Raw genomic sequence first — 57,671 nt, 5'->3', positions numbered from 1 at the left:
GGTAGGGGATCGGGTGGTGGTGCCGTTTCCCATTGCCTGCGGACGCTGCTTCTTTTGCGAGCAACAGCTGTACTCGGTGTGCGAGAACTCCAATCCCAATGCCTACATGGCGGAAAAGATGTGGGGCCACTCGGGCGCGGGCATCTTTGGCTATTCCCATTTGACGGGCGGCTACGCGGGCGGCCAGGCCGAATATGTGCGCGTGCCGTTTGCCGACGTCGGCCCCATCAAGGTGCCGGACGAGCTCAAGGATGAACAGGTGCTGTTTCTCTCGGACATACTGCCGACCGGCTACATGGCGGCCGAAGCCTGCGCCATCGCGCCGGGCCAGGTGGTGGCCGTGTGGGGTTGCGGCCCGGTGGGACAGTTCGCCATCCAGAGCGCTTTCCTACTCGGTGCCGAACGCGTCATCGCCATCGACCATTACCCGGAACGCCTGCGCATGGCACGCGAACTGTCCGGTGCGGAAACCCTGCATTTCGATGCGGTGGACGTACCCGATGCCCTGCGGGAAATGACGGGAGGACGGGGACCCGATGCCTGCATCGATGCCGTCGGCATGGAAGCGCACGGTTCCGGCATCAGCTATATCTACGACCGCCTCAAGCAGACGATGAAACTGGAATCGGACCGTCCCACGGCCCTGCGCGAAGCCTTGATGGCGTGCCGCAATGGCGGCGTCGTTTCGGTGCCGGGAGTGTATGGCGGTTTCAGCGACAAGATCCCGTTTGGCTCCATCATGAACCGTTCATTGACCATCAAGACGGGGCAGACACACGTGCAGCGCTACATGCAGCCACTGCTGGAAAGAATACAACGGGGAGAACTCGATCCCGGCGCCATCATTTCCCACCACTTGAGCCTGGACGAAGCGCCGCATGGCTACGAGATCTTCCAGAAGAAACAGGAGCAATGCATCAAGGTGGTGCTGCATCCCGGCCCTTGATCCCACTGGCAGGCATGTTGGCAGGCAACGCGCGCGGGGCAGACGAACAATGCGCTGATCTCAGACGAACTCAGACGAGCAGCGCGGCGCTCATCGAACGCACTTCCTCGTTTGACTCAGCCAGGATGCTTTGCAGGGTCTCGTTGTCGATAATGAAATCGATGACGGAATCGGAGGGTGTGAGCATTTCCACGTACGTCACCTGCAAGGGCGACTGCACGGGCGACAGTTGCTTGGCCAACAATAAGGTGTCGAGCAGGGAGTCGGGCGGGATCGATAGCAAGCCATCGCGCAAGCCTTCGATGGCTTCGCTGACGGCTCGCGGGATCAAGAGCTTCTTCATGACTTCGCGGGAAATGATTTCTTCGGCCGATTCCATCCAGTGATCCGCATCGTCGTCGAGCAGGCCGGGGAATTCATCGGCGCGCGACAGCAGGTAAAAGCCGCCCACCTCATGCACGATGCCGGCGAACAGCGCCGTGTCGGCATCGACGTGCGTCACGCGGCGGGCCAGCACGTGCGCCAGCGCCGCCACATGGGCCGTGTGCTCCCACAACTGGGTCGCCTTCTGGCGCAAGACGGGATCGATGATCTTGCTGCCGAACTGGCGCACCACCATGGCCGCCACCAGCGCGTACAGATTGCGGTAACCCATGCGCATGACGGCGGCGCGCACGCTGGTCACAGGCGCCGCATCGCCGCGGCTGTACACGGCCGAATTGGCCAGCGCGACTGTGCGCGCCGCCAGCAAGGGCTCGGCCAATACCAGTTTGATCGCATGGTCGATATGACAATCCGGTTCAGCCAGGGCCAATTGCAATTGCAGTGCGGAATTAACACTCGTGGGAAATGTTAATTCTCCGCGCACCGCCTGGGAAACAATTAAACCGAAAGCCTGTAGTTTATTCATCATACGATCAATCCGCCTCAGATATTATTCTGGCCAACAATTTCATGCATCGGAAATTGAATGCCAGGCCCGGCCTTTAGAATACAGATGGCATGTCATTCGCTTGTAATGAAGAGTCAGGCAATGCCAGCGCATGCAATAGCGATTCATCGCCGATCACAAACAACTTCGGCTGCTGTAATACCTGCAGCAGAAATGGCTGGCCTTCGCGCAGCCGCCGGCGATAATCGGCCAGCGTATATAGATTGGGATTGATTTTACGCCTTAAGGTTCGCTCGGCCGGGGCCAATCCCGTCAACAGATCGCCATAATTGGCTTCTTCGCCCACCAGCAGCAAATCGATGGCGCTGCCAGGCATGTCCTGCCCCTTCGCCGTGGCGCCCGACACGAATGCCAGGTGCAACTGCGCACGCAAGGGAGCCAAGGTCATGCTGAGCACGCCGACGATGCCGAAGGTTTTCTGCACCAGCCCGCTCAACTCCGGATACACGAGGCTTTCCTTGTTGGGCCAGAAGCGCCGCACATTGCCGATCCGTTCAGAAGTGATCAGGCCCGACTCATGTAGACGACGCAATTCCCGCTGCGCCGACGCGCTGCCCAATCCCGTCAAACGCATGATCTCGTTCAAATGAAAACCTTCATTCACGCGGACAAAGAGCAAACCCAGCAATTTCTGCTGGGCGGGAGTAAACAGGGCTTGGGCAATCATGCGCCAAATCTTAGCATGAATGAACTGGAAACTGGCGTGCTGAAGACAATAGGGCGTGACGTCACAACAACGCGGTACGGCGCCGTCAACGGCAATTGGGCGAGCCCATCGCGGTGAATGACAATGACGCGGCGGCAGGCAGTTTGCAGCCACTTCCTTGTGAGCGCTCACTTCAGACCCGCTGACGTGCCGGCTCGATATCCTGGTCCACCGCAATTGCCGGTCTGAGGCAACGGCATCCCCTGGTTTATCCCATCCATTCAAGCATGCACGACGTAACAGTAACTCGGCCATATTTATTCATAGAGCAAGCAGGATGAAATACCTGCATATGGATTTGAATTTCAATCTCAGCCTTTAATACCAGCATGGCTCAGTATTAGTTTCAATGCCTGGCTCATTTCGGATTTACTCAGACGACTCATACTTCAATCCACCATATCAATGACGCTTTCCAGTGAAAATAATATTGGATATAAATAGGCAGCCATAATTTTCGGTGTTCCACGCTGCCTATATGCGTGTATTAATTAATGCTTGCAGGCATAAAAAAACGGCACCCGAAGGTGCCGTTCTTGTCAGCTAGCAGCGCAAATTACGCTTCGTCGCCGTGGTGTTGCTGGGTCTCGATATCCTGCAATGCTTCGGCAGCTTCGCCAGCCATCGAGGCTTTCTCGGCCAGCAGCAGTGCTTGACGCTCTTCCACTTCCCACGCTTCTTTCTCTTTGCGTGCGCGGTGGAAGGCCAGGCCCGTACCGCCAGGAATCAGACGGCCGACGATGACGTTCTCTTTCAGGCCGCGCAGACCATCGCGCTTGCCCATGATCGCCGCTTCGGTCAGCACGCGGGTGGTTTCCTGGAACGATGCGGCCGAGATGAACGAATCGGTCGACAGCGATGCCTTGGTAATACCCAACAAGACGTTTTCGTAGGTCGCTGGAATCTTGTTCTCAACGGCCATGCGATCGTTCTCGTCCAGCAGTTCCGAACGCTCTACCTGCTCGCCAACGATGTAGTTGGTGTCGCCGGCATTGACGATCTGAACACGGCGCAGCATCTGACGCACGATCACTTCGATGTGCTTGTCATTGATCTTCACGCCTTGCAGACGGTACACGTCTTGCACTTCGTCAACGATGTAACGTGCCAGTGCTTCGATACCCAGCAAGCGCAGGATGTCTTGCGGATCGGCCGGGCCGTCCACGATCATCTCGCCCTTGTTCACGACTTGGCCGTCATGCACCAGCACTTGTTTGTCCTTGGTGATCAAGAACTCATGCTTGTTGCCGTCCATGTCCGTGATTTCCAGACGCTGCTTGCCCTTGGTTTCTTTACCGAACGCAACCGTACCCGTGACTTCCGCCAGCATACCGGCATCTTTCGGCGAGCGCGCTTCGAACAGTTCCGCAACGCGCGGCAGACCACCGGTAATATCGCGCGTTTTTTGCGATTCGGTAGGAATACGTGCCAGCACTTCACCAACCGATACCTGTTGACCGTCCTTGACCATGATCAGTGCGCCGACCTGGAAGCCGATCGCCACCGAGTGTTCGGTGCCGGCGATCTTGACTTCTTCGTTCGCGTCGTTGATCAGCTTGACTTGCGGACGCAACGTTTTCGTCAACGAACCGCGACGTTTCGCATCGATCGCCACCAGGGTGGACAGACCGGTCACTTCATCGACCTGACGGGCAACGGTGACGCCTTCTTCGACGTTCTCGAAACGCACTTGACCGGCGTATTCGGTAATGATCGGACGGGTCAGCGGATCCCACGTTGCCAGGGCCGTACCGGCCTTGATGACCATGCCGTCCTTGACGATCAGGGTCGCACCGTACGGTACTTTATGACGCTCACGCTCACGGCCATGGTCGTCGGTGATCAGCACTTCGCCGGAACGGGAAATGACGATTTGCGCGCCCTTGCCGTTCGTCACGTAACGCATGGTTGCCGTGAAGCGGATGGTACCGTTCGACTTGGCTTCCACCGACGATGCCACTGCTGCACGCGATGCCGCACCACCAATGTGGAAGGTACGCATGGTCAGCTGGGTACCAGGCTCACCAATCGACTGCGCTGCCACCACACCGACGGCTTCGCCGGCGTTGACCAGCATGCCGCGGCCCAGATCGCGGCCATAGCACTTGGCGCACAGGCCGAAGCGCGTGTCGCAAGTCAGTGGCGTGCGGACCTTGACTTCATCGATGGACAGACGCTCGATCTCTTCGACCATGTCTTCGTCCATCAAGGTGCCGGCTTCGTACAGCGTTTCCTGGGTTTCAGGATTGACGACGTCATGCACCACCACGCGGCCGAGGATACGGTCACGCAACGGTTCGATGACTTCACCACCTTCGACCAGTGCCTTCATGACGGCGCCGTTCATGGTGCCGCAATCGTCCTCGATCACCACCAAGTCTTGCGTCACGTCAACCAGACGACGCGTCAGGTAACCGGAGTTAGCCGTTTTCAGCGCCGTATCGGCCAGACCTTTACGAGCGCCGTGGGTCGAAATGAAGTACTGCAAAACGTTCAGACCTTCGCGGAAGTTCGCGGTAATCGGCGTTTCGATAATCGAACCATCCGGTTTGGCCATCAGACCACGCATACCGGCCAACTGGCGAATCTGGGCTGCGGAACCGCGCGCGCCGGAGTCGGCCATCATGTAAATGGCGTTGAACGATTCTTGCGTCGACTTGGTGCCGTCGCGGCGGATCACGTCTTCGACTTTGAGCTGGTCCATCATGGCCTTGCCGACTTCATCGGAGGTCTTGCCCCAGATATCGACTACCTTGTTGTAACGCTCGCCGGCGGTCACGAGACCCGAGGCGTATTGCTGTTCGATCTGCTTGACTTCCGATTCGGCCGTCGCGATCAGGGTCACTTTTTGCGGCGGTACCAGCATGTCGTCGACGCAGATCGAGATACCGGCGCGTGTCGCCAGGCGGAAACCCGATTGCATCAGTTTGTCTGCGAACACCACGGTGGCGCGCAGGCCGCACTTGCGGAACGACGTGTTGATCAGCTTGGAAATTTCTTTCTTTTTCAGCGCGCGGTTCAGGACGGAGAACGGCAGGCCTTTAGGCAGAATTTCCGACAGGATCGCACGGCCGATCGTCGTTTCGTAACGCGTAACCGTTTTCTCGAATTCGCCCGTCTCGGCGTTTTTCGGGTATTCGGTAATACGCACGGTAACGCGGGTCGTCAGTTCGACTTCCTTGTTGTCGTAGGCGCGGATCACTTCCGACACGTCAGGGAACATCATCCCTTCGTTCTTCGCATTGATCGCTTCGCGGGTCGCGTAGTACAGACCCAGCACGATATCCTGGGAAGGAACGATCGATGGTTCGCCGTTCGATGGGAACAGGATGTTGTTCGATGCCAGCATCAACGTGCGTGCTTCCATCTGCGCTTCGATCGACAGAGGAACGTGGACCGCCATTTGGTCACCGTCAAAGTCGGCGTTGAATGCGGCGCAGACGAGCGGGTGCAGCTGGATGGCCTTGCCTTCAATCAGGACTGGCTCGAACGCCTGGATACCCAGACGGTGCAAAGTAGGTGCGCGGTTCAACATGATCGGATGTTCACGAATCACGTCTTCCAGGATGTCCCACACGACCGGCTCTTGAATCTCGACCAGCTTTTTCGCGGCCTTGATCGTGGTCGCCAGACCCATCAGTTCCAGTTTATTGAAAATGAATGGTTTGAACAGTTCCAGCGCCATCAGTTTCGGCAAGCCGCACTGATGCAGTTTCAATTGCGGGCCCACGACGATGACCGAACGACCGGAGTAATCGACGCGTTTGCCCAGCAAGTTTTGACGGAAACGGCCGCCTTTACCTTTGATCATCTCGGCCAGCGACTTCAGCGGACGCTTGTTGGCGCCGGTCATCGCTTTGCCGCGACGGCCGTTGTCCAGCAGCGAATCGACTGCTTCTTGCAGCATGCGCTTTTCGTTGCGCGTGATGATCTCTGGAGCGCGCAGCTCCATCAGGCGTTTCAGACGGTTGTTACGGTTGATGACGCGGCGATACAGATCGTTCAGATCCGAGGTCGCGAAACGGCCACCGTCCAGCGGTACCAGCGGACGCAATTCCGGCGGCAGCACTGGCAGCACTTCCATGATCATCCAGTCAGGCTTGATGCCCGAACGTTGGAACGCTTCCAGCACTTTCAGGCGCTTGGCGTATTTCTTGATCTTGGCTTCGGATTTCGATTCCTTCAGTTCCACGCGCAGGGTTTCGGCATCGCGGTGGATGTCGATCGAGCGCAGCAGTTCACGGATACCTTCGGCGCCCATGAAGGCGGTGAAGTCGTCGCCGTACTCTTCGTACTTGGCGGCGTAGTCGTCTTCCGACATGATCTGGCACTTCTTCAGCGGGGTCATGCCGGGATCGGTCACGACGTATGCTTCAAAGTACAGCACGCGTTCGATGTCCCGCAGGGTCATGTCCAGGACCATGCCCAGACGCGACGGCAGCGACTTCAGGAACCAGATGTGCGCGGTCGGCGAGGCCAGCTCGATGTGGCCCATGCGCTCGCGGCGCACTTTGGCCAGGGTGACTTCGACGCCGCACTTTTCGCAGATCACGCCGCGGTGCTTCAGGCGCTTGTACTTGCCGCACAGGCATTCGTAATCCTTGATCGGGCCAAAGATCTTGGCGCAGAACAGGCCATCGCGCTCAGGCTTGAAGGTACGGTAGTTGATGGTTTCCGGCTTCTTGACTTCGCCGTAGGACCACGAACGGATTTTCTCAGGCGAAGCGAGACCGATCTTGATTGCATCGAAGGTCTCGTTGGTCTGTACTTGCTTGAATAGATCGAGCAGTGCTTTCATGTATCACTCCAGAGGTGATTAAATTTCTATATTCCTGAGACTACATTGCCCGGCGTGGTTTCCCAGCCGGGCTTTGTGTTTCCCAAACCAAATGACAGGGTGCTGTCGTTTAGTTGCGTTCGAGGTCGATATCGATACCCAGCGAACGGATTTCCTTGACCAGCACGTTGAACGATTCCGGCATGCCGGCGTCGATCACGTGGTCGCCCTTGACGAGGTTCTCGTACACTTTGGTACGGCCATTCACGTCATCGGACTTGACGGTCAACATCTCTTGCAAGACATACGACGCGCCATACGCTTCCAGTGCCCAGACTTCCATCTCACCGAAACGCTGACCACCGAACTGGGCTTTACCGCCCAGTGGCTGTTGCGTCACCAGCGAGTAAGGACCGGTCGAACGCGCATGCATCTTGTCATCGACCAAGTGATGCAGTTTCAGCATGTGCATGACGCCGACAGTGACCTTGCGCTCGAACGCTTCACCGGTGCGACCGTCATACATGGTCACCTGGTTTTTCGAAGCGGTCATGCCCAGGTTCTTGGCGATGTCGTCCGGATACGCCAGGTCCAGCATGCGGCGGATCTCTTCTTCATTGGCGCCGTCGAACACTGGCGTGGCGAATGGAACACCTTTTTTCAGGTTTTCCGCCAGCTTCATGATCTCTTCGTCGTCGAAGTTATCCAGATCTTCCGCGCGGCCATTGTCGTTGTAGATCGTCGTCAGGTACTTGCGCACTTGTTCGACCTTGGTTTGCGCCTTCAGCATTTCGCCGATGCGGATACCCAGACCCTTGGCAGCCCAGCCCAAGTGAGTCTCGAGAATCTGACCAACGTTCATCCGCGAAGGAACGCCCAGCGGGTTCAGCACAACGTCGGCTGGCGTGCCGTCGGCCATGTATGGCATGTCTTCCACAGGAACAATACGGGAAACCACACCCTTGTTACCGTGGCGACCTGCCATCTTGTCGCCCGACTGCAGGCGGCGTTTCACGGCCAGGTACACCTTGACCATTTTTTGCACGCCTGGTTGCAGCTCATCGCCTTGCGTCAGTTTCTTACGCTTCTCTTCGAAGGCCAGATCGAACTGGTGACGCTTCTCGTTGATCGATTCCTTGATCGCTTCCAGCGCTACCGCTGCATCGTCGTCCGCAGGGCGGATGTCGAACCAGTGGTATTTGTCCAGATCGGCCAGGTAATCCTTGGTGATCTTGGCGCCTTTGGCCAGCTTTTTAGGGCCGCCGTTGACAACTTTGCCGATCAGCATTTTTTCCAGACGCTGGAAGGCATCGCCTTCAACGATACGCATCTGGTCGTTCAGATCCAGACGGAAGCGTTTCAGTTCGTCATCGATAATTTGCTGGGCACGCTTGTCGCGCACGATGCCTTCACGGGTGAAGACTTGCACGTCGATCACGGTACCGATCATGCCCGAAGGCACGCGCAGCGACGTGTCTTTCACGTCCGAAGCTTTTTCGCCGAAAATCGCGCGCAGCAGCTTCTCTTCCGGGGTCAGCTGGGTTTCGCCTTTAGGCGTCACTTTACCGACCAGGGTGTCGCCGGCCTGGACTTCCGCGCCGATGTAGACGATACCGGATTCATCCAGACGAGCCAGCTGGTTTTCAGCCAGGTTCGAGATGTCGCGCGTAATTTCTTCCGCGCCCAGTTTCGTATCACGGGCCACCACCGACAACTCTTCGATGTGAATCGAGGTGTAGCGGTCGTCCTTGACGACGTTTTCCGAGATCAGGATCGAATCTTCGAAGTTCAGACCATTCCATGGCATGAAGGCCACGGTCATGTTCTGGCCCAGCGCCAATTCACCCAGGTCGGTCGATGCGCCGTCGGCGATCACGTCGCGCTTGGCAACACGGTCGCCCACTTGCACGATAGGACGCTGGTTGATGTTGGTGTTCTGGTTCGAACGGGTGTACTTGATCAGGTTGTAGATGTCGACGCCCACTTCACCAGCGGTCGCTTCGTCATCGTTGACGCGAATCACGACACGGCCCGCATCGATGTAATCGACGATACCGCCACGCAGCGCTTGCACGGTGGTGCCCGAGTCGACCGCAACGGTGCGTTCGATACCGGTACCGACCAGCGCTTTTTCCGGACGCAAGCAAGGCACAGCCTGGCGTTGCATGTTGGCGCCCATCAATGCACGGTTTGCATCATCGTGTTCGAGGAACGGAATCAGCGAGGCAGCGACGGAAACGATCTGGCCAGGCGCCACGTCCATGTACTGGATGCGCTCTGGGGATACCAGGATGGTTTCGCCGGCTTCACGGGCCGAGACCAGTTCATCGGACAGCGTACCTTCATCGCTGATGGTCGCATTCGCCTGAGCGATGATGTAGCGGCCTTCTTCGATGGCGGACAGGTAATCGATCTGATCGGTAATCTTGGAGCCTTCGACCTTGCGGTACGGGGTTTCCAGGAAGCCGTATTCATTCAGGCGGGCATACAGAGCCAGCGAGTTGATCAGACCAATGTTCGGACCTTCCGGTGTCTCGATCGGGCAGACGCGGCCGTAGTGGGTCGGATGCACGTCGCGCACTTCAAAGCCGGCGCGTTCGCGTGTCAGACCGCCGGGTCCCAGAGCCGATACGCGGCGCTTGTGGGTAATTTCCGACAGAGGATTGGTTTGGTCCATAAACTGCGACAGCTGGGACGAACCGAAGAACTCGCGAATCGCGGCCGAAATCGGCTTCGAGTTGATCAGGTCGTGCGGCATCAGGTTATCCGCTTCGGCTTGGCCGAGGCGTTCCTTGACGGCGCGTTCAACACGCACCAGACCGGCGCGGAATTGATTCTCGGCCAGTTCGCCCACGCAACGTACGCGACGGTTACCCAGGTGATCGATATCGTCGACTTCGCCGCGGCCATTGCGCAGTTCCACCAGGATCTTGATCACGGCCAGCACGTCTTCGTTCGACAGGGTCATGGCGCCGGTCAGTTCATCGCGGCCAATGCGGCGGTTGAACTTCATGCGGCCCACGGCCGACAGGTCGTAGCGGTCCGAGTTGTAGAACAGGCCATTGAACAGCGCTTCAACGGAGTCTTCCGTTGGCGGTTCGCCTGGACGCATCATGCGGTAGATCGCCACTTTCGCAGCCATCTGATCGGCGGTGTCGTCGATACGCAGGGTTTGCGAGATGTAGGCGCCCTGATCCAGGTCGTTCGTGTACAAGGTCTGGATTTCGGAAATGTTGGCATCGCGCAAGCGGCCCAACAGATCTTCGGTCAGCTCATCGTTCGCGGAAGCGACGACTTCACCGGTATCGCCATCGACGATGTTCTTCGCCAATACGCGGCCCAGCAGGTAGTCTTCCGGTACGGAAATGTGCTTGATGCCGGCAGCTTCGATATCACGCACGTGTTTCGCGTTGATACGCTTGTCTTTCAGCACCAGGGTCTTGCCCGACTTGTCGACGATGTCGAAACGCGCCACTTCGCCGCGCAGACGCTCGGAGACGAATTCCATTTCCGCGCCTTCGGAGCGCAGGTTGAAATTGTCGAAGACGAAGAAGTTCGCCAGGATTTGCTCATGCGACATGCCGATAGCTTTGAGCAGGATCGTTACTGGCATCTTGCGGCGGCGGTCGACGCGGAAGAACAGGATGTCTTTCGGGTCGAACTCGAAGTCCAGCCACGAACCGCGGTAAGGAATGATACGCGCGGAGAACAGCAGTTTACCGGACGAGTGAGTCTTGCCGCGGTCGTGCTCGAAGAACACGCCAGGCGAACGGTGCAGCTGGGAAACGATAACCCGCTCCGTGCCGTTGATGACGAACGAACCGGTGGTCGTCATGAGCGGCAATTCGCCCATGTAGACTTCCTGTTCCTTCATCTCTTTGACGACGGGCTTGGTTGGCGATTCCTTGTCCAGGATCACCAGACGCACTTTCGCGCGCAGCGGCGACGCGAACGTCAGGCCACGTTGTTGACATTCTTTGACGTCAAAGGCAGGATCGCCCAGAACGTACGACAAGAATTCGAGACGCGCAAAACCATTGTGCGACACGATAGGGAAAATCGAAGTGAAAGCCGACTGCAGGCCATCATTCTTGCGGCCGGACGGTGCTATGTCCTCTTGCAAGAAGCTATGATAAGACTCGAGCTGGGTCGCCAGCAGGAACGGAACGTGGTGAACGTTGGCGCGCTTCGCGAATGATTTGCGAATGCGTTTCTTCTCAGTAAATGAGTAGTGCATGGACACTCCGTGAGTGACAGAAAGGATAGAAAATTCAGGTTTTGCAAGTGTTCGTTTGCACCGCTGCGTGTGACACAGACGAAACCTCAAGGCTCTGCTTTCCGGCTTGAATCGAATAAAAACTGCTGCTACAACTACATGACAAATACGATGCAGACGACAAAGGAGCCAAAGTCGGATTTCCCCCCTTGCGAGGGGAAACCTCAGACTTTGACTCGGGCGCTAACTGCCGCCGGTACAGATATTACTTGATCGAAGCGGTTGCGCCGGCTTCTACCAGTTTCTTCTGTGCTGCTTCAGCGTCAGCTTTCGACACTGCTTCTTTCACAGTTTTTGGTGCGCCATCGACCAGGTCTTTAGCTTCTTTCAAGCCCAGGCCGGTGATTTCGCGAACTGCTTTAATAACGCCAACTTTGTTTGCGCCGAAGGTGTCAAGGATGACGTTGAATTCGGTTTGTTCTTCAGCAGCTGCTGCTGGGCCTGCTGCAGGACCGGCCGAAGCCATTGCTGCTGCGGACACGCCGAATTTTTCTTCGAATGCTTTAACCAGGTCGTTCAGGTCCATTACGGACATGGCGCTAACTGCTTCCAGGATATCGTCTTTGCTAATTGCCATTTTGAAACTCCTAAATTTATTACGTTAGTTACATCAGATTGGTACTGAGAGAAAAAAGCGCGCGCAATTAAGCGGCTGCTGGGGCTTCTTCTGCTGCTGCTTCTGCAGGAGCTTCGGCGCCTTCGCCTTTTTTCGCTGCCAGGGCAGCCAGACCACGTGCAAAGCCCGAAACCGGAGCCAGCATAACGCCCAACAACTGCGAAATGAGGACTTCACGGCTAGGAATGCTCGCCAACGCGGTGACAGCAGCTGTATCCAGCGGCTTGCCTGCGTAGTTACCTGCTTTGATGACCAGTTTGTCGTTGGTTTTAGCGAAGTCAGCGATGACTTTAGCTGCTGCAACGGCATCGGCCGAGATCGAGTAGATCAACGGGCCGGTCATGGCATCTGCCAGGCTGGCGAATGCGGTACCTTCAACGGAGCGACGAGCCAGAGTGTTTTTCAACACACGCAGGTACACGCCTTGGGCACGCGCTTTAGCACGCAGTTGCGTCAAGTGACCAACCTGGATGCCACGATATTCGGCCACGACGATCGTTTGCGCATTTGCTACTTGTGCGGAAACTTCGGCGACGACGGCCTTTTTGTCATTCAGATTGAGACTCACGGTCAACCTCCTTAAATGATGTTCGGCAATCACAACCGAGTGGTTGAGCGCCTTGCATCGGTTCGAACACGGCGTCCGAAGTCAAGAAGTACTAAACTGAGCGGATGGATTCACGCAGCATGAGGACTACAAAACTTGTTCGGGTACACCATCTGCGTTGGGCACCTGCCGTTGCCGGCAAGCCTATTAACCTTCTGCATGTGCGATCGCAGTCGGCCCAACGGTCTTTGATTGTCTGCCTGCCTGGTGCGAACACCGGGCAGACAGCCCAAAGATGCGCCCGCAGCGCCCGAAGGCGCTACAGGACTTGATTCTGTTACTTAAGCTGCCAGGCTAGCCTGATCAACACGGACGCCAGCGCCCATGGTCGACGACAGCGAAACTTTGCGCAGGTACACGCCTTTGCTCGATGCTGGCTTGGCTTTGTTCAGTGCGTCGATCAGTGCGACCAGATTCGACTTCAGATCTGCGTCAGCGAACGATTTACGGCCGATGGTAGCGTGGATGATACCGGATTTGTCGGTACGGTACTGAACTTGACCGGCTTTCGCGTTTTTCACGGCGGTAGCGACGTCAGGAGTAACAGTGCCAACTTTCGGGTTAGGCATCATGCCGCGTGGGCCCAGGATCTGACCCAGGGTACCAACGATACGCATGGTATCTGGCGAAGCGATAACGATGTCGAAAGGCATGTCGCCGGCTTTGATCTGCTCAGCCAGGTCTTCCATACCAACGATGTCGGCGCCAGCAGCTTTGGCCGCTTCCGCTTTTTCGCCCGACGCGAATACAGCCACGCGTACGGTTTTGCCGGTACCAGCTGGCAGCACGACGGAGCCGCGCACCACTTGGTCGGATTTCTTAGGATCAACACCCAGTTGTACCGATACGTCGATCGATTCATTGAACTTGGCCGTTGCGCACTCTTTGATCAGAGCGACAGCGTTGTCGAAAGCGTACACTTTGGTACGGTCGACTTTGGCTTTCAAAGCCTTGATACGTTTGGATAACTTAGCCATTATACAACACCTTCCACCGTGATACCAATCGAACGAGCGGAACCAGCGATGGTGCGTACAGCAGCATCCATGTCGGCAGCGGTCAGATCAGGGGTTTTCAATTTAGCGATTTCTTCAGCTTGTGCGCGGGTCAGCGTACCGACTTTGTCGGTATGTGGCTTCGGCGAACCTTTGGTGATCGCAGCAGCTTTTTTGATCAGGTAGGTTGCTGGAGGCGTCTTCATCACGAAGGTGAAGGACTTGTCAGCGAACGCGGTGATCACGACTGGAATCGGCATGCCTGGCTCCAGACCTTGGGTCTGTGCATTGAAGGCCTTGCAGAATTCCATGATGTTCAGACCACGTTGACCCAGAGCTGGACCGATTGGTGGGGATGGGTTTGCTTTACCAGCTGGTACTTGCAGCTTGATAAAACCAATGATTTTCTTTGCCATGATGGCTCCTATCTTGGATTGAGTAGTAGCGCCCCGCCGATCCTACCCTGGCGGGGCTCCTCTGACCGGATTTCGCTTTGACTACCGCGACGCTCCTGGTGGCGCTTGATACAGACTTAAACTTTTTCGACCTGGCCGAATTCGAGTTCTACCGGAGTAGCGCGACCGAAAATGGTGACCGAGACGCGTACTTTGGATTTCTCGTAGTTGACTTCTTCGACATTGCCGTTGAAGTCGGTGAACGGACCATCCTTGATGCGGACTTGCTCGCCCACTTCGTACAAGGTTTTTGGACGGGGCTTTTCAACACCTTCCTGCATCTGCTTCATGATGCCGTCGATTTCGCGCGCGGAGATCGGCGTCGGCTTGTTCGACTTGCCACCAATGAAACCGGTAACCTTGCTGGTATTCTTGACCAAGTGCCAGCTCTCGTCCGTCATTTCCATTTCAACCAGCACATAGCCAGGATAGAAACGACGTTCGGTGACGGACTTCACACCATTTTTGACTTCGACAACTTCTTCAATCGGCACCAGGATCTGGCCGAACTGGTCTTGCATGCCCGCGCGCTCGATGCGCTCGGTCAGTGCGCGCATGACGCTTTTTTCCATGCCGGAATAAGCATGCACGACATACCAGCGCTTGCTGCTGACTGGCACGCTCAGCGCTGCACCAGTGTCCGCTACCGGAGCGTCGCCCGGAACGGACTCGTCCGCCGCTTCATCATGCACATTTTCGCTCATTATTTTTTCCAACCCAGAATTACGTCATACAACAAAAACTCGAGCAATTTATCCGTGCCCCACAGGAAAATCGCCATGACCAGCACAAAGGCAAACACGATCGCAGTAATCTGCGTGGCTTCTTTGCGGGTAGGCCAAACGACTTTCTTGGTTTCGCGCACAGCTTCTTTGGCGAAATTGAGAAATTCACGGCCGGTCGTCGAGATATACAAGAGCGCAACAGCAATAACCAAACCAGCCACAAGCGCGCTTGCACGCACCAGAGCTGGTTGGCCTGCCAGGTAATAAAACCCGACTACTCCTGCAATCGCAGCCACTATTGCCAGCGCGACTTTTATCTTGTCACTCGACGTGCTAACGGTTTGCACGGATTGATTTGACATTTTTCTACTTTCGGTGCCCTGCACCTTGACGGTGGCAGGGACGGAGGGCATCGAACCCCCAACCTTCGGTTTTGGAGACCGACGCTCTGCCAATTGAGCTACGTCCCTACGTAAAACTTTCGAGGAGCGCTATTCTACCACCCAGGACGCCCCGGGTGGAAGCATAACATTTCCTTATGCGAGGATTTTTGCAACCACGCCGGCGCCGACGGTACGGCCGCCTTCACGGATAGCGAAGCGCAGACCTTCTTCCATCGCGATCGGGTTGATCAGCTTGACGGTGATCGACACGTTATCGCCTGGCATGACCATTTCCTTGTCTGCTGGCAACTCGATCGAACCGGTTACGTCCGTCGTGCGGAAGTAGAACTGTGGACGATAGTTGTTGAAGAATGGCGTATGACGGCCGCCTTCATCTTTCGACAGAACATAGATCTCGCCGGTGAAGTGCGCATGCGGCTTGATCGAGCCTGGCTTGGCCAGAACTTGACCACGTTGCACGTCTTCACGCTTAGTGCCGCGCAGCAGCAGACCAACGTTGTCGCCTGCTTGACCTTGGTCCAGCAGTTTGCGGAACATTTCCACGCCGGTGCAAGTCGTTTTGACGGTATCGATAATACCAACGATTTCGATCTCTTCGCCGACTTTAACAATGCCGCGCTCGATACGACCGGTTACCACGGTACCGCGACCCGAGATCGAGAACACGTCTTCCACTGGCATCAGGAAAGCACCGTCAACAGCGCGCTCTGGCGTTGGGATGTACGAATCGAGGGCATCGGCCAGACGCAGCACTGCGTCAACGCCCATTTCGCCTTCTTTGCCTTCCAGCGCCATACGGGCCGAACCTTTGATGATAGGCACGTCGTCGCCAGGGAACTCATACTTCGACAACAGCTCGCGCACTTCCATTTCAACCAGTTCCAGCAGCTCTGCGTCGTCGACCAGGTCGCACTTGTTCAGGAACACGATGATGTATGGAACGCCAACTTGGCGGGCCAGCAGGATGTGTTCGCGGGTCTGTGGCATTGGGCCGTCAGCTGCGGAGCATACCAGGATCGCGCCGTCCATCTGGGCAGCACCGGTGATCATGTTTTTGATGTAATCGGCGTGGCCTGGGCAGTCAACGTGCGCGTAGTGACGCGATTCCGTTTCGTACTCGACGTGGGCGGTGTTGATCGTGATACCGCGCGCTTTTTCTTCTGGTGCTGCATCGATCTGGTCGTATGCTTTAGCTTCGCCGCCGAATTTCTTCGACAGAACCGTTGCGATTGCAGCGGTCAGCGTGGTTTTACCGTGGTCGACGTGGCCGATGGTGCCGACGTTGACGTGCGGCTTGGTCCGTTCGAATTTACCTTTTGCCATTTTGAACTCCTAATGATTTGATTAGATTGCTCAGGCACACGCCCGACGGTCTGGTTTGAATTGCTTCTGTGCTGCCTGCTGCGAATTCTGGTGCCCTTGACGTGGATCGAACACGTGGCCTCTCCCTTACCAAGGGAGTGCTCTACCACTGAGCTACAAGGGCTGTAATTTGTTGCATGCGATGCATCAAGCATCTGAACGGAAACTGGAGCGGGTGAAGGGAATCGAACCCTCGTCGTAAGCTTGGAAGGCTTCTGCTCTACCATTGAGCTACACCCGCGAGGTATCGTTCACTTTATCTTCACTTGCTTTTTGCTACTACCCAGTTTTCCTTGCAAAAACTTGGTGGAGGGGGCTGGATTCGAACCAGCGTACTCATAGAGAACAGATTTACAGTCTGTCGCCTTTAACCACTCGGCCACCCCTCCGCGGGAACCGCAGAGTATGAAGCATCTACTCACAACTGTCAACCTTATTTGCTGATGCCTGACTGCTGCATTTGCGTATAAAGAAGAAGTTGGCTGCTTCGGGGCGTGATTATAAGCTCCCGATTTGAGAATGTGCAAGGGTTGGCGCGAAAAAGTCTTCTTTTTTTGGATTTTTTTTATCGTCCCTGCCGGGAAGCCGCATTTTCCCGTCATTCGCCCCGTATTTCTCTTGTTTACCTTGCGTCAGGCGGATGCATCCAGGAGTTGCCCAGGGGCTTATATTTGCGCAACAACTGCTGATGCAGGCCCGACAGCACGGGCAATTTGGGGTTGCGCGGATCCAGGCGGCGCACGCCGGCGATAAACGTCAGCGCCTGCTGTCCCATGCGTTCATCCCAGCCTTCGTGCTCCAGGCATTTCAGCACGGCCACGGCCGCATTGAAGACCACTTGCGGATTGTCGGGCAGGCGCGTGACGGCTTCGCCCATCAGGTCGACGGCACCGCGGAAATCGCCCTCTCCCGCCCTGGCCGCGCCTGCCGCTACCATGTCGGCCACTTCCTGGCGGCTTTGCCGCGCCAGCGCCTTGGCCAGCTCTTCGCGTCCCGCCTGTTCAAACACGGCCATGGCGCGCGTCATGGCGGCGCTGTCGGGTGCGTTGCGCATGACTTCGCGCATCACCTCGGCCGCGCCATCCTCGCGCCCATGCGCCAGGCAATGGCGCGCCAGTTCCGTTTTCAGCATGTTCGAGCCGCCCACGCTGTGGCGGTTGGCAGCCAGCGCCGCGTCCAGCGATTGCTGCAGGCGTTCCTCGTTGCCCGTATGCGCATGCAGCATGGCGCTGCACAGGGCGCTGCACAGTTCCGCATTCTTTTGCCCGCCCATCGATTTGTCGAGGTCGCGGATCACGGCGCCCGCCTGCAGCGGGTCGCCCTTGCGCACCAGGGTCTGCACGAGGCGCACATGGTCTTCCGGGTCGCGGAATTCCGAATACTTGGCCTTGCTGACCACCAATTTGAGGGATTTTTCCGCCATCTCGATATCGTCGGCCGCCAAAGCCGCCTCGCCCAGACGGCGCAAGCGGCGCACGGCATGCGGCGACAGGGCCACCGCTTCGCTCAGGGCGGCCTGCGCCAGTTCCGGCTTGCCCTGCGCCAAATGCGTGCGCGCCAGCCAGTCATACGCGTCGAGAAAGCGCTTGTTGTTTTCCAGCAGCCCTTCCAGCGTGCCCTGCGCCGCTTCGTATTCCCCCAGCAGGAACTGCGTCTTGGCCTGCCCCAGGCGCGCCCAGCCGATGGACTTGGCCTGGTACAGGCCGGCGTAGATCGGTTCGGCGTCGGCCGCCTCGCCCAGCAGCAAATGCAATTCCGCGCGCAGGCGCAGGAAATCGGTGGCATAACGGGGATACAGGCTGGCGCCCTCGGCGCAGGCGGCAATCGCCGCGCGCTCATTGCCCACGTCGATCAGTTCATACACGGGCACGAAGGCATTGCGCTTGTCCAGCGCGCGGCCGATGCGCTCGAGCATGTTGTCAGCGGTAAAAGGTTTGAGGATGTAATCGGTGGGCAGCAGTTCGACGGCGCTGACCACCTTGGCGAAGCTGCCTTCGCCCGTGACCATGAAGAACATGGTCGAGGCATGCATCAATTTGTGGTGACGCAAGTCTTCCAGCATCTGCTGGCCATCCTGCCCGCCGTCAAGATCGTATTCGCACAGGATCAGATCATACGATTTGCTGCCCAGCATGCGGATCGCCTGGCCGGAACTGGCCGCGTCATCGATCTTCGCCAGGCCGCACAGGTTGAGCATATTGTGCAGGCTGGCGCGCATGCCCGGATGCGGCTCGATGATCAGCGCGCTGAGGCCCTTGAGTTCTTTCATGTCGTGATGTCCGAAAACTCCGCGGCGCGCCACACTGGTGCGTGGCGCCAGCCAGCATGAGGCTGCCGAGTATATGACGGCGCCGCGCGCAAGGGAATGGCGGCGTGCCGAAAAATGCCAACGAAGTGGCGGCTCAAGCGGTGGCGTGCTCCGGATGCCACAGTTGCGGCTCGTGGTCGATCAGCTCCAGCAGCGCCGTCACCACTTCCGGATCGAACTGGCTGCCGCTGCGCTGCTCGATGTATTCGCGCACCTGCGGATACGGCCACGGTTCCTTGTACGGCCGCTCGTGCAGCAAGGCGTCAAAGACATCGACCACGGCAACGATGCGCGCGGCCACGGGAATGTCGCGCCCTTTCAGGCCGTTCGGATAACCGGCGCCATCGAAATGTTCGTGGTGGCCGCCGGCGATCTGCGCGCCATATGTCAGGTAGCTGACGCCGTCGACCATGTTGGCGGCCCGCTCCAATATGGTGCGACCGACGCCGGCGTGCAGCTGCATCTGCGCCCGTTCCTCGTCCGTATGCTTGCCCGGCTTGAGCAGTACGGCGTCCGGCGTGGCCACCTTGCCCACGTCGTGCAGGATGCTGGCCAGGCCGATCATGTCGAGCAGCTGCGGGCTGAGCTCGTCGGCGTACACGCCGCGCTGCTGCATGCGCCGGGCGATGGCGTCGGACAACAGCTGCACGCGCCGCACGTGGCCGCCCGTGTCGCTGTCGCGGAACTCGGCCAGGTCGGCCAGCGCCACCACGGTCGCTTCCTGCGCCTTGCGAAGCTGGCCGAACATGTACAGGTTGTCGAAGGCGGCGGCGATGCGCTGGCAAAACACTTCCAGCAGATCGCGCTGAATCTGCGCCAGCGGCCACGGCGGCGTGACGGAAATGGCCAGCTCTCGGTTGCCTTCCGTGTGAATGAACAGCACATTGGCCGGATGCTCGAACTGGCTGCGCTTTTCCGCGAACGCCTTGGCGATGGTTGGCGTGAGGGCATGGTCGGCCGGCAAGGCTTCCGCTTCGGCCAGCACGGCATACGTGCCCGTGGCGGCGACCACCTCGGGCCGCCCGGCGCCGCCCTGCATCAGGCACAGCACACCGTCGGCGCCCACGTCGAGGATGGCGCTGACCTGGTTCAGTACGCCGGAAGCGAATTCGCGCAGGGAATGGATCTGGTACAGATTGGTGGCGCCGGCGAGGATCTTGCCCAGGCCGATGCGGCTGCGTTCGAGCATCATCAGGCTCTCGTAAGCGCGCAGGGCCGAAATGACGGTGGTAAACAGCTTTTGCGTCGTCAGTTCCGTCTTGGCCTTGTAATCGTTGATGTCGTATTCGATGATGACGCGCTGCTCGGGCGCCTGGCCCGGCTGGCCCGTGCGCAGCACGACGCGCACGATGGAGTTGTTCAGGTCGGCGCGGATGCGCTTGGCGAGGATCAGGCCGGCATCATCCGTTTCCATCACCACGTCGAGCAGCACCAGCGCGATATCGGGCGTGTCGCGCAGAATCTCGTACCCTTCACGGCCGCTGTAGGCGGAAAACAGTTCCAGTTCACGTCCCTTGAAACTGACATTGCGCAGCGCCAGCCGCGTGACCGCATGCACATCGACGTCGTCATCGACGATCAGGACACGCCACAGGCGCTGGTCGGGCGCGGCCAGCCCGGCAGGACTGGCCACCGGCTCATCTTCGTCGAGCAGCCAGTTATCATCTGCATCGGCTTTGAGGTCGGTCATGAATACTCCTAATGGATAAGTTCGATGTGGACGCTGCGTTGACACCTATCAAGCATAATCAGATTAGATGCTGCTTACAACAGGATTCTGCGTACCGCCTTCGCTGGCGGGCGGCGACGAGGCCGAGGCGCCGCTGCGCGTGGCGCCGCCGCAATTGTCCTGGCCTGGCCCGACGGCCTGGTAGCGCACTTCATACTTGCCCGCGCTGAGCTGCTCCACCAGCAGCTTGTCGTACGCGAGGATGTACAGGTAGCGCACGTTCGAGCGCCGCTCCGTGTCATACAGCTTGACGAACACGGGCGCGGCATTGCCGCTGTTGTCGATGCTCACGGCCAGTTCATCACCCTTGTTACCAATCGGGAATCCATCGACATAGCCGGAATGGGCCGGCCAGGGTTCGCCATTCGGCGCCACCAGCGATGGGGATTCGGCTTTGCCGGCCCCATCGCAAGCGGGCGGGATGCCTTTCAGGCTCAGCTGGGACACGGCCAGCACGCGGATCTCGGGCGTCTTCGCTTGCGGAGGTTCGGGCGCATACGGCTTGCCCACGGCCCAGCTATCGACTGCCACGGCCTCGCCTTTCGATGGCGACGACGCGGCACTGGCCGCAGACGTGGCTATTTCCGCATGGGGCTGGGCGCCATCGCGGGCCAGGCCGCTCCAGGCCGACGCCAGCGCGGCAGGCACGGGTTGCGACGTGTCGAGCATCAGCAAGGCGCCCAGCCAGCCCAGCAGCAGGCAGACTAGCAAACTCAGCCACCAGCGCCAGTTGCGCCAGACGGGTTGCAAGCCGCGCCGCGCCTTGCCCTTCGGCGGCGGCACATCCTGCGCCCACGTGTGTTCATGCTGCTGGGCATGGCCTTTCGCGCGGCCATCGCGGCTCTTGCCTTCTTCCTGGTGGGTGCTTTCCAGCCATTCGATTTCCCACTCCTCGGCGGCGATCCACTCGTCGTGTTCCTTGCGGCGCTGGGGATCGGATAAGGTGCCATAGGCGCTGTTGAGGATCGCCATGATGCGGGCGGCCTTTTCGTCGCCGGGATTCTTGTCCGGGTGGTATTTCTGGCTGAGGGCTTTGTACGCGGCACGTATGACTTCCTGCGGCGCCAGGCGCGCCACCTTCAGGTTGTCATAGTGTGTGTGTATCTTTCCCATCGTTCTATCTTGAAATCGGTGCGCGGCGACGGGTTCTTGCAGGATGGAACCGTGCTGTGTCGGTCATCATATACGATATGACAAGATAATAACCACTGGCGGACAGGAAATTGCAGGGCGGCACTGCCCTGCCTTGATATTGCGGGCGCTTACAGGCGGTGGCTGCGGTCGCTGGACAACAGCGCTTCCGGCAACTCCACCTGGTGCCCCACCACCAGCACCTTGAACAATTCCCCCATCTCGGCCGGCGACACCAGCTTTTGCACGGCGCTGGCTTGCGGCAAGTACGTTTTGACCTGTTGCGGATCGGTGCGCAGCAGCAAGTCGCCGAGGCCCGCGCCCAGCAGGAAGGAGGCCTGGTTCATATAGGCGAGCACGTCGAGGCCGGCATCCTGCGCCGCCACCGCCATGGCCGTAAAGTCGACGTGGGCCGTGATGTCCTGCAAACCGGGCAGATAAAATGGTTCCGCGTGGGCGTGATGGCGGTAATGGCACATCAAGGTGCCCGTGGCGCGTAAGTCCAGGTAATACTCGTGCGCAGGAAAACCGTAATCGAACAGCACGGCCGCACCGCCCTTGCCATTGGTCAGCATGCGCGCCAGCGAGCGCATGAAGCCGCAGGCCACGCCATGGATCTCGCTGACATAGCCCACCGGTAAGGCATCCGCATCCGGCACCTGGGTGGCGATCTGCGCGGCCACGTCATCGCCGGCAAGCCGTTCAACAAACACGAACTGGCCGTCGGCGATGCTGACGTCGAGTTCGCACCAGCCGGCAGGCGTCTTGCTGATCAGGTTGACGGGCATGGCGTCGAGCACTTCATTGCCGAACACGGCGCCTTCGAAACTGTCGGGAAAACCGTCGAGCCACACCACTTGCGGGAAGGCGGCCAGCGCCAGCTCCTGGCGCGCGCGCAATTCGCCGGACAATTCGACGATCGCATACTGTTCAATGGCGATGCCGGCCTGCGCCGCTTCCGTCAGGATATCCAAGGCCAGCTTGCCCGTGCCGGCGCCGAATTCGAGGATGCGCGGGGCCGTTTGCGCCATAATAGCGGCTGCCACATGGGCCAGGGTGGCGCCGAACAGGGACGAAATCTCCGGCGCGGTTGTAAAATCGCCATCTTTGCCCAGCTTGGCGGCGCCGCCGCTGTAATAGCCGAGGTCAGGCGCATACAGCGCCAGCTCCATGAAGCGGACAAAGGGAATGGCGCCGTCATTGCGCGCGATTTCGGCGGCAATCTGGTGCTGCAAGGCATGGGACGCGGCCAGCGCGTCGCTATCGGGTGCGGGAAGAGACATTCCCGCATTGTAGCGAATCGGCGGCGCATGCCGCCAGTGTGGCGTCCACCGAATATCTCAACCATAGCAAAGACATGACAGAAGCAACGACAACGCCATTCGACAGCACTCCCCGCGTCGCCCTCGTCACGGGCGCCGCGCGCCGGCTCGGCCGCGCCATCGCCCTGGGCCTGGCGCGCGACGGCTGGGATATCGCCGTGCATTACCGCGACTCGTGCGAGGAAGCGCTCAGTCTGGTGGCGGAAATCGCCGCGCTGGGCCGCCGCGCGCACGCGTTCCCCTGCGACCTGGCGCAGGAAGACGCCGTGCGCCAGCTGTTGCCACAGGCGCAGGCGGCGCTGGGGCCCGTTACTTGCGTGGTCAACAACGCATCGTTGTTTGAATACGACAATGCCGGCGATTTTTCCTTCACCGCGCTCGACGCCCACATGCACGCCAACCTGGCCGCCCCCATCCTGCTGGCGCAAGCGCTGTACCAGGCCACCCCGGCAGGCGGGCAAGCCGTGGTCATCAACTTGCTGGACCAAAAACTGTACAATCTCAATCCTGATTTTTTGTCGTACACCCTGTCCAAGGCGGCGCTGTTGTCGGCGACCACCATGCTGGCCCAGGCGCTGGCGCCGAAAGTGCGCGTGGTGGGCATCGCCCCCGGCATCACCATGGTTTCCGGCGAGCAGACGCAAGCGAACTTTGCCAAGGCGCATGAAAACACGCCGCTGGGACGCTCCAGCACGCCAGAAGATGTGGCCGACAGCGTCTGTTACGTGGCCGGCGCGCGCGCGCTGACGGGCACGACCTTGCTGGTCGATGGCGGCCAGCATTTGATCGGCTTGCCGCGCGACGTCATGTTTTTGACCAAATAATCAGCAGCCACACCAAACAACCAGCATTCCCTAAAAGGTAAAACCTATGTCGTCCGCCCTGTTCCACCCTCGCCTGGCCGATTGCCGCCGCCTGTTCCTGCGCAATTACGAAGTCCTCATCAACATCGGCGTCTACGACTTCGAGAAAAAGGGCGAGCAGCGCGTCCTCATCAACGTCGACCTGTACATTCCCCTGGCCCTGTCGACGCCGAAGGATGACCAGCTGGAAGAAGTGGTCGACTACGACTTCATGCGCGAAACCATCGCCAGGCGCATGGCGCAAGGCCACGTGCAGCTGCAGGAAAGCCTGGTCGACGACGTGCTGGCCGCCATGCTGGCCCACCCGCGCGTGCGCGCCGCGCGCGTATCGTCGATGAAACCGGACGTGTATCCCGACTGCGAAGGCGTGGGCGTGGAAGTATTCAAGATCAAGGATGAAGCATGAGCAATATGAACGACACCGCAGTCATGGAAACGACGACCACGGCCGTGGAATTCCCGGCCAACGTGGAAGCGCAGAAACTGGCGCGCAAGAAGGCGGAAAAGATCGCCCTGGAAAACAACAAGCTGCACAAGCGTTTGTGCCGCCTGGTGGGGCAAGCCATCGGCGATTTTAATATGATCGAAGACGGCGACAAGGTGATGGTCTGCCTGTCCGGCGGCAAGGATAGCTACGCGCTGCTGGACATTTTGATGACCTTGCGCGAACGCGCGCCGATTCACTTCGACATCGTCGCCGTCAACCTGGATCAAAAGCAGCCGAACTTCCCGCCGGAAATCCTGCCCGCCTACCTGACGGAACTGGGCGTGGCCTTCCACATCGAAAACCAGGATACCTACAGCATCGTCAAGCGTTTGATCCCGGAAGGCAAGACAACCTGCTCGCTGTGCTCGCGCCTGCGCCGCGGCATTTTGTATCGCGTGGCCGACGAGTTGGGCGCCAACAAGATCGCCCTGGGCCACCACCGCGATGACATCTTGGAAACGTTCTTCCTGAACATGTTCTTCGGCGGCAAACTGAAAGGCATGCCGGCCAAGCTGCAATCGGACGACGGCAAGCACATCGTCATCCGTCCGATGGCCTACGTGAAGGAAGAAGACACGCAGCGCTATGCGGAAGTCAAGGGCTTCCCCATCATTCCATGCGATCTGTGCGGTTCGCAGGAAAACCTGCAGCGCAAGCAGATCAAGGGCTTGATGCGCGAATGGGACAAGAAATTCCCCGGCCGCGTGGAAAGCATCTTCTCGGCCCTGTCGAACGTGGCGCCATCGCACTTGATGGACCCGAAACTGTTCGGTTTCAAGGATTTGAAAGCGGACGGCGTGGCCAGCCCCATGGGCGACATCGCGTTTGACGAAGAGCCATGCTCGACGCCGACGACGTTTGGCACGATTCCGCTGCAAACGCTGTAAGCCGCTGTTCTAAGCCCGTGTTGTTTCGCCGCCACCGCCCAGGTGGCGGCATCCCTCCTCTTTCCCCCTGCGTCCATTTGATGTACCGTAGTCAGCTCTGCCGATACGCGATGTGTCACGCGCGCATTCCTGCCCGGCGGTCAGCACGCATTCTTCCGACAACCTCACTGGAATGAACCATGACGCCATCCGCGCTCAAGCGCCCCCTGCTGTTCTCCCTGCCTGCACTCAGCTTCGCCCTCTCCAGCGCCTTTGCCGCCCCCGCGCCCGCCGACCGCCAGGTCGACCGCTGGGACCTGACGGCGCTGTACGCCAGCGACGCCGCCTTCGACGCCGACGCGAAAAAGCTGTCGGCCCAGCTGCAGCAACTGGGCGCCTGCAAGGGGCAATTGAGCACCCGCCTGAAAAGCTGCCTGGACCTGGTCGCCGAGGCGCGCAAGCGCGTCAACACGCTCAGCACGTATGCGGCGCAGTATTACGACCAGGACACGGGCGACAGCAAGGGTAACCAGCTGAACCAGCGCGCCGCCCTGCTGGGCAACGACTTCAGCCAGGCGACGACCTTTTTGCAGCCGGAGATCCTTGCCCTGGGCAGCAAGCGCATCGACGCCATGCTGGCGAAGGACAAGGGCTTGCAGCTGTACCGTTTTCAATTGAGCAACATGCTGCGCAGCGCGCCGCACACGCTGGACGCGGCCGGCGAGCAGCTGGTGGCGCAGTTCGGCCTGGCGACTGGCTCGGCCGCCAGCGTCTACCGCACCCTGGCCAATGCGGAAATCGCGTGGCCCACCGTCACACTGTCGGACGGCACGCAGGTGCGCCTCGACCAGGCGGCCTATACCAAATACCGCGACGACGACCAGCGCGTCGACCGCAAGCTGGTGTTCGACGCCTTCTTCGGCAAGTGGAAAGAGTATGAACGCACGTTCGGCGAAACCCTGTACGGCCAGCTGAAAACGGACGCCGCGTATGCCAAGGTACGCCGCTATGCCGACTCGCAAAGCGCCGCGCTCGACGCCGACAACTTGCCGCCGGCCGTCTACCAGACCCTGATCGCGCAAACCAACGCCAACCTGCCCACCCTGCACCGCTACTTCAAGCTGCGCGCGCGCATGCTGGGCGTCAAGGACCTCGCGTATTACGACATCTATGCGCCGCTGCTGAAAAGCGACCGCACGTTCCCGCTGGCCGAAGGCAAGCAGATGATGCTGGCCTCGGTCGCACCGCTGGGCCCCGACTACGTCAAGGCACTGAGTGCCGCCGTGGACGCGCGCTGGATGGATGTGTATCCGCGCCCGCGCAAAGTGGCGGGCGCCTACATGAATGGCGACGCGTATGACGTGCATCCGTTCGTGCTGCTCAACTACACGGACAATTACGAAGCCGTCAGCACCCTGACGCACGAATGGGGCCACGCCATGCATTCGGTGCTGGCCAACAAGGCGCAGCCGTCGATCTATGCGCCCTACAGCATCTTTGTCGCGGAAATCGCTTCGACGACGAACGAGGCGCTGCTGCTCGATGCGCGCCTGAAGCAGGCCAGGGATGACGACGAGCGCCTGCTGTACCTGGGCGCGGCGCTGGAAAACCTGCGCGGCACCTACTTCCGCCAGGCCATGTTCGCCGAATTCGAGGCCGCCATCCACGGCAAGGTGGATAAGGGAGAATCGCTGACGGGCGAAGAGATCACGGCCATCTATGCCGGCATCCTCAAGCGCTACCATGGCGAAGCGCAAGGCGTCATGACCATCGACCCCGCCTACGCGCTGGAATGGGCCTATGTGCCGCATTTTTATCACGGCTACTATGTGTTCCAGTACGCCACCTCGATCGCGGCGGCGCAGGATTTCGCGCAGCGCATCCTCGACAAGGAACCGGGCGCGCTGGCCGCCTACCTGAAGATGCTCGGCGCGGGCGGCTCGGCCTATCCGTACGATCTGGTGAAGGCAGCCGGCGTCGACCTGGCCTCGCCGAAACCGTACCAGGCACTGGCGGCGCGCATGAACGGCATCATGGACCAGATCGAGGCGATTGAAGCGAAGCGGGGGAAATAAGGCTGGAACGAGACGCAAAAGGCGTAGGTCGGCTTAGCGCAAAGCGCGTAAGCCGACAGCACCCGCAACGCCAACAAGGTGTCGGATTACGCGGTTCCCGCTAATCCGACCTACCGTTTTCCACTTCCGCCGCCGCAAACGCCGCCGCATCGCTCTCGAACATGTCTTCCAGCTCCTCGCGCGCCTGGCGCGTGAGGGACATGACTTTTTGCTGATCCTGGAAGTGCGGCGCCACTTCCAGCAGAGTTTTCAGGTTATGCCGGCCAAAGATGCCGGCCGCGCGCTGCGCCCGCTCCGCGCTGAAACCCACCTGCTGCAAGGTCTGCTCGCCCAGCAGCAAGGCTGCGGCGAACGTCTCGCGCTCGATCAGGGTCACGCCGCGCTTCATCAATTCATAGTAATGCGTGACGTTGCGCGCGCGCGCCAAAATCGTCAATTCGGGCAGGCGCAGGCGCACGGCGTCGACCAGGGCCAGACTGTCGTCCACGTTGTCGATGGCGATCACCAGCGCCCTGGCCTTTTCGATGCCGGCTGCCACCAGCAAGTCCACGCGCGTGGCGTCGCCATAAAATACTTTAAAACCGAACTTGCGCAGCAGGTCGATCTGGTCCGGGTCGTGATCGAGCACCGTCACGCCGATCTTGTTGGCCGCCAGCAGGCGGCCGATGATCTGGCCGAAACGGCCGAAGCCGGCGATGACGATGGGGTTGTCCTGCGCCTCGATATGGTCGTCGGGGCGGCGCTTCTTGTCGCTCTGCAGACGCGGCGCGACGAATTTGTCGTGCGCCAGCAGCAGCAAGGGCGTGGCCACCATCGACAGGGTCACCACCACGACCAGCAGCGCGGCCGTCTCCGGCGCAAACACGTGCGCGGCCTCGGCGGCGGCAAACACGACGAAGGCGAATTCGCCGCCTTGCGACAGCAGCAGCGCAAAGAACAGCTGCTGGCCGCGGGGAATGTCGACAAACTTCGACAGCACATACAGCAAGGCGATCTTCACCGCCAGCAGCCCCGCCACCAGTGCCAGGATCAGCAACGGCTGGGCGCGCAGCACGCCGAAATCGACGGACATGCCGACGGCGATGAAAAACAGGCCCAATAACAGGCCCTTGAACGGCTCCAGGTCGCTGATCAGCTCATGGCGGTATTCGGAATCGGCCAGCAGCACACCGGCCATGAAGGTGCCCAGCGCCATCGACAGGCCCACCGATTCCATCAGCACGCAGATGGCGATCACCAGCAGCAGGGCGAAGGCCGTGAAGATTTCGCGCAAATCCGTCCTGGCGATGAAGCGCAGGATGGGGTTCACAAGGAAGCGCCCGCCGATCACCAGCGCCGCCAGCACGGCGGCCAGCTTGGCCACGCGCAGCCAGCCCGGTTCGCCGCTGTGCGTGACGAGGCCGCCCAAGAGGGGCACCAGCGCGATCATGGGAATAGCGGCGATATCCTGGAACAGCAAAATGGAAAAGCCGGCGGAACCGGCCGGCGTAGTCATCAGCTTGCGTTCGCCCAGGGTGGCCAGCACGATGGCCGTCGACGACAGCGACAGTCCCAGCGCAGCGACCAGCGCCGTGCGCCAGTCCACGCCAAAGGCCATGGCCACGGCGCACAGCCCCGCGCTGACGACGCCCACCTGCGCCCCGCCCCAGCCGAAAATCGGCCGGCGCAGCAGCCACAACCGTTTCGGTTCAAGCTCCAACCCGATCAGGAACAGCAACAGCACCACGCCGAATTCGGAAAAGCTGAGGATCACCTCGACATTCTTGATCAGGCCCAGGCCCCACGGTCCGATGACGACGCCGGCCACCAGGTAGCCCAGCACGGCGCCCATGCCCAGGCGCTTGGCCAGCGGCACCATGATGATGGCGGCGACCAGGTAAAACAGTATGTTGATGAGAAAGCTGTGGTGTTCCATGCGGGGTCCGGTAAAACGTGATTGGAATCGCAATCATGCCTGATTCCGGCCCAGGCATGTCCAAATCCATGCCTGAAAGCAGGTTGGCTCAGACAGCCAGACGATTGATCTGGCGCAGATGGCGCACGTCAAATAGGCGAAAAATCAAGCATGGCAGTCTGAGTGTCCCGGATACCCGGCCGGCCAATCGAGGAGCGGCCATCATGAGAGAACAGTCAGACGGCAACACCGAGTCCAGGTCGGCGCTGGTGGAAGAACAGCCAGCGATGCCTGCCCCGGGCAGCGAGCTATTGGCATTGCTGCGCCAGGCCCACGCGCTGGGCACAATGAAAGATCCGCCGTCACGTTCGATCACCACCAGCCTGATGCTGTTCACCCTGGCCAGGGCCGATGACCTTGTGCAGCCATCAATACAGGCGCCGGCCGACGCGCTCTTTTTTAGCCGCGCACTCAAGGAACTGGCCGGTGAGAGCTTGCAGGCGACATGGTCCGGATATTTTTCGTTCCAATACAGCAGTATCAGCGCCCCCTTGGCCAGCGGAACCAGTACGGACGAGCTTACCTATTCGACGAATGCTGAAAAATGGCTGAGCAATGCGGCTGTCGCGGCACGCCAGGCCGGTCGCGACAGCGTCACGGTGGGCGACTTGATCGGCGTGCTATGGTCCTTCAAGGAAGGAAAATTCATGTCCTTGCTGCACCAGATGGGCATCGACATGGCACAGCTGCAAGCCGCCTACGAACGGCATCCGCTGGCCAAGGCGGCCCAGCAAACACCCGAGAACGTACTCGACATTCTGGCACATGACCACCCTTCATTGCTGGACTACATGGAATTTGCGCAATACGCGATCGCGATCGTGGCTTTCCTCACCAGCGACCAAACCCGCGGCTCCATCAGTATCAGCATCCAGGCGCCATGGGGCGCCGGCAAATCTTCGCTGATGCGCCAGATTCAGCATCAGCTCGATCCTCCGAGGCCCGCCGAGCCAGAAAGCGGCACGTTCAAGACGCGCGATGTGCTGCGCTTTCTCGACCGGAAATCCGGGCCCGACAAGCAAGTATTCGTCGACGAAAGCAAGCGCTGGACCGTCTGGTTCAATGCCTGGAAATACGAAAGTTCCGAGCAAGTCTGGGCCGGCCTGGTGGACGCCATCGTCAGTCAGGTCAGCGACCGGCTGAACCCTGTCGAACGCGAGCTATTCCTGTTGCGCCTGAATCTGTCGCGCATAGACGATGGCGTGGTGCGCAGAAAAATCTATGACCGGGTCGGCACTTTCTGGTGGATCAAGGTGCGCCGCTGGCTGCTGGGGGCCATGGGCCTGATCATCAGTCTGGTGAGCGTGTCGCTCATTCCGCCCGATAGTCTGCCTGCGGCGATCAGGACATGGCTCGATGCCGCTGCCGTGGCCATTCCGACAGCCATCGGCACGCAAATTGCGATTACCGTGTATGCGGTACAGGCCTTCTTCAGCAGTAGAAAAAAGGTAGCGGACGAGCCTGCCAAATTCAGTCTGGCGGAATATGTACGCGTGCCCGACTATGCCAGGACGGTCGGCATCATGCACCAGATTCACCAGGATTTGCGACGCGTGATGCACTCTCTGCCCCAGCGTCGCACGCAACATGGCGATGGCGCGCCCGTCATCGCGCCCCTGGTCATCTTCATCGATGACCTCGACCGTTGCTCGCCCGGCAAAATTGCCAGCGTCGTCGAGGGTATCAACACGTTCCTGGCAGGCGACCAGTCCGAATTCCTGTTTGTGATCGGCATGGATCCGCAGATCGTCGCGGCGGCGCTCGAGCACGCGCACAGGGACATCAAGAAGCAATTGCCCTCCTATGAAAAACTGGTGCCGCTGGGATGGCGCTTCATGGACAAATTCATCCAGCTGGCGTTTACCATTCCGCCTAGCCGGCATTTGAAAAATGGCAAATTTATCGATTATCTGATCGGCTCGGAATCGCAGGCCGGCGCTGCCGCGTCGGCAGGATCCGGGGCACAACAGGCGTCCCATGCCGGCGCAGCGGAAGCGCAAACGCATGCCCGGACGAAAAGCGAGGCGCCGCAGGACGCCAGTGAGCGGCAGCGCCGGGCCAGCTCGCAATTCATGCGGGATGGCAAAGACGTGCAGACCGTCCTGCGCGGCATCAGCAAAGAGTATGCGTGCGGGCCACGGGAAATCAAGCGCACGCTCAATTTCGTGCGCTTTGTGCTGCTGCTGCGCATTGCACGGATAAGCCATGGCTTGCCGGTGCCGTCGCTGGCGCAATACCAGCGCTGGATCGTGCTATGCATACGCTGGCCGGACATGGCCCTGTGGCTGCAATGGGGTGGCTCGATGCCGCCCCATGCCAGCACCACGCCCAGCATGGATGATGTGGTCTCCAGGCGCTTGTGCTGTCTCGAGGAATGCAGCGCCTTGCCCGACAATGACCGTGAAAAATGGAGCACCAGCGCCGCTATCCGGCTAGGCCTGCCTTCCGGCCAAGTGAGCTGGCTGGAAGATCCCGAGATCTACCATTTTTTTTCGCATGAAACATCGCTGCCAAGGGAAGAGCGCCTGTCCAGCGGCGCGGTGATCGGGTTTTATTAATTTGCCGCGAATACGCGGTCAGTGCCGGCGATGGGAGACAGTCACGCCTCTCCATCAGCATGGTTCAGGGCGCCTTTCCGTCAATCTGCGCGCGCAGTGCTGCCACGTCGACGCGCTTGAGGTAGCTTTCGATGTTCTTCCATACGGCGTGATAGCCGTAACCGCCATTTTTCAGCTCGTCGATCGCCTTCTCGCGCGGCCAGTCCTGGTACAGCATGCGGTACATGGCGGCCATCATGCCCGTGCGGTCGGCGCCGTGCAGGCAATGCAGCAGCACGGGTCCCTGCTGTGCTGCTGCGCGGATGGCGCGCATGGTGTCGATCACGTGCTTGTCGCGGATGGCCCAGGTATTGATGGGAATGCGCACGGCACGGATGCCGCTGCCATCGAGCACCTGCGTATCGGAGTGAAAGGAGCGCAGGCTGATCACCGTCTTCACGCCCAGCGCCTGCAGCTGGGCCACATCGCTGCTATCGAGCCTGGCGCTGCGGTACAGGACGGGCGTGACCTGGTGCAGGTTCGACACCTGCGGCAGCGGCGTGGCCCACTCGGCATTGCGCTGCGGCGGCAGGGGCGCCTGCGCGCCGGCGGAACCGGCCGCCAGGGCCAGGGACAACAGCAGGAGATACGACGAGGGCGGCAAGGTCATGACTTCCTCTTGTATGAAAACCACAGCAGTACGCCGGCCAGCAGCAGCGACACCCAGTAGTCGGTCGGCGCCCACCACAGCCAGTGCTTGTGCCAGGCGATGTGGGCCGGATTGAAGTGCGCCACGCCATAGGCGGGATTGAGCACGAACCACAGATAATCCTCGATGATCCAGAACAGCATGATGCAGCCGATGGCGCGGCACTCGAGCCGCAGCGACCATTGCGCCAGGAAGATCATGGGGAAATGGAAGAACAGGGCGATAAAGGGAAAGACCCAGGCATGGTAGCCCGTCATCGGTCGCCCGCCCCAGAAGATATCGAGCAGCCAATGGCTTTCGATGCGCCAGGTGGGCAGGTTCGCGGCCCAGCCGGCCGCGCCTTCGATCTGGATTTCCACCTGCGCAAAAAATAATCCCAGCAGCGCCACCCAGGCCAGGGTCAGGGCGATCTGCCAGGGTTTTGCTACGGCGCCCGTCATGCCACGCTCTGCGCCAGCACCTGCGTCAACACGTCACAGGCGGCGCGCGGACGGCCCAGGGCCAGCGCCTTTGCGCGCATGGCTTGCAACTGTTCAGGATGCTCAAGCAGCAGGCGCACACGGTATTCCAGGGTGACGGCATCGAATGCCTTCAAGGCCACGCCCTGCTCCAGCAGATAGTCGGCATTGCGCTCTTCCTGCCCGGGTATCGGCGAGTTGACGATCATGGGCAAGCCCAGCGCCAGGCATTCGGACGTGGTCAGGCCGCCCGGCTTGGTGATCACCAGGTCGGCGCACGCCATCAGGCGCTCGACTTCGCTGGTGAAGCCTTGCGCCAGCAGGCGGCCCGGATACTGGCCGGCCAGCGTCTGCAGCGCCGCCAGCGCGGCGGCGTTTTTCCCCGTCAGCACGACCAGCTGGAAGTCGCCTGGCAGCGCCAGCAGGCGCGCGGCGACCGTTTCAAGGCTGCCCAGTCCCGCCCCGCCGCCCATCAGCAAAATCGTCGTGCGCCGCGGGTCGAGGCCAAACGCCTGCGCGCACTGCACGCGGTCGGGCGCCTGCGCGAACGCGGGCATGATGGGGATGCCCGTCACGTGGATGCGCTCGGCGGGGATGCCTTCGTGGCGCATGCGGAACGCCACTTCGTCGGTGGCGGCGAAATAGCCTTCCATCTGCTCGTGCACCCACATGCGGTGCAAGTCGAAATCCGTGACCTGCACCCACACGGGGCAAGCCAGCTGCTGCTGGCGCAGTGCGCGCGACAGCAGTTCGGCCGGCAGGAAATGCGTGCAGAGGATGGCGTCGGGCTGGAAGGCGGCGATCTGCGTCATCAGCGCGCGCGTATTGAGGCGCTCGACGGCGCGGCGCAAGCGCTGCATCGAGCTGTCGCGCGGCGCGTCGTGGGTGGCGTGATACAGATAGCCCCACAGCGCGGGCGCCTTGTTGACCAGCTTGATATAGAAATCCGTGTACAGCTTGCGGAAGGCGGGCGTGACGAAATCCATCACGTCCAGATGCAGGGCCAGCGCCGTAGGGCCACCACCGTGGCCATCGTGCGCCGCATATGCCTCGATGGCCTGCGCCGCGCGCATGTGGCCGGCGCCGGCCGAAACGCTCAGGAGTAGAATTTTTTGTGTCATGGAAAACCAATCCGGGGAACAGGTGAGCGCGGACGCGGAAAATTTATTGGCAGGATAACATCGCTGCAAGCTGGCCGGCTTGATCTGGCCCTGCGCGCGTGCACGCTAGCCAATGACGGGGATGGGCAGGGCCGACACTTTCCAGCTGCCTTTGAGCTTGCGCTCCATCAAGGCCGGCAAGGCGCTGGCGTCGGGCGCGCCTTTCTTCGTGAACGTCACCGGCACCAGCAGATAGATGGTGACCTTGTCATCGTCGGCGATGTCTTCTTCCTCCGGCGCCGGATTCCAGCGCTTGTCGATGGCCAGCAGCGCATCGACGCCGTCCGGCCACGCCAGGTCCGCCAGGTGCGGATCGTCGCGCCGCAGCAGCTCGCCCGCCGCCAGGCTGGCCTGGTCGAGCGTGCGCCGTCCCAGGCGTGCCAGCAGCGCCACGGGAAAGCGCCATGGGCTGTGCTCCGCGAAGCCGTGCACGGTCAGCGGCCAGCGGGCCGGCAGGCACAAAGCCAGTTCCGTCATCGGCGATTGCCGGAACAGGCCAACCGTAAACAACAGCTTGAAATCGCGCTTGCCATCGATGCAGCTGATGCCCAGCGAAAAGCGCGCGTCGCCACTGTCCGGACTGAACACGGCCGGCAGCACCCAGCCGGCGCTGTTGTGCATGAAGGTGCGGATCGCTTCCTGCGGCGAGGCGGCCGCTTGCTGCGGCACGTCGAGTATGCTCACGCCGCCCGCGGCAGCGAGCAATTGGGCGATGGCGGGAAAACCCCAGCCGGTGGCGATATCGACGGGCGCCTGGTTCCAGCGCGTATGCAGGCGGTTCGGATTGGCGCCCCGCTGCAGCAGCAATACGACCACGTCCTGGTGGCCGCCGACGCAGGCACTGTCCAGCGGCGAGAGGATATTGTCCGGCAAGCCATCGACGGCGGCGCCCTGCTCGAGCAGCCAGCGGCAGGTATCGAGGTGGCCATGGCTGGCCGCCACATCCAGCGGCGTAAGGTTGCGGTAACCGGGCAGGGGCAGATCGACGTCCATGCCCAGCGATACGAGCAATGCGCAGACCTCGCGGCTGCCGCCGGCCGCGGCCAGGTGCAGCAGCGATTCGCCGTCATCCATGTTGTAGCGGCGCAAGGTCAACAGCAGCGGTGTGGCCTCGAGCAGGCTGCGCACCTGTTCCACCTGATTCTCGTCCACGGCGTCGCAGAGGCGAAAAAACGCCTCGCGGTGCTGGTTATAGAGTGTTTTGTCGACCATGCCTGTTCCCTGCTCGTGGTGGCGGCGCCATCATCGAGCGGAGAATAGCATTTTCTTTCGATTAATCTGCGCGATGTGACAACTTCGGTGTGCACCGTGCGGCGACGCGCGCATTGGCGTTACAAATCCATGAAACTGACAGGCGCGACGTCGACGCGCATGACCGGATACAGATTCAGCCGCTCATCCCACGAGGCGTGGCGGCGGGCGAAAAACTCCAGGCGCGCGCGCGGATTCTTTGCAAACTCGGGCTCGTCGGCCAGCTTCTGCCGGAACTGCGCCGCCAGCGCCGGGTCGGCCGCCAACTGCGCGCGCGCCACATCCTCGGCCACATAGTCCTCCATGTATTCCTTGCGCTCGAACGCCGTGTTGAAGCTGCCCCAGGCCAGCAGCGAATCGGGCGCGCGCGGTTCGAGCAGCGCCATCACCAGGCGCGCCTTCGGCTGGTTGACGGGCACGTACAGCACGCAGCTGTCGACCAGGCGCACTGCCTTTTCCCATTCGCCCTGTACCGCGGCCGTCTGGCGTCCTTCGAACGACTGCGCGCCGAACTTCACCTGCGTGGCGCGGAAGATTTCCACATTCTGCCTGGAGAAAAAGCCGGTCATTTCATTGTAGGCGATGCCGTGCTGGCGCAACTTGGCGCCCACCATCTTCGCCTGTGCACATGGCACCAGGTAGCCGGCCTTCGGCGCGGTCACCTGCAGGTCGGGCACGATCTCGTCGCGCAGCGGCACGTTCCAGATTTGCGGCGTCTTTTCGTCATAGCGCGTCATCAGCGCACCCGACACCTCGGACGGCGTGCGCGTATACGCATAGCCGCGAAACGCGATCATGCGGCTTTTCTCCGTGGTCTTGTAGCTGAGGGGCAGCGCACTGCCGGCCAGCTGCATCGCCCGCTGGTCCGCTTCCATGGCGGTTTGCCGCCATGCGGCACCGTGCTGCGCCATCTGCGACAGCAGGGAAATGATGGTGTTGCGCGTGATGCGCACGCGGGTCGGGTAGTCCTTCCAAGAGTGGGTTTCCACCAGCACGCCGAAACGGTTACGCAACAGGAAATAGCCGTGCGAAAAGCGCGGGTTCGGCGTCGAATCGACAAAACCCGACTGCGGATTATCTTCTTCGGCAAATGACATGTAGAACGGCTTCGGATCGGAACCCTGCTTTGCCAGGTCGGCCAGCACGCCGTCGCGCAGCGCCGTTCCCGCCGCGCGCAGGGCAGCATCGCCTGCATGCACGGGTTCGACCTGAATCGAGATATCGGGTTCGAACTGGGCGCCATCGGTGACGTGCAGGTCGACATACGCCAGCGGATCCCAGGCATTGACCAGCGCCAGCATGTGCTGCATCTCGGGCGTATCGGCCTTCATGTATTCGCGGTTCAGATTGTAGTTTTGCGCCGTGCTGCGCCAGCCCATTTCCACGGGGCCGCGCTGGTTCGGACGGTTCCACTGACCGAAGCGCTCATGCCCGTCAACGTTAAATACGGGCACGAACAGCAGCACCTGCTTGTCCAGCACGCCGGGCGCCGCCTTGCCCTCCAATACTTCGCGCAGGGCCAGGAAACCCGCATCCTTGCCGTCGATTTCCCCCGCATGGATACCACCCTGCACCAGCATTACCGGTATCTTGCGCAGCTTGGCCGCGTCCGGCGTCAGCGCACCCGTGTTGGACACGGCCAGCGCCAGCATGGGGCGGTTTTCCGGCGTGCGGCCAAATTCAAAGCAGCGCACCTGTTTCGGACGGTGGTCCTCGAAGCGCCGGCACAAGGCTTCCACTTCCTCGTAGCGGCCCGTATTCTTGAAGCCCGAGTACTCGGCCACCGTCTTCAGGGAAAACAGCCGCATATCGCGCGCGGCATATGCATTGACGGCAAACAGGGATAACAAGGCGGCGGACAACACGGCGTGGCGTAGCATGGGTCAAACTCCATCGAGAGAGGACAAGCGGGCAATTATAGAGTGGCGGTGAGATAAAAACGCCGTGGCAAATAAAAAAGCCGGAACAGCGTCAGCTGCTCCGGCCTTGCTCTGGCAAGCGTGAATTACGAGCCAAAGTGGTAGTTGAATTCGACCCATCCCTGGCGGCCTTGCGGGCTGTAGTTGCCGATCGGGTAGTACGGCCAGCCGTTGCTGGTGTCGCGCTTGATCTTGTCGAACACGTTGTTGACGATCAGCGACACGGTGGCGCGGTCGTTGATGCGGTAGACGGTGCTGATGTTGGCCAGCGCCGTCGGCGTCAGGTAACCCTTGCCGGCAGAGTCAGGCACCTTGCCGTAGCGGCTGACGAGCAAGGTATTCGACCACTCGCCTGCGCCCCAGTTGACGCTCAGGTTCAGCTTGTCGGGCCAATCCCGGTTCGTCATCGACTTGGTTTCATCGGTTTCTGCGTCACCGGCAAATTGCTGCGATTTCTTGCTCAACACCCGCGCGTAGTTGGCCTTGAAGGCAAAGCGGCCATAGTCCGTTGTGCGCAGCACATACTTCAGGCTGACGTCGATGCCGCTGCTGCTTTGCTTGGCCGCGTTGATCGGGTTGACGGTGATGGTCTTGATCTCGCCCGCCTTGTTCAAGGCGTTGACCGCGTAACGCTCGATGCGGCCCACGGTATCGATGCAGGTCGGCGAGCCGATGTCGGCCTTGCCCAGGCGGCAATCGGATTCGTCGCGCAGCAGCTTGTCGGCGTCCAGGTTGGTCACCAGGTCGTCGATCTTGATGTTCCAATAGTCGACCGAGACGTCGAAATTGGCACTCGGCGACCAGACGGCGCCCACGCCGAAGGACTTGCCTTTTTCCGACTGCAGGTCGCGGCTGCCGTTCTGCACGTAATCGGCGCCCGGCGATTTATTCGCGTACTCGCAGCCGTCGATGGCCTGTCCGGCGGCGTCGCAACGGTAGTAGTCGGTGGTGCTCGCATAATAGCCTTTGCCGCGGGCCTGGTAGATGTAGTTCATGTCCGGCGCGCGGAAGCTGGTGGCGTAGTTGGCGCGGAACAGCAGGTCCGGCGCCGGGCGCAGTTCAAGCCCGCCGTTGTAGGTGAACTTGCCTTCCTTGCGTCCGGCAAAGCTGTAGCGGTCATAACGGCCAGCCACGGTAGCGGTCAGCTTCTCATGCAGCGGCACATTCAATTCCGCGCCCAGCGCGTAGCGCGAACGGGTGCCGGCCGTGGTGCCCGAACCGGTGGCGATATTGAAATAGCCCTGGTCGATGCGCGCATCGGGTTCGTTGCTGAAGCCCTGCTTGCTCGCCTCGGCAATCGTGGCGATTTTCACCGTGCCGGCAGGCAGCTGGAACAGGTCGCCATTCGTGGCCAGGCTCAGGGTATTCGTCCAGGCCTTGTCACGGCTGTCGCTGTAGCCGGTGATGCCGTCGAATTCGGCAGCCGTCAGGCGGCGCGACAGGCGCGCCGCATCCGGCGCGTAAATGGCGACGCCCTTGGCATCCGTGCCCAGCTTGGGTCCCAGGAAGAAGCTGTCGATGTTCGACAACATGCGCGGCGTATGGCCTTCGCTCTTGTAGATGGAAGCGTTGTAGTTGGCTTCATACTGCCAGGCGGTGCCAGGAATACGGCCCTTGGCGCCCAGCGAGATGGCCGTGGCCAGGTCCTCCCAGCTGCGGTTGTAGCGCTGCACGCCGCCGATTTCCTCGGGCGCCATGAAGCGGGTCCACTCTTCGTAGGCGCCGCTGTTCTGGTTCAGGAAGTAGCCGTTGCCCAGCGAGGCCGAGGTCCATGACGGGCCGCGCGTCGTGTTGACGGTCTTGTTCTTACCGATCAAAAAGTCGGCAAACAGGGTCGTATCGGCATCGAGCTCGTAATTGGCGCTGCCGAACACGTTCTGGCTGCTGTTTTTGGTCTGCGTGGTCCAGTAGGTCGGACGGGCTTTCGGGCTGGCGCAATAGCTGCCGTTCTTCGCCTGGTACTTGACGACGCTACCGCCGAACATGTCGCCGAACTGGTTGCAGGTGTCGCCCAGGTCGACATAGCTGCCGGACGTGCCGGACGCAACCACGCGGCGCGAAGCAATCGTGGTCGGCACGCCGGAGCGGCTGGTCATGAAGTCGCGGTCCATGCTCCACAGCGGGTCGCGTTCACTCAGTTCCACGCTGAACAGGGTATGCAGCTTGTCGACATTGCCGCCGCCCGTCAGTTGCACGCGCTGGTTGCCGGCGCCGCCGCGCGAGGTACCGCCAACTTTGACGTTGATATCGAAGCCTTCCGCCTGTTTTTTCAGGATCACGTTGACCACGCCGGCGATGGCGTCGGAACCATAGATGGCCGAGGCGCCGCCGTTGAGGATTTCGATGCGGTCGACAATGCTAGCCGGGATGTTCGCCAGGTTGGTGAAGTTGACGGCGCCGTCATAGGCGATGGGGAAGTCGGCCAGGCGGCGGCCGTTCAGCAGGATCAGGGTATGGTTTGGACCCAGGCCGCGCAGGCTGATGGTATTGGCCGACGGCGTGAAGGTATTGCCGTAATCCTCGCCCTGCGTAAAACCGCTGTTCTGCACCTGGCTGGTCAGCGCGTCGAAGACGTTCTTGTAGCCCTGCTTGGTGATTTCATCGCCGGTCAGGATGGTGACGGAAGACGGGCCTTCCAGACTGGCGCGGGGAATGCGCGAACCGGTGACCACGACGGCTGGCGGGGTGGCCGCTGCCTGCTGATCCGCTGCGGGCGCTTGCGTTTGCGCGTGCGCCTGCCATGCGGTGCCGCCCAGGATGGCCAGTACGCCAAGGCTGAGCGGGGTTAACTTGAACTGTTTCGACATCGTTGCGCTTCTCAAGGTGGGAGAAAAGCGGGAAGATAGCAAAATGCCAGTCATTCCAGAACGAATGGATTCATCTTTCTATATATCAAAATTGTTATATAGAAAGATTCATGAGCAGGAAAACGCTACGCGCCTGACTTGGCGCATGGCAGGAACCTGCGCCTTAACGGCGCATGATGGCAATTTCCTTGTGCGATGGCCGCAACAGGCGCGTGGCCGTGTCGGCCGGACTCTCGATCGAACTCAACAGCCTGATGGCGCCCGTGGCCGGCGTGCAGCTGCCGCTGCTGCGGTAGCGCAGCGCCGCCGCCAGCATGCCTTCGGCCGGATCGCCCAGCTGATGCTGGTAATCGTCGGCCACGTCGCAGGTCGGCGCCATGCCGTCGGCAAAGTCGCCAAAGCCCTTGGCGTTGACGCCCTGGAACTGCACGGCAAAATACGTGGTGCCGCAGTTCGGTGTGGGATAGAAACCGTAGGGCTTGCCGCACGTCGTGCCGCCGATCAGGTTGACCTGCACATCCACGCCGCGCAAGCCGTTGATGATCGCTTCGCTGGCCGAGCAGGTATTGCCCGTCGTCAGCAAGGTCACGCGCTTGAGACCCAGCGTTGGCAGCGCCGTCCCCTTGGACAGGGGATTGGGCGCGGGAAAGCCCTGGCTTTGCGCATGGAATGGCACGGGCGCTTCCGGCCGCGTCTTGTCATTGAAGAGCACTTGCTCGAAGGTCTTGCCGGTGGTCACTTGCGTGCCGGCAATCATGTAAGCGAGTTCGCTGGCCACATCGAGGTAACCGCCGCCGTTGTAGCGCACGTCGAGCACCAGGTCGCTGATGCCGGCCGCCTGGAAGCGGCCCATGGTCTCGGCCAGCTGGCGCTCGGCCACGTTGTTGTGGGTGTTGAAGGTCAGATAGCCCACCTTGCCCGTCGGCGTGTCGATGATGCGCTCGTTTTGCACGGCGCTGGTGCTCACGTCCAGCGCCGTCAGGCTCACGGACAGGGGCGCGCCGTTGCGGCTGAAGCCCAGCGCGTGCGTGCCTTGCGCCTTGGGGAACAGGCCGGCGTTAAGGATAGTCACGCTGGCCGCGTCGGGGGCATGGACGAAATCGACGCCATCGACGGTTTGCAGCACGTCGCCGCGCCGCAAGCCCGCCCGGTCGGCCGGCGAGCCTGGCTCGATGATCGAGATCACCGCCGTGCGCGGCGGCGTGGTGCGCGTCAGCGCCAGCAGCATGCCGTAACCGAGTTCCACGCCGTTGAGCGAGTCTTCCCACTCTGCCGTCGACAAGGTGAAATGAAACTGGTCCTTGGGCTTGCCGGACGCCGTCGTGGCCGTCGTTTTCAGCACATCGAAATACGCCTTGGCCGTGGTGAAGCTTTGCGGCTGGTAGGTGGTCGGCACTTCGCGGTACCACAGATACGTTTCATCGATCCAGCTGCGCACCCATGTCTGCTCATCGAGCAAGCTGCCAGACTTGTCGATGCTGCTGCCGCTGCGCAGCACCTCGCAGCGGTTCGCGACCGTCGAGGACGCGACCAACGCCGTCGGACCCACCGGTGTCAAGGGCGGCACGACGGGCGCGCTGTCGCTGCCGCCTCCTCCGCCTCCGCCTCCGCCACAGGCACTCAACAACAATACGAGAGGAACGGCCAGGGATGAGAGGCGCAGGGCAGGCATGACAAACTTTCTTAAAAGAAATTATCTAAAAATTATAATGCGTTTTGCCAGCAGACGTTGTTTTCTTTGATACAAAAAAATGGCGCCCGCAGGCGCCATTGCTACTGTGTTTCGCTCACCCCATCACGCCACGGTGGCCGCCACGGGCGCCGCCACGACGGGCGGCAGCGGCGTCGGCGCATTGAAGGCGATCAGCAGACTGGCTTCCTTCTCTTTCGCCGCCTTCAAATGACGCTCCTTCACGTGGCCATAGCCGCGGATGTCTTCCGGGATGCTGGCGATGGCCACGGCTTGCGCCAGCTTGGCCGTCGTCAGTTTCGGCAGCAAGCCGCCTACCGTCGCGCGGTACTCAAGAATCAGCGCGCGCTCCATCTTGCGCTCGGCCGTGTGGCCGAAGATGTCAAACGCCGTACCGCGCAAGCCCTTGAACCTGGCCAGCACGCCGAACGCCTTCATCATCCACGGGCCGAATTCCTTCTTCACCAGATGGCCCTGGGCGTCGGTTTTCGCCATGATCGGCGGCGCCAGGTGGAACTTGAGCTTGATGTCGCCTTCGAACATGGCGGCGATCTTCGCCTGGAAGGCGCCGTCCGTGTACAGGCGCGCCACTTCATACTCGTCCTTGTACGCCATCAGCTTGTAGAAGTAGCGGGCCACGGCTTCCGTCAGACGCAAGTGCTGGCCATTCAAGGCGCTTTCGGCCGCGCGCACCTGTTTGATGAAGTCCAGGTACTGCTGCGCATACGCGCGGTCCTGGTAGGCCGTCAGCAGGGCCACGCGCTTTTCGATCAGGTCGTCGAGCGTTTCGATGCGCTTGAATTCCACTACTTTTGCCGGTGTGGTCATGCGCACCAGGCTGGCCGCGTCATGCGCACCGGCGCGGCCCCAGTTGAAGGCGGCCTTGTTGAACGCCACCGAAACGTTGTTCAGATCGATGGCCTTCATGATGGCCGCTTCGCTCAATGGCACTTTGCCCTTTTGCCAGGCGTAGCCGAGCATGAACATGTTCGTCGCGATCGAGTCGCCCATCAGCGCCGTGGCGATCTGGCCCGCGTCGATGAAGTCCACGTGGTCGCTGCCGCAGGCCTTTTCGATTTCCATGCGCGCGGACGCACCGGGGAATTGCCAGTCCGGATTCTTCACGAAGGCGGCCGTCGACGAGCTGGTCGAGTTGATCATGGCCCAGCTGCGCCCTTCGCCCATGCGCGACAGCGCGTCACGGCTGGCCGTGACAATCAGATCGCAGCCGATGACGAGATCAGCCGCGCCGGTGCCGACGCGCGTCGAGTGGATGTCTTCCTGGCGGTCCGCCAGGCGCACGTGCGACATCACCGGGCCGCCTTTTTGCGCCAGGCCGCTCATGTCCAGCACGGAACAGCCCTTGCCTTCCACGTGGGCCGCCATGGCCAGGATTTGGCCGACGGTGACGACGCCCGTGCCGCCGATGCCGGTGACCAGGATGCCGAACGGCTCGGCCGTCGAGGGAATCGTCGGTGTCGGCAAGGCCGGCGCGGCTGGCGCGTCCTTGTCGGCGGCAGCCGCCTTCTTCGGCTTTTTCAAGCCGCCGCCTTCCACCGTCACGAAACTCGGGCAGAAGCCCGTCGTGCACGAGAAATCCTTGTTGCAGGACGACTGGTTGATCTGGCGCTTGCGCCCCAGTTCCGTTTCCAGCGGTTCCACCGACAGGCAGTTCGATTGCACGGAGCAGTCGCCGCAGCCTTCGCAGACGGCTTCATTGATGACGGCGCGCTTGGCCGGGTCCGGGTATTCATTGCGTTTGCGGCGGCGGCGTTTTTCCGAGGCGCAGGTCTGGTCGTAGATCATGGCCGACACGCCCGGCATGTCGCGCAGTTCCCGCTGCACGTCCATCAATTCCGAACGGTGGCGCACGGTGACGCCTTCCGCCCAGGCGTAATCGTCCGGGTATTTTTCCGGTTCGTCCGTGACGACGATGATGGGACCGACGCCTTCGGCGGCGATCTGGCGCGAAATGATGGCTGGCGATAGCGGCCCGTCGAATTCCTGGCCGCCCGTCATGGCTACCGCATCGTTGAACAGGATTTTGTAGGTGATATTCACCTTGGCCGAGACGGCGGCGCGGATGGCCAGGATGCCCGAGTGGAAATACGTGCCGTCACCGAGGTTGGTAAACACGTGCTTTTCATTCGTGAACGGCGCCTGCCCCACCCAGGTGACGCCTTCGGCGCCCATGTGGGTAAACGTCGACGTTTCGCGGTCCATCCACAGCACCATGTAGTGGCAGCCGATGCCGGCCAGCGCGCGCGAGCCTTCCGGCACTTTCGTGGAACTGTTGTGCGGGCAGCCGGAGCAGAAGAACGGCGTGCGGTCCTTTTGCGGATCGGGTTTCACGCTGATCGCCTTGAGCACATTCTCTTTGGCTTCCAGATAGGCGATGCGTTCCTTCACGCGCTGCTCGACCGGGTGGCCCGCGTAATAGCGCGAAATGCGGCTGGCAATGGCGCGGGCGATCATGGCCGGGTTCAGCTCATACGTGGCCGGCAGCAGCCAGTCGCCGTGACCGGTACCTTTCTGATTGCTCCATTCGCCCGTATCGTCGAACTTGCCGACCACGCGCGGACGCTCGCCGTCTTTGAGGTTGTAGAGTTCTTCCTTCAGCGCGTATTCGAGGATTTGCCGCTTTTCTTCCACCACGAGGATCTCGTCGAGGCCCTTGGCGAATTCGTGCACGCCGTCCGCTTCCAGCGGCCAGGTCATGCCGATCTTGTACAGGCGGATGCCGATGTCGGACGCCGTCTGCTCGTCGATGCCCAGGTCGGCCAGCGCCTGGCGCGTGTCGAGATACGATTTGCCGGCCGTGATGATGCCGATGCGCGCCTTCGGGCTGTCCCAGATGATTTTATTGAGCTTGTTGGCACGCGCATACGCCAGCGCCGCATACCATTTGTAGCTGTTCATGCGTACTTCTTGTTCCAGCACCGTGTCGGGCCAGCGGATGTTCAGGCCACCGGCCGGCATCTCGAAGTCCGTCGGCAGGGTGATCTGCACGCGGTCCGGGTCGAAATCGACGGCGGCGCCCGACTCGATGATGTCGGTCACGCATTTCATCGACACCCATAGTCCTGTGTAGCGGCTCATGGCCCAGGCGTGCAAGCCGTAATCGATGTATTCCTGCACCGACGACGGATACAGCACGGGAATGCCGCAGGCGTTCAGGATATGGTCGGACTGGTGCGCCGTGGACGAGGATTTGGCCGCATGGTCGTCGCCGGCCAGCACCAGCACGCCGCCGTGCTTGGCGGAACCGGCGTTATTGGCGTGTTTGAACACGTCGCCGCAGCGGTCGACGCCGGGACCCTTGCCGTACCACATACCGAACACGCCGTCGTATTTCGCGTCTTCGAACAGATTCGTTTGCTGCGTGCCCCAGACGGCCGTGGCGGCCAGGTCTTCGTTCAGACCCGGGTGGAATTTGACGTGGTGTTCATCGAGATATTTTTTTGCCTTGATCGCCGTCATGTCGACGGACGTCACAGGCGAACCGCGGTAACCGGTGATGTAGCCGGCCGTATTCAGGCCAGCCTTCAGGTCGCGCTCGCGCTGCAGCATGGGCAGGCGGATCAGCGCTTGCGTGCCGGTCATGAAGGCGCGGCCACGCTCCAAGGTGTATTTGTCGTTTAGCGAAATTTCGGACGCGTGCGCGCCCGGCTCAAGACTCGAGCCCTTGATTGGTGCATTCATTACTTGTCTCCATTATTCTCTGTGCTACGCGTGCAAAGTCGGTTGAACTCACACGTACCGGCCGCGCTTTGTGAGCATGCCGGTGCGGAAAAATGACTTGTTTGTCGTAGACTACCACAGGAAGGCGCGCAGTTCTTTTGCTGCACTGCACTCCTGCGTTCGTACCTTTTGCTGCTTTTTAGTGCTTCTTTTTGCAGGCATGTCGGGTTACGCCATTCTGGCTAACCCGACCTACATTACTGGCCCCAGCTGTAGGTCGGATTAGCGCAGCGTAATCCGACATCCCGGCTATGAATCGGCTTACGCCGCGCTCGTATCTTTCAATACGCCGCGCTTGATCTGGTCCAGCTCGATCGATTCGAACAGGGCGCGGAAATTACCTTCGCCGAAGCCCTGGTCGCCCTTGCGCTGGATGATCTCGAAGAAGATCGGGCCGATCACCGTCTGCGTGAAGATTTGCAGCAGCAGTTCGCGTTCCGTTTCCGTGCTGTGGCCATCGATCAGGATGCGCAAGCGGCGCAGTTCTTCCAGCTGCTCGCCGTGGTTCGGCAGGCGGCGGTTGACCAGCTCATAGTAAGTTTCAATCGTGTCCTGGAAATCGATACCCGTATCGCGCATGCCTTGCACGGAGCCATAGATATCATCGGTACCCAGCGCGATATGCTGGATGCCTTCGCCATGGTACTGGTCCAGGTATTCGGCGATCTGCGACTTGTCATCCGACGATTCATTGATCGGAATGCGGATCTTGCCGCATGGCGAAGTCATGGCTTTCGACTTCAGACCCGTATGCTTGCCTTCGATATCGAAATAGCGCACTTCGCGGAAGTTGAACAGGTTTTCATAGAAACCGGCCCATTCCTTCATGCGGCCACGGTGCACATTGTGCGTCAGATGGTCGATATAGGTCAGGCCATGGCCGACGGGGTTGGCAACGGCGCCGGGAATGGCGACGAAGTCGACGTCATAGATGCTGATGTCGCCAATGCCGCCCGGTGCGGCCGCGTCCGGCTTGTCGGCGCCCTTGCCGCGCCAGCGGTCGACGAAGTACAGCAGCGAATCGCCCACGCCCTTGATGGCGGGGATATTCAGTTCCATCGGACCGGTTTTATTGTCGAAACCCCAGGCGCCCAGTTCCAGCGCGCGGCGGTAGACGAAAGCCGCGTCGTCGACGCGGATGGCGATGGCGCACACGGACGGGCCGTGATGGCGGGCAAAACGCTGCGCGAACGAATCTTGTTCGGCATTGATGATGAAATTGATGTCACCCTGGCGGTACAGGGTCACATCCTTGTGGCGGTGGCGCGCGATGGCCGTGAAGCCCATGTTCTCGAACAGCTTGCCCAATGCTTTTGGGTCTGGTGCTGCATACTCGACGAACTCGAAACCATCGGTACCCATCGGGTTATCCCAAGGCTGAAATTGCATGATGTCTCCTCCAAGAAGTAGCGCACAGTATAGGCGCGGTCTGTGGGCATTAAATGCCAAAGATCTCCCGAACAATCATGATTTGCGCAATAATATTGCGTGAAACACGAACCACCGGAGGAAGCATGAGCAAAATTACGCTGGATAAAACGGATCGCAAGATCCTCGCCGTCCTGCAGGCCGATGGCCGCCTGTCGAACCAGGACGTGGCCGAGCAGGTCAGCCTGTCGCCGTCGCCATGCTTGCGCCGCGTCAAACGGCTGGAGGAAGCGGGCGTGATCCGCCAGTACGTGGCCCTGCTGGACCCGGAAAAGATCGGCCTGGGCTTGCTCGCCTACGTGAACGTGCGGCTGGAAAAGCACAGCGACGCCTCCGCCCATGCCCACAGCACGGCAAGAGTGCTGGCGCCGAATCTGGTGACGAACACCTCGCCGCGCGCCGACTTCGCCGTGGCCGTGGCGCAATGGCCGGAAGTGGTGGCCTGCTACGCGATGACGGGTGAAATGGATTATCTGTTGCGCGTGCACGTGGAAGACATGGAGCACTTTTCGCGCTTCATGATGGCGACCCTGCTGCGCCACCCGGCCGTGCTGGACGTCAAATCGAGCTTTGCCTTGCAGCGCATCAAGGATACGACGGCCCTGCCCTTATTGTGACGACGGTGACGGCGGTGACGGCGGTCCGGGCTTCTTCTTGCGCCCCGGCAAGCGATCCCACAGTTTGAACGCGGCGCGCGCGTTGGCCTTGAACGTGTAGTCGAACATGGCGAACTGCTCCTGCACGGCTTCCTGCAGCATGCTGCTCGGGTTCGGCGGCAACAGCTTCAGGTAGGCATCGGCTTCGCCATAGTCGCGCTGGATTTCCATGCCCGCTTTCTTGGCGATATGCATCATCGTCTTGTTGGACGACAAACAATGCATGTACAGGGTATCGACGTCGTTGTTACGGCAGTGAATCGCCGCCCGCTCGAACAGTTTTGAACCGACCCCCATTCCGCGCATGGATTTCGACACGGACACGCCAAACTCGGCCACCTGCTCCTTGTCCGTCACGATACTTTTCGCCGGCGACGTGTCCTTCGGCGCGAACGCCAGATGCCCCACGCCCACCAGCTTGAACAAGCTGTTGTAGACGCCATAAATCATGTCGCGTGAGAAATCCATCTTTTGCACGTACTGGGCCACCAGCTCATCGGGCAAGGCGCTGCCAAAGCGCAGCAGGCGGTCGCTTTTCTCCAGAGAAAGAAAATGCTTCATCATGCGGCGCCGGTCGCGCTCATGCAACTGCTTGACGAGCACGCTCGGACGCCCGCCGCCGCTACGGCTGAGCCAGCGGCGAAACGGGTTCTGGAACAATTTGGGCAGGGTCATGGCAGCTCCGTGCTGCTGATCGCGTTCGTGACGGCCTCCACGCGCGCCGCATGGATGACGGCCGGAATGCGTTTCGGTTCCTGTGCGCAAGCTTGTGCCAGCGCGCCCGCATCGACGCCGCGCACAGCCGCCAGCATGGCTTGCAGCCAGGCGGACTGTGGAAATACAGGATCCTGTGCATGCACATCGCAGGCGATGGCATCCAGCATCTGCACGAAACGCTGCGGCTTGCGCAGTCCGTCGCAGCGTTCGCACAGACTGACGATCGCTTCGGCGCTCAGCGCCAGCGCGCCGTTGATATTGTCCCGCTCGCGCGCCGCCATGACGGCCAGTTCGCGGCACTCGTTGGGCACGCGCAGGCGCTCGCTCAGTTGTTCGATGGCATCCTTGCTCATATGCAGCATCAAGACGGCAAAGCGCACGGGCAAGTCATGACCTTGCGCGGCGGCATGGTCGACCACTTGCAGCAAGCGTTCGCTGATGCTGATTTCGCCCATGATGCGCGCCAGCGCGCCGCACTCGTGCAGCACCGTCAGCATGCGCGACGGCCGCGCTTCCATCAATCCTTTTGCCACTTCCTGCCACACGCGCTCGGCCACCAGGGCGTCGACTTCGCCGTCCTGCACCATCCGGCGCATCAGTTCCATGGTGGCCGGGGCGACAGTGAAAGTATGAAAACGGGCGGCAAAGCGGGCCAGGCGCAAGATGCGCACGGGATCTTCACCGAACGCATCGGAAACGTGGCGGAAGATTTTGTTCTCGATATCCTGAATACCGCCGAACGGGTCGGTCAACGTCCCGTCTTCAGCCTGGGCGATGGCGTTGATGGTCAGGTCGCGGCGCACCAGGTCGTCTTCGAGCGTGACGTCGGGCGCCGTGTGGAAGACGAAGCCCCGGTAGCCGGGGGCAGTCTTGCGCTCCGTGCGTGCCAGCGCGTATTCTTCCTGCGTCTTCGGATGTAGGAAGACGGGGAAATCCTTGCCGACGGGCCGGAAGCCCCGGCGCAGCATGTCGTCCGGCGTGGCGCCGACGACCACGTGGTCGTGGTCTTTCACGGGCAAGCCCAGCAGTTGGTCGCGCACCGCGCCACCGACCGTGTATATCTTCATAACACTCTTTTCTTAATCAGGCAGTTCCGCGTCGTGCTTGGCAGCCACTTCCGTCTCGGCCAGCGCTTCCGTGATCCAGCGGGCCACGGCCGGGTGCGCCTGCACGCGCTCGCAATACGCGTTCAGCGCCGGCGCCAGCGACACGCCATACGTGCGAAAGCGCATGACGACGGGGGCGAAATACGCATCGGCGATGGAAAAGTCGCCAAACAGGAACTGGTGGTGGCCAAAGCGCGATAAACACTCTTCCCAGATTTCGCTGATGCGGCCGATGTCCGCCTGCGCGGCGGCCGTGCGGCCCCGTCCCGGCAACTTGGCCTTGATATTCATCGACATGTCCGTGCGCAAGCCGGTGAAACCGGAATGCATTTCCGCGCAGACACAGCGCGCCATGGCGCGCGCGGCCACGTCTTGCGGCCACATGTGTTTATCGGGAAACTGCTCGGCCAGGTATTCGCAGATGGCCAGGCTGTCCCAGATCGTGATCTCGCCCGCCAGCAACACGGGGACCCGGCCGCAGGCCGAATATTCGGCGATTTTGGTGGCCGTGTCGCTCTGGTCGAGCAAGACGCGCACTTCCTGGAACGGGATGCCGAACGCCGTCATGGCCACCCACGGGCGCATCGACCACGATGAGTAATTCTTGTTGCCGATGATGAGGGTCAAACCTGGCTCGCGCGCGGCGGCCAGGGTTTGCGTCAGGCTGGGATCAAGGATGGTCGTTTGCATGGTCGAGTATCTTTAGTTAGATGATGGCAAGTCGGCCGCGACGGCGCTGTTTTTCGGTCCCACGGTGCCCAGGCGCGCTTTCAGCGACTGCGGGCTCTTCTCGAACAGGGCAGCATAATAGGTGGCGTTGGCCATCACGTTTTTCACGTAGCCGCGCGTTTCCGTGTACGGAATGATCTCGGCAAAGATGGCGCCTTCCAGCGGCCGCGTCATGGTGGCGCGCCAGATGCGCAAGCGCCCCGGCCCCGCGTTGTAGGCGGCGCTGGCCAGCACTTGCGAACCGTCGAGGCCGCCAAGCACCATGTTCAGGTAATTCGTGCCCAGCAAGACGTTGGTGCGCACGTCGCTCAAGGTTTCCGTGACGAAATCCGTCAAACCGATCTTCTTGGCCACATAGCGGGCCGTCGACGGCATCACCTGCATCAGGCCGGACGCGCCCACGTGCGACTGCGCATCCATGATGAAGCGCGATTCCTGGCGGATCAGGCCATACACCCAGGCCTTGTCCAGGCCCAGGGTTTGCGTGGCCGGATGCATGACGTCGTCGTGCGGCGTCGGATAGCGCTGCGTATAGTCCACTTCCAGGCGCGTGCGGTCGGAGGTGTTGACCATGCGGTCGAGCACATTGTTCTGGCGTGCAAATTCCGCCGCCGCCAGATGCTGGCGATCCGTCATCGAACGCAATTCCCAGTTCCACTCGCGCGTGCCTTCGAAGCGCAAGCGCATGTTGAAAAATTTCAAGGCGCGCTGCAAGCCAGGATTGGCAGCCATGGCGGCGATTTCCGCCGGCGTGATGGGCTGGCCCGGCGGCGGCAGCACCAGGTGGTTGCCCAGCTCTTCATTGGCCAGCAAGCCGTAGAAATTCGATTGTTCACTGATCGTGCGGTACAGGGCATCGGCCTGCGCGTTCGGGCGGCCCGGCGTTTCCGCCTGCTGCGCGCGCGCCAGCCAGTACACCCAGGTAGGATCGGCGCGCAGGGAGGCCGGCATGCCCTGGATGGCGGCTTTCACCAGCGGCCAGTTGCCTTCACGCAAGGCGATACGCGCCTTCCACTGCATCTGCTCCTGGGTCAATGGCGCGCCATTGGTTTTTTGCCAATATTCAAACGCTTCCGGCGCCAGCGAGTACGACGCTTGCAGGGCCAGGCTGGCCCAGCCGATGGCCTGTTCCTGCGGCGTCAATTGCGCACTCGCCTTTTGCAGGGCCACCACGCCCAGTTTCAAGGTGCTTTTCGCCATGCGGCCGACGGCCACCAGGTACATCTCGTGGTCGGCGCGACTTAGACCCGCGCCCTTGGCCAGCACCAGCGCCGGCAAGTCGATGGCTTGCGCCATCTTCGCGTCGGACGCGCCCAGCAGCAGCGCGATGCGGCGCGCTGGGCCCGTGGCGTTGGTCTGGCCCGCCAGGCGGATCTGCGCCCACAGGTCGTTCGTGTCGAACTGGCCGTTTTGCGCCAATGCCGCGATCAGGCTGCCGCACGCTTCGCCATAGCCGGGAGGAGACACCAGCAGATTGCGCGCCTCGGACGCCACGTTCTGGCCCTTGGCGGCGCGCGACATCAGCGCGTAGCACTTGAGCTGGGTGTCATCATCGAGGGCGAATTGCGGATATTGCTCATCAAACACGACCCAGTCGCGCTTGCGGCCCAGCTCCAGCAGCCAGTCGTTGCGGAAACGGTCGGCGATGGCGCTGCCCTTGTAGCGGTTCAGGTAATCGCGAAATTGCGCCTCGGCCAGCAGTTTGATGCGCGGTTTCAGCCGATAATAGTCAACATACGATGGAATCTGGTAATTCGTCAGACGCCCCGCATAAAAGTCGGCTTTTTCGACGTCATCCTTGCGCGCGGCGTCGCGCAGCAGCAGGAAGGCATCGTCCTCGCTGCGCGTGTCGGGCGCGGCAGGCGTTGCGGTGGCGGATACCTGGGCCAGGGCGGCCAGGGGAGACAAGGCCGATGCAACACACAGCATCGTGCCGGCAATCCATTTCAGTGGGGAAATCAATGTACGACTCTCAATCTTAACTTGATGGTGATATGAATAGCGACCCTAGAATAACATGCGATCCGGCTGCACGGCCACCCATTGCGCCACAGGAAAAAGCCGGCTTGCGCAAAGCCTTGCTGGCGACCCGGCGCGCCCTGCCCGACGCCACGCGTGCGCAATGGGATGCGGCCATCGCGCAGCGCCTGCAGGACTGGTGCGCGCAGGAAAATGTCGAGGAACTGGGCGTGTACTGGCCCCTGCACGGCGAACCGGACTTGCACGGCGCCTATGCGCAACTGGCCGCGCGCGGCGTGCAATTAAGCTTGCCGGTGGTGCTGGAAAAGCATGCGCCGCTGGCATTCAGCAATTGGACGCCCGGTGAGGCCATGGTCAAGGATGGCATGGGTGTGGCCGTGCCGGCCCGGTTGCGCCTGCGCCCGGCGCCCGCCACCCTGCTCGTGCCCTGCCTGGGATTCAATGAGCAACGTTATCGGCTCGGCTATGGCGGCGGCTATTACGACCGTACTCTTGCTGTCACGCCACGTCCGCGCACCCTCGGCATCGCCTATGCCTGCCTGGCGGCAAGCTTTCCCAACGGCGAATACGACATCGCCCTCGATCACATCGTGACCGAGGGCGATCTGTACTGACGCATCAGAACGGTTTATTTCACCAGGCGCTGCCACAATGCGGTCGTGGGCGCCGCCTGGTTCATGCTATAGAAATGCAAGCCTGGCGCGCCGCCTTCCAGCAGGCGTTCGCACAAGCCCGTCACCACGTCCAGGCCAAAGGCCTTGATAGACGCGCTGTCATCGCCGAAGCTGGCCAGTTTCAGACGCACCCAGCGTGGAATTTCCGCGCCGCACATGTCCGAAAAGCGCATCAGCTGCGTGTAGTTCGTGATCGGCATGATGCCGGCCACGATGGGCACGTTGATGCCCATCTTCTGCGTCTGCTCGACAAACTGGAAATACGCGTCGGCATTGTAGAAGTACTGGGTGATGGCGGCATCGGCGCCAGCCTGCACCTTGCGCGCGAACGCCTGCAGGTCGTCCTGCGGCGAACGGGCTTGCGGATGCACTTCCGGATAGGCGGCCACTTCGATATGAAAATGGTCGCCCGTCTCGGCGCGGATGAACTCCACCAGCTCGTTGGCATAGCGGAACTCGCCCGAAGCGCCATAGCCGCTGGGCAAGTCGCCGCGCAAGGCGACGATACGCTTCACGCCGGCCGCCTTGAAGTCGGCCAGCACGGCGCGGATCGATTCGCGCGAACCGCCCACGCAAGACAAGTGCGGTGCGGCCTGTTCGCCGGCCGCCAGGATCTCGCGCACGGTGTCCAGCGTGCCCTGCTGCGTGGTACCGCCGGCGCCAAAGGTCACCGAGAAATACTTCGGATGCAACTCAGACAATTTGACACGCGTAGCACGCAGCTTTTCCGCCCCTTCCGGGGTTTTCGGCGGGAAAAACTCAATACTGAAATTATGCTTTTCCATCGTCATTACTCAAAAGTAAGGTCGACAGGGCCCAGGAAATGATGCTGTACAAAATGGCACCACCCACGGCAGACCAGAAACTGGCGACATGGAAACCATCGATCACCTGTGCCACGAGCCAGAACAGGAAGCCATTGATGATCAAAATGAACAGGCCCAGCGACAAGAACGTCACAGGCAGGGTCAGCAGGATCAGCAAAGGACGGATCAGCGCATTGACCAGTCCCAGCACGGCAGCGGCCAGCAGCGCGGTCCAGCCGCTGCTCATCGTCACCGAGTGCATCAGGTAGGGGACGGCAAACAGGGCTGCCGCATTGATAAACCAAATCAGTAGCAAGCGCATTTCTCTAGCCTGTCAAAAGTAGGGTCAGGCCGGCGGCAGGCGCCGGCCCTCAGAGGGTGATTTACAGCCCCGAGCTACCGATTAATAACGGTAATGCTCTGGCTTGTAAGGGCCTTCTTGACGCACGCCAATGTAGTCGGCTTGCTCTTGCGTCAGTTCCGTCAGCTGCGCATTCAACTTTTTGAGTTGCAAACGGGCGACTTTTTCGTCCAGGTGTTTTGGCAAGGTGTACACGCCGACCGGGTAGTTGGCCGTATTCGCGTACAGTTCGATCTGGGCGATCGTCTGGTTGGCGAACGACGAGCTCATCACGTACGACGGGTGGCCCGTGCCGCAACCGAGGTTGACCAGGCGGCCTTCGGCCAGCAGGATGATGCGGCGGCCCGACGGGAAGATGATGTGGTCAACTTGCGGCTTGATGTTTTCCCACTCGTATTGTTTCAACGAAGCGACGTCGATTTCATTGTCGAAGTGACCAATGTTGCAGACGATGGCCTGGTCTTTCATGCGCGTCAGGTGATCGTGCGTGAGGATGTGATAGTTGCCGGTGCAGGTGACAAAGATGTCGCCGTGTTCGCAGGCGTAATCCATGGTCACGACGCGGTAGCCTTCCATCGCCGCCTGCAGTGCGCAGATCGGATCGACTTCCGTTACCCACACTTGCGCCGACAGCGCGCGCATGGCCTGGGCCGAACCTTTGCCGACGTCACCGTAACCGGCGATGACGGCCACTTTACCGGCGATCATCACGTCGGTGGCGCGCTTGATGCCGTCGACCAGGGACTCGCGGCAGCCATACAGGTTGTCGAATTTCGATTTCGTGACGGAATCGTTGACGTTGATCGCAGGGAAAGCCAGCTTGCCTTCCTTGTGCATTTGATACAAACGGTGCACGCCGGTGGTGGTTTCTTCCGTCACGCCCAGGATTTCCGGCAGACGCTTCGAGTACCAGGTCGGGTCGGCCAGCAGATGACGCTTGATCGAGTTGAACATGCAGATTTCTTCTTCCGAACCGGGATTCGCCAGCACCGACAGGTCGGTTTCCGCGCGCACGCCCAGGTGCAGCAGCAGGGTTGCATCGCCGCCATCGTCAAGGATCATGTTCGAGTAGACAGCCTTGCCGTCCACGCTAGGCCATTCGAAGATGCGGTGCGTGTATTCCCAGTAGTCATCCAGCGACTCGCCCTTGATGGCGAACACAGGCGTGCCGGCGGCAGCGATGGCGGCAGCAGCGTGATCTTGCGTGGAGTAAATGTTGCACGATGCCCAACGCACTTGCGCGCCCAGTGCTTCCAGGGTCTGGATCAGCACGGCGGTCTGGATGGTCATGTGGATGGAACCGGTGATGCGCGCGCCTTTCAAAGGCTGCGCTGCCGCGAATTCTTCGCGGATGGCCATCAGGCCAGGCATTTCCGTTTCAGCAATCTTGATTTCTTTGTCGCCCCATGCGGCCAAGGTGATATCGGCGATGGTGTAGTCGTGTTGCGATTTGAGTACGGCGTTCATCACGCCCTCCTTTCAGTTGAAAAAGGTACGTGAGCGCAGTTGCAGGATATTCCGAGCCTGGCGAATTTCTTCGTCGCAACGCTCCTCGGACTGTGGATTTTAACATTGGCAAGGCCGGCGCGCCAGTTTGTTCGCCATGTATTGCCATGTAACAACACATAAAAAAAGCGCCCGCGGCCAGTGGCCGGGGCGCTTTTCTTGCAAGTCTGACTAGATTACTTCAGGCCGGCGGCGTCGCGCAGCAGGGCGACCTTGTCCGTGCGTTCCCACGTGAATTCCGGCTCTTCGCGGCCGAAATGGCCGTAGGCGGCGCTCTTCTGGTAGATCGGGCGCAGCAGGTCGAGCATTTGCACGATGCCTTTTGGACGCAAATCAAAGTGCGCCAGCACCAGCTTGGCGATTTCCGCGTCGGGAATCACGCCCGTGCCTTCCGTGTAGACGGTGATGTTGATCGGCTTGGCCACGCCGATGGCGTAGCTGACCTGCACCTGGCATTGGCGCGCCAGACCGGCCGCGACGATGTTTTTCGCCACGTAACGGGCCGCATAGGCTGCCGAACGGTCTACTTTCGATGGATCCTTGCCCGAGAACGCGCCGCCGCCGTGCGGGGCTGCGCCACCGTAGGTATCGACGATGATCTTGCGGCCGGTCAAGCCGCAATCGCCTTGCGGACCGCCGATGACGAAACGGCCCGTCGGGTTGACGAGAAATTTCGTGTCGGTCAGCCATTCGCGCGGCAGGATCGGCTTGATGATTTCTTCGATGACGGCTTCTTCGATCTGCTTGTGCGAGATTTCCGGCGCATGCTGGGTCGACAGCACCACGGTGTGCACGCCGACGGGGCGGCCATCGACATAGCGCAGGGTCACTTGCGATTTCGCATCCGGACGCAGCCATGGCAGACGGCCATCCTTGCGCAGTTGCGACTGGCGCTCGACCAGGCGGTGCGCGTAGTGGATGGCGGCGGGCATCAGCTCGGCCGTTTCATCGCAGGCGTAGCCGAACATCAGGCCCTGATCGCCAGCGCCTTGATCCAGGTCAATCCCCGCACCTTCATCGACGCCTTGCGCGATGTCCGGCGACTGCTTGTCGTAGGCCACCAGCACGGCGCAACCCTTGTAGTCGATGCCGTATTCCGTGTTGTCGTAACCGATGCGTTTGATGGTTTCGCGCGCAACTTGAATATAATCCACATTGGCGTGCGTGGTGATCTCGCCAGCCAGTACCACCAGACCGGTGTTGCACAGGGTTTCGGCAGCCACGCGGGCGGCTGGATCCTGGGTCAGGATGGCGTCAAGGATGGCGTCGGAAATTTGATCGGCAACCTTGTCGGGATGGCCTTCCGAGACGGATTCGGAAGTGAAGAGATAGTCGTTTGACATTGCAAGCTCCTGTTTACTATGTGAATGTTCTGTCGCAGTAAAGAGGATTTTGCCTGCGACGCTTTAGCGATATTTATATTCCGCTTCGCAAGTTGTCTATTAACTCAGCGGTTACTGCATACGTGGTATTTTACGCTTCTTAAAAAATTTTGGCACGGCAACACGCCATTCCTGGAAACAGCTTATACATGTTAGTCCCAATTTTCCGCTTCCTGTCCATCTTTCCCCTGCCCGTCCTGCATGCCCTCGGCGCTGCGCTCGGCTGGGTGATTTACGCCATTTCCCCGTCCTACCGCCGCCGCATGCGCGAGAACATGCAAGGTGCGGGGTTTTCGCAACACTTGCACACGGCCGTGGCCGAAGCGGGCAAGAGCGTGCTGGAATTGCCCTTCATCTGGTGCGCGCCGGCCGAACGCGTGGCGCGCCATGCGACGGTGGAAAACTGGGAACTGGTGGAAAAGGCGCTGCAGCACGGCCGCGGCATCGTCTTCCTGACGCCGCACCTGGGCTGCTTTGAAATCGTCGCGCAACAGATCG

Annotated in this window: 42 protein-coding genes, 4 tRNA genes and 1 riboswitch (2 of these 47 running past the window's edge); of the genes, 9 read left to right on the top strand and 37 right to left on the bottom strand. The window is 60.7% G+C overall.

Going from position 1 to position 57,671, the window contains the following annotated elements; genetic code table 11:
- Window positions 1-946, top strand: the 3' portion of a protein-coding gene (locus KO539_RS14615) for a zinc-dependent alcohol dehydrogenase (RefSeq protein ID WP_219310347.1). 230 nt of this gene lie to the left of the window's left edge; only the last 946 of its 1,176 coding nucleotides appear in the window; its start codon lies off the left edge, out of view; it ends in the stop codon at window positions 944-946.
- 70 nt (window positions 947-1,016) lie between these two features.
- On the opposite strand, the gene KO539_RS14610 is transcribed toward KO539_RS14615, so the two are convergent.
- From KO539_RS14610 to KO539_RS14520, 19 genes are all read right to left on the bottom strand, one after another.
- The gene (locus KO539_RS14610) at window positions 1,017-1,856 is read right to left on the bottom strand and encodes an HDOD domain-containing protein (RefSeq protein WP_035828534.1); all 840 of its coding nucleotides are present in this window, start codon (window positions 1,854-1,856) and stop codon (window positions 1,017-1,019) included.
- 76 nt (window positions 1,857-1,932) lie between these two features.
- On the bottom strand, window positions 1,933-2,859 hold the full coding sequence (locus KO539_RS14605) for a hypothetical protein (protein ID WP_257626294.1): 927 nt from the start codon (window positions 2,857-2,859) through the stop codon (window positions 1,933-1,935).
- A 301-nt stretch (window positions 2,860-3,160) separates the two neighbouring features.
- Complete coding sequence (gene rpoC, locus KO539_RS14600) at window positions 3,161-7,402, bottom strand: DNA-directed RNA polymerase subunit beta' (RefSeq protein WP_034753138.1); 4,242 nt, start codon at window positions 7,400-7,402, stop codon at window positions 3,161-3,163.
- Window positions 7,403-7,511: 109 nt separating this feature from the next.
- On the bottom strand, window positions 7,512-11,618 hold the full coding sequence (gene rpoB, locus KO539_RS14595; protein ID WP_099380535.1) for a DNA-directed RNA polymerase subunit beta: 4,107 nt from the start codon (window positions 11,616-11,618) through the stop codon (window positions 7,512-7,514).
- A 244-nt stretch (window positions 11,619-11,862) separates the two neighbouring features.
- Entirely contained in the window at window positions 11,863-12,234 is a 372-nt protein-coding gene (gene rplL / locus KO539_RS14590) for a 50S ribosomal protein L7/L12 (RefSeq protein ID WP_034753136.1), read from the bottom strand.
- Between the two features lie 67 nt (window positions 12,235-12,301).
- Window positions 12,302-12,841, bottom strand: coding sequence for a 50S ribosomal protein L10 (rplJ, locus tag KO539_RS14585; RefSeq protein WP_034753621.1), 540 nt, complete (start codon window positions 12,839-12,841; stop codon window positions 12,302-12,304).
- 320 nt (window positions 12,842-13,161) lie between these two features.
- Window positions 13,162-13,857, bottom strand: a complete 696-nt coding sequence (gene rplA / locus KO539_RS14580; protein ID WP_034753134.1) for a 50S ribosomal protein L1 — start codon at window positions 13,855-13,857, stop codon at window positions 13,162-13,164.
- Window positions 13,857-14,291: a 50S ribosomal protein L11 gene (gene rplK / locus KO539_RS14575; RefSeq protein ID WP_034753131.1), complete on the bottom strand. Its 435-nt coding sequence runs from the start codon at window positions 14,289-14,291 to the stop codon at window positions 13,857-13,859. The genes rplA and rplK overlap by 1 nt, the downstream gene beginning before the upstream one ends.
- A 116-nt stretch (window positions 14,292-14,407) precedes the next feature.
- Complete coding sequence (nusG, locus tag KO539_RS14570) at window positions 14,408-15,034, bottom strand: transcription termination/antitermination protein NusG (RefSeq protein WP_034753130.1); 627 nt, start codon at window positions 15,032-15,034, stop codon at window positions 14,408-14,410.
- A complete protein-coding gene (gene secE, locus KO539_RS14565; RefSeq protein WP_035823944.1) occupies window positions 15,034-15,417 on the bottom strand; it encodes a preprotein translocase subunit SecE in 384 nt (127 codons plus the stop codon). Before secE ends, nusG begins: the two co-directional genes overlap by 1 nt.
- A 32-nt stretch (window positions 15,418-15,449) precedes the next feature.
- Window positions 15,450-15,525 (bottom strand) — tRNA-Trp (locus KO539_RS14560).
- A 66-nt stretch (window positions 15,526-15,591) separates the two neighbouring features.
- On the bottom strand, window positions 15,592-16,782 hold the full coding sequence (tuf, locus tag KO539_RS14555; protein WP_100875273.1) for an elongation factor Tu: 1,191 nt from the start codon (window positions 16,780-16,782) through the stop codon (window positions 15,592-15,594).
- An 88-nt stretch (window positions 16,783-16,870) separates the two neighbouring features.
- A tRNA-Thr gene (locus KO539_RS14550) sits at window positions 16,871-16,945 on the bottom strand.
- A 43-nt stretch (window positions 16,946-16,988) separates the two neighbouring features.
- A tRNA-Gly gene (locus KO539_RS14545) sits at window positions 16,989-17,062 on the bottom strand.
- 63 nt (window positions 17,063-17,125) lie between these two features.
- Window positions 17,126-17,210: transfer RNA gene (locus KO539_RS14540), tRNA-Tyr, on the bottom strand.
- Window positions 17,211-17,443: 233 nt separating this feature from the next.
- Window positions 17,444-19,090: a tetratricopeptide repeat-containing response regulator gene (locus KO539_RS14535; RefSeq protein ID WP_219310346.1), complete on the bottom strand. Its 1,647-nt coding sequence runs from the start codon at window positions 19,088-19,090 to the stop codon at window positions 17,444-17,446.
- A gap of 133 nt (window positions 19,091-19,223) precedes the next feature.
- Window positions 19,224-20,819, bottom strand: a complete 1,596-nt coding sequence (locus KO539_RS14530) for a DUF3369 domain-containing protein (RefSeq protein ID WP_219310345.1) — start codon at window positions 20,817-20,819, stop codon at window positions 19,224-19,226.
- A 63-nt stretch (window positions 20,820-20,882) separates the two neighbouring features.
- On the bottom strand, window positions 20,883-21,971 hold the full coding sequence (locus KO539_RS14525; protein WP_219310344.1) for a J domain-containing protein: 1,089 nt from the start codon (window positions 21,969-21,971) through the stop codon (window positions 20,883-20,885).
- A 149-nt stretch (window positions 21,972-22,120) separates the two neighbouring features.
- A complete protein-coding gene (locus KO539_RS14520; protein ID WP_219310343.1) occupies window positions 22,121-23,272 on the bottom strand; it encodes a class I SAM-dependent methyltransferase in 1,152 nt (383 codons plus the stop codon).
- A 74-nt stretch (window positions 23,273-23,346) separates the two neighbouring features.
- On the opposite strand from KO539_RS14520, the gene KO539_RS14515 reads away from it, so the two are divergent.
- The 4 genes from KO539_RS14515 to pepF all read left to right on the top strand — a co-directional run bounded on the left by KO539_RS14515 (window position 23,347) and on the right by pepF (window position 27,602).
- Entirely contained in the window at window positions 23,347-24,135 is a 789-nt protein-coding gene (locus tag KO539_RS14515) for an SDR family oxidoreductase (RefSeq protein WP_219310342.1), read from the top strand.
- A gap of 46 nt (window positions 24,136-24,181) precedes the next feature.
- Window positions 24,182-24,580: a dihydroneopterin aldolase gene (locus KO539_RS14510; RefSeq protein WP_035823929.1), complete on the top strand. Its 399-nt coding sequence runs from the start codon at window positions 24,182-24,184 to the stop codon at window positions 24,578-24,580.
- A 5-nt stretch (window positions 24,581-24,585) separates the two neighbouring features.
- Entirely contained in the window at window positions 24,586-25,548 is a 963-nt protein-coding gene (gene ttcA, locus KO539_RS14505; RefSeq protein WP_035828533.1) for a tRNA 2-thiocytidine(32) synthetase TtcA, read from the top strand.
- A gap of 179 nt (window positions 25,549-25,727) precedes the next feature.
- Window positions 25,728-27,602 carry an oligoendopeptidase F gene (gene pepF / locus KO539_RS14500; RefSeq protein WP_219310341.1) on the top strand — a complete coding sequence of 625 codons (1,875 nt, stop codon included), beginning with the start codon at window positions 25,728-25,730 and terminating at the stop codon, window positions 27,600-27,602.
- 100 nt (window positions 27,603-27,702) lie between these two features.
- Here pepF and kefC read toward each other — a convergent pair whose 3' ends face one another.
- A complete protein-coding gene (kefC, locus tag KO539_RS14495; protein WP_219310340.1) occupies window positions 27,703-29,517 on the bottom strand; it encodes a glutathione-regulated potassium-efflux system protein KefC in 1,815 nt (604 codons plus the stop codon).
- A 35-nt stretch (window positions 29,518-29,552) separates the two neighbouring features.
- Between kefC and KO539_RS14490 the strand changes: the two genes are divergently transcribed.
- Window positions 29,553-32,114 (top strand): P-loop NTPase fold protein, encoded by a 2,562-nt coding sequence (locus KO539_RS14490; protein ID WP_219310339.1) that lies wholly within the window; start codon window positions 29,553-29,555, stop codon window positions 32,112-32,114.
- Between the two features lie 64 nt (window positions 32,115-32,178).
- On the opposite strand, the gene KO539_RS14485 is transcribed toward KO539_RS14490, so the two are convergent.
- The 9 genes from KO539_RS14485 to hppD all read right to left on the bottom strand — a co-directional run bounded on the left by KO539_RS14485 (window position 32,179) and on the right by hppD (window position 47,217).
- The gene (locus tag KO539_RS14485; protein ID WP_099401251.1) at window positions 32,179-32,763 is read right to left on the bottom strand and encodes a tyrosine-protein phosphatase; all 585 of its coding nucleotides are present in this window, start codon (window positions 32,761-32,763) and stop codon (window positions 32,179-32,181) included.
- Window positions 32,760-33,242, bottom strand: coding sequence for a hypothetical protein (locus KO539_RS14480; protein WP_035823918.1), 483 nt, complete (start codon window positions 33,240-33,242; stop codon window positions 32,760-32,762). The genes KO539_RS14485 and KO539_RS14480 overlap by 4 nt, the downstream gene beginning before the upstream one ends.
- The gene (locus tag KO539_RS14475) at window positions 33,239-34,381 is read right to left on the bottom strand and encodes a glycosyltransferase (protein WP_257626293.1); all 1,143 of its coding nucleotides are present in this window, start codon (window positions 34,379-34,381) and stop codon (window positions 33,239-33,241) included. Before KO539_RS14475 ends, KO539_RS14480 begins: the two co-directional genes overlap by 4 nt.
- Before the next feature lie 105 nt (window positions 34,382-34,486).
- Window positions 34,487-35,632 (bottom strand): ankyrin repeat domain-containing protein, encoded by a 1,146-nt coding sequence (locus tag KO539_RS14470; protein WP_219310338.1) that lies wholly within the window; start codon window positions 35,630-35,632, stop codon window positions 34,487-34,489.
- Window positions 35,633-35,751: 119 nt separating this feature from the next.
- Entirely contained in the window at window positions 35,752-37,551 is a 1,800-nt protein-coding gene (locus KO539_RS14465) for a M14 family metallopeptidase (RefSeq protein ID WP_219310337.1), read from the bottom strand.
- Between the two features lie 125 nt (window positions 37,552-37,676).
- Window positions 37,677-40,397, bottom strand: coding sequence for a TonB-dependent siderophore receptor (locus KO539_RS14460; protein ID WP_219310336.1), 2,721 nt, complete (start codon window positions 40,395-40,397; stop codon window positions 37,677-37,679).
- 163 nt (window positions 40,398-40,560) lie between these two features.
- Window positions 40,561-42,069, bottom strand: a complete 1,509-nt coding sequence (locus KO539_RS14455; RefSeq protein WP_219310335.1) for a S41 family peptidase — start codon at window positions 42,067-42,069, stop codon at window positions 40,561-40,563.
- Window positions 42,070-42,192: 123 nt separating this feature from the next.
- Complete coding sequence (locus tag KO539_RS14450) at window positions 42,193-45,789, bottom strand: indolepyruvate ferredoxin oxidoreductase family protein (protein WP_219310334.1); 3,597 nt, start codon at window positions 45,787-45,789, stop codon at window positions 42,193-42,195.
- A gap of 300 nt (window positions 45,790-46,089) precedes the next feature.
- Window positions 46,090-47,217 carry a 4-hydroxyphenylpyruvate dioxygenase gene (gene hppD, locus KO539_RS14445; RefSeq protein WP_034753093.1) on the bottom strand — a complete coding sequence of 376 codons (1,128 nt, stop codon included), beginning with the start codon at window positions 47,215-47,217 and terminating at the stop codon, window positions 46,090-46,092.
- A gap of 125 nt (window positions 47,218-47,342) precedes the next feature.
- Between hppD and KO539_RS14440 the strand changes: the two genes are divergently transcribed.
- On the top strand, window positions 47,343-47,873 hold the full coding sequence (locus KO539_RS14440) for an Lrp/AsnC family transcriptional regulator (protein WP_035823904.1): 531 nt from the start codon (window positions 47,343-47,345) through the stop codon (window positions 47,871-47,873).
- Here KO539_RS14440 and KO539_RS14435 read toward each other — a convergent pair.
- Genes KO539_RS14435 through KO539_RS14420 form a run of 4 tightly spaced genes read right to left on the bottom strand, consistent with a single transcriptional unit; the run spans window position 47,865 to window position 52,426 of the window.
- The gene (locus tag KO539_RS14435; protein ID WP_176387645.1) at window positions 47,865-48,587 is read right to left on the bottom strand and encodes a GNAT family N-acetyltransferase; all 723 of its coding nucleotides are present in this window, start codon (window positions 48,585-48,587) and stop codon (window positions 47,865-47,867) included. The two genes, KO539_RS14440 and KO539_RS14435, sit on opposite strands and share 9 nt — an antisense overlap.
- Window positions 48,584-49,696 carry a multifunctional CCA tRNA nucleotidyl transferase/2'3'-cyclic phosphodiesterase/2'nucleotidase/phosphatase gene (locus KO539_RS14430; protein WP_219310333.1) on the bottom strand — a complete coding sequence of 371 codons (1,113 nt, stop codon included), beginning with the start codon at window positions 49,694-49,696 and terminating at the stop codon, window positions 48,584-48,586. Before KO539_RS14430 ends, KO539_RS14435 begins: the two co-directional genes overlap by 4 nt.
- A 12-nt stretch (window positions 49,697-49,708) precedes the next feature.
- Entirely contained in the window at window positions 49,709-50,425 is a 717-nt protein-coding gene (locus KO539_RS14425) for a glutathione S-transferase family protein (protein ID WP_219310332.1), read from the bottom strand.
- 12 nt (window positions 50,426-50,437) lie between these two features.
- The gene (locus tag KO539_RS14420) at window positions 50,438-52,426 is read right to left on the bottom strand and encodes a lytic transglycosylase domain-containing protein (RefSeq protein WP_219310331.1); all 1,989 of its coding nucleotides are present in this window, start codon (window positions 52,424-52,426) and stop codon (window positions 50,438-50,440) included.
- Between the two features lie 104 nt (window positions 52,427-52,530).
- Between KO539_RS14420 and KO539_RS14415 the strand changes: the two genes are divergently transcribed.
- Window positions 52,531-53,058 carry a 5-formyltetrahydrofolate cyclo-ligase gene (locus KO539_RS14415; protein WP_257626292.1) on the top strand — a complete coding sequence of 176 codons (528 nt, stop codon included), beginning with the start codon at window positions 52,531-52,533 and terminating at the stop codon, window positions 53,056-53,058.
- Window positions 53,059-53,072: 14 nt separating this feature from the next.
- Here the strand turns inward: KO539_RS14415 and metF are convergent, their stop codons facing one another.
- The 4 genes from metF to metK form a co-directional block, all read right to left on the bottom strand.
- Complete coding sequence (metF, locus tag KO539_RS14410; protein WP_219310329.1) at window positions 53,073-53,903, bottom strand: methylenetetrahydrofolate reductase [NAD(P)H]; 831 nt, start codon at window positions 53,901-53,903, stop codon at window positions 53,073-53,075.
- Window positions 53,890-54,246, bottom strand: a complete 357-nt coding sequence (locus tag KO539_RS14405; protein ID WP_034783534.1) for a phage holin family protein — start codon at window positions 54,244-54,246, stop codon at window positions 53,890-53,892. The genes metF and KO539_RS14405 overlap by 14 nt, the downstream gene beginning before the upstream one ends.
- A gap of 81 nt (window positions 54,247-54,327) precedes the next feature.
- The gene (gene ahcY, locus KO539_RS14400; RefSeq protein ID WP_219310328.1) at window positions 54,328-55,752 is read right to left on the bottom strand and encodes an adenosylhomocysteinase; all 1,425 of its coding nucleotides are present in this window, start codon (window positions 55,750-55,752) and stop codon (window positions 54,328-54,330) included.
- A 24-nt stretch (window positions 55,753-55,776) separates the two neighbouring features.
- Window positions 55,777-55,845: riboswitch (S-adenosyl-L-homocysteine riboswitch) on the bottom strand.
- A gap of 122 nt (window positions 55,846-55,967) precedes the next feature.
- A complete protein-coding gene (metK, locus tag KO539_RS14395; RefSeq protein ID WP_035823888.1) occupies window positions 55,968-57,134 on the bottom strand; it encodes a methionine adenosyltransferase in 1,167 nt (388 codons plus the stop codon).
- 188 nt (window positions 57,135-57,322) lie between these two features.
- Here metK and KO539_RS14390 point away from each other — a divergent pair, with 188 nt between their 5' ends.
- Window positions 57,323-57,671, top strand: the 5' end (the start) of a protein-coding gene (locus tag KO539_RS14390) for a lysophospholipid acyltransferase family protein (RefSeq protein ID WP_099401240.1). Its footprint extends 521 nt past the window's final position; 349 of the gene's 870 nt are visible here — the first part of the coding sequence; its start codon is at window positions 57,323-57,325; its stop codon lies off the right edge, out of view.

Source organism: Janthinobacterium sp. NKUCC06_STL, assembly GCF_019345455.1.
Classification (GTDB): domain Bacteria; phylum Pseudomonadota; class Gammaproteobacteria; order Burkholderiales; family Burkholderiaceae_D; genus Janthinobacterium; species Janthinobacterium rivuli.
The sequence above is the reverse complement of the archived record's forward strand: the minus strand, read 5'-3'. Positions and strand labels throughout refer to the sequence as shown.

Excerpts from the sequence above, each read along its gene's own strand:
- ahcY (WP_219310328.1), bottom strand. The coding sequence starts at position 55,752 with ATGAACGCCGTACTCAAATCGCAACACGACTACACCATCGCCGATATC.
- kefC (WP_219310340.1), bottom strand. The coding sequence starts at position 29,517 with ATGGAACACCACAGCTTTCTCATCAACATACTGTTTTACCTGGTCGCC.
- KO539_RS14520 (WP_219310343.1), bottom strand. The coding sequence starts at position 23,272 with ATGTCTCTTCCCGCACCCGATAGCGACGCGCTGGCCGCGTCCCATGCC.
- KO539_RS14465 (WP_219310337.1), bottom strand. The coding sequence starts at position 37,551 with ATGCTACGCCACGCCGTGTTGTCCGCCGCCTTGTTATCCCTGTTTGCC.
- metK (WP_035823888.1), bottom strand. The coding sequence starts at position 57,134 with ATGTCAAACGACTATCTCTTCACTTCCGAATCCGTCTCGGAAGGCCAT.
- rplL (WP_034753136.1), bottom strand. The coding sequence starts at position 12,234 with ATGGCAATTAGCAAAGACGATATCCTGGAAGCAGTTAGCGCCATGTCC.
- KO539_RS14525 (WP_219310344.1), bottom strand. The coding sequence starts at position 21,971 with ATGGGAAAGATACACACACACTATGACAACCTGAAGGTGGCGCGCCTG.
- tuf (WP_100875273.1), bottom strand. The coding sequence starts at position 16,782 with ATGGCAAAAGGTAAATTCGAACGGACCAAGCCGCACGTCAACGTCGGC.
- KO539_RS14460 (WP_219310336.1), bottom strand. The coding sequence starts at position 40,397 with ATGTCGAAACAGTTCAAGTTAACCCCGCTCAGCCTTGGCGTACTGGCC.
- pepF (WP_219310341.1), top strand. The coding sequence starts at position 25,728 with ATGACGCCATCCGCGCTCAAGCGCCCCCTGCTGTTCTCCCTGCCTGCA.
- ttcA (WP_035828533.1), top strand. The coding sequence starts at position 24,586 with ATGAACGACACCGCAGTCATGGAAACGACGACCACGGCCGTGGAATTC.
- rpoC (WP_034753138.1), bottom strand. The coding sequence starts at position 7,402 with ATGAAAGCACTGCTCGATCTATTCAAGCAAGTACAGACCAACGAGACC.
- KO539_RS14490 (WP_219310339.1), top strand. The coding sequence starts at position 29,553 with ATGCCTGATTCCGGCCCAGGCATGTCCAAATCCATGCCTGAAAGCAGG.
- rpoB (WP_099380535.1), bottom strand. The coding sequence starts at position 11,618 with ATGCACTACTCATTTACTGAGAAGAAACGCATTCGCAAATCATTCGCG.
- KO539_RS14425 (WP_219310332.1), bottom strand. The coding sequence starts at position 50,425 with ATGCAAACGACCATCCTTGATCCCAGCCTGACGCAAACCCTGGCCGCC.
- KO539_RS14480 (WP_035823918.1), bottom strand. The coding sequence starts at position 33,242 with ATGACGGGCGCCGTAGCAAAACCCTGGCAGATCGCCCTGACCCTGGCC.
- rplK (WP_034753131.1), bottom strand. The coding sequence starts at position 14,291 with ATGGCAAAGAAAATCATTGGTTTTATCAAGCTGCAAGTACCAGCTGGT.
- KO539_RS14405 (WP_034783534.1), bottom strand. The coding sequence starts at position 54,246 with ATGCGCTTGCTACTGATTTGGTTTATCAATGCGGCAGCCCTGTTTGCC.
- KO539_RS14485 (WP_099401251.1), bottom strand. The coding sequence starts at position 32,763 with ATGACCTTGCCGCCCTCGTCGTATCTCCTGCTGTTGTCCCTGGCCCTG.
- KO539_RS14440 (WP_035823904.1), top strand. The coding sequence starts at position 47,343 with ATGAGCAAAATTACGCTGGATAAAACGGATCGCAAGATCCTCGCCGTC.
- KO539_RS14475 (WP_257626293.1), bottom strand. The coding sequence starts at position 34,381 with ATGACACAAAAAATTCTACTCCTGAGCGTTTCGGCCGGCGCCGGCCAC.
- hppD (WP_034753093.1), bottom strand. The coding sequence starts at position 47,217 with ATGCAATTTCAGCCTTGGGATAACCCGATGGGTACCGATGGTTTCGAG.
- KO539_RS14430 (WP_219310333.1), bottom strand. The coding sequence starts at position 49,696 with ATGAAGATATACACGGTCGGTGGCGCGGTGCGCGACCAACTGCTGGGC.
- KO539_RS14450 (WP_219310334.1), bottom strand. The coding sequence starts at position 45,789 with ATGAATGCACCAATCAAGGGCTCGAGTCTTGAGCCGGGCGCGCACGCG.
- KO539_RS14605 (WP_257626294.1), bottom strand. The coding sequence starts at position 2,859 with ATGGCCGAGTTACTGTTACGTCGTGCATGCTTGAATGGATGGGATAAA.
- KO539_RS14435 (WP_176387645.1), bottom strand. The coding sequence starts at position 48,587 with ATGACCCTGCCCAAATTGTTCCAGAACCCGTTTCGCCGCTGGCTCAGC.
- KO539_RS14455 (WP_219310335.1), bottom strand. The coding sequence starts at position 42,069 with ATGCCTGCCCTGCGCCTCTCATCCCTGGCCGTTCCTCTCGTATTGTTG.
- KO539_RS14515 (WP_219310342.1), top strand. The coding sequence starts at position 23,347 with ATGACAGAAGCAACGACAACGCCATTCGACAGCACTCCCCGCGTCGCC.
- KO539_RS14610 (WP_035828534.1), bottom strand. The coding sequence starts at position 1,856 with ATGAATAAACTACAGGCTTTCGGTTTAATTGTTTCCCAGGCGGTGCGC.
- KO539_RS14470 (WP_219310338.1), bottom strand. The coding sequence starts at position 35,632 with ATGGTCGACAAAACACTCTATAACCAGCACCGCGAGGCGTTTTTTCGC.
- KO539_RS14510 (WP_035823929.1), top strand. The coding sequence starts at position 24,182 with ATGTCGTCCGCCCTGTTCCACCCTCGCCTGGCCGATTGCCGCCGCCTG.
- secE (WP_035823944.1), bottom strand. The coding sequence starts at position 15,417 with ATGTCAAATCAATCCGTGCAAACCGTTAGCACGTCGAGTGACAAGATA.
- nusG (WP_034753130.1), bottom strand. The coding sequence starts at position 15,034 with ATGAGCGAAAATGTGCATGATGAAGCGGCGGACGAGTCCGTTCCGGGC.
- KO539_RS14530 (WP_219310345.1), bottom strand. The coding sequence starts at position 20,819 with ATGACCGACCTCAAAGCCGATGCAGATGATAACTGGCTGCTCGACGAA.
- rplA (WP_034753134.1), bottom strand. The coding sequence starts at position 13,857 with ATGGCTAAGTTATCCAAACGTATCAAGGCTTTGAAAGCCAAAGTCGAC.
- metF (WP_219310329.1), bottom strand. The coding sequence starts at position 53,903 with ATGGAAAAGCATAATTTCAGTATTGAGTTTTTCCCGCCGAAAACCCCG.
- KO539_RS14535 (WP_219310346.1), bottom strand. The coding sequence starts at position 19,090 with ATGAAAGAACTCAAGGGCCTCAGCGCGCTGATCATCGAGCCGCATCCG.